56 protein-coding genes and 1 other RNA gene (2 of these 57 only partly in view) are annotated in these 57079 nt (G+C 56.8%); 17 read left to right on the forward strand and 40 right to left on the reverse strand.

All coding sequences use genetic code 11. The features are described 5' to 3' along the window. Window positions 1–1712 carry the 5' portion of a phosphoenolpyruvate--protein phosphotransferase gene (gene ptsP, locus AABB92_RS20035; RefSeq protein ID WP_031376192.1) on the reverse strand. 535 nt of this gene lie to the left of the window's left edge, so the window shows 1712 of its 2247 coding nt (coding positions 1–1712); it begins with the start codon at window positions 1710–1712; the stop codon falls past the left edge of the window. 12 nt (window positions 1713–1724) lie between these two features. Continuing rightward, on the reverse strand, window positions 1725–2252 hold the full coding sequence (gene rppH / locus AABB92_RS20040) for an RNA pyrophosphohydrolase (RefSeq protein ID WP_031376193.1): 528 nt from the start codon (window positions 2250–2252) through the stop codon (window positions 1725–1727). 684 nt (window positions 2253–2936) lie between these two features. On the opposite strand from rppH, the gene mutH reads away from it, so the two are divergent. The 4 genes from mutH (at window position 2937) to AABB92_RS20060 (ending at window position 5942) form a co-directional block, all read left to right on the forward strand. Next, window positions 2937–3614: a DNA mismatch repair endonuclease MutH gene (mutH, locus tag AABB92_RS20045; protein WP_031376194.1), complete on the forward strand. Its 678-nt coding sequence runs from the start codon at window positions 2937–2939 to the stop codon at window positions 3612–3614. 99 nt (window positions 3615–3713) lie between these two features. Further along, window positions 3714–4424 (forward strand): TerC family protein, encoded by a 711-nt coding sequence (locus AABB92_RS20050; protein WP_031376195.1) that lies wholly within the window; start codon window positions 3714–3716, stop codon window positions 4422–4424. Window positions 4425–4542: 118 nt separating this feature from the next. Further along, window positions 4543–4761, forward strand: coding sequence for a YgdI/YgdR family lipoprotein (locus AABB92_RS20055; protein ID WP_031376196.1), 219 nt, complete (start codon window positions 4543–4545; stop codon window positions 4759–4761). 140 nt (window positions 4762–4901) lie between these two features. After that, the gene (locus AABB92_RS20060; protein ID WP_031376197.1) at window positions 4902–5942 is read left to right on the forward strand and encodes an NADP(H)-dependent aldo-keto reductase; all 1041 of its coding nucleotides are present in this window, start codon (window positions 4902–4904) and stop codon (window positions 5940–5942) included. A 40-nt stretch (window positions 5943–5982) separates the two neighbouring features. Here AABB92_RS20060 and AABB92_RS20065 read toward each other — a convergent pair whose 3' ends face one another. The 5 genes from AABB92_RS20065 to AABB92_RS20085 all read right to left on the reverse strand — a co-directional run bounded on the left by AABB92_RS20065 (window position 5983) and on the right by AABB92_RS20085 (window position 10407). Then, complete coding sequence (locus tag AABB92_RS20065; protein WP_031376198.1) at window positions 5983–6432, reverse strand: GNAT family N-acetyltransferase; 450 nt, start codon at window positions 6430–6432, stop codon at window positions 5983–5985. Next, a complete protein-coding gene (locus tag AABB92_RS20070; RefSeq protein ID WP_031376199.1) occupies window positions 6432–7205 on the reverse strand; it encodes an FCD domain-containing protein in 774 nt (257 codons plus the stop codon). The genes AABB92_RS20065 and AABB92_RS20070 overlap by 1 nt, the downstream gene beginning before the upstream one ends. A 95-nt stretch (window positions 7206–7300) precedes the next feature. Next, window positions 7301–7618, reverse strand: coding sequence for a PTS sugar transporter subunit IIB (locus tag AABB92_RS20075; RefSeq protein WP_031376200.1), 318 nt, complete (start codon window positions 7616–7618; stop codon window positions 7301–7303). 15 nt (window positions 7619–7633) lie between these two features. Beyond that, window positions 7634–9061 carry a glycoside hydrolase family 1 protein gene (locus AABB92_RS20080; RefSeq protein WP_031376201.1) on the reverse strand — a complete coding sequence of 476 codons (1428 nt, stop codon included), beginning with the start codon at window positions 9059–9061 and terminating at the stop codon, window positions 7634–7636. Beyond that, the gene (locus tag AABB92_RS20085; protein WP_031376202.1) at window positions 9058–10407 is read right to left on the reverse strand and encodes a PTS sugar transporter subunit IIC; all 1350 of its coding nucleotides are present in this window, start codon (window positions 10405–10407) and stop codon (window positions 9058–9060) included. The genes AABB92_RS20080 and AABB92_RS20085 overlap by 4 nt, the downstream gene beginning before the upstream one ends. 179 nt (window positions 10408–10586) lie before the next feature. Between AABB92_RS20085 and AABB92_RS20090 the strand changes: the two genes are divergently transcribed. Next, window positions 10587–10931, forward strand: a complete 345-nt coding sequence (locus tag AABB92_RS20090) for a PTS lactose/cellobiose transporter subunit IIA (protein ID WP_031376203.1) — start codon at window positions 10587–10589, stop codon at window positions 10929–10931. On the opposite strand, the gene lysA is transcribed toward AABB92_RS20090, so the two are convergent. Further along, the gene (gene lysA / locus AABB92_RS20095; RefSeq protein WP_031376204.1) at window positions 10928–12184 is read right to left on the reverse strand and encodes a diaminopimelate decarboxylase; all 1257 of its coding nucleotides are present in this window, start codon (window positions 12182–12184) and stop codon (window positions 10928–10930) included. The genes AABB92_RS20090 and lysA overlap by 4 nt on opposite strands. Before the next feature lie 102 nt (window positions 12185–12286). Here lysA and AABB92_RS20100 point away from each other — a divergent pair, with 102 nt between their 5' ends. Further along, window positions 12287–13207, forward strand: a complete 921-nt coding sequence (locus AABB92_RS20100) for a LysR family transcriptional regulator (protein ID WP_031376205.1) — start codon at window positions 12287–12289, stop codon at window positions 13205–13207. Here the strand turns inward: AABB92_RS20100 and AABB92_RS20105 are convergent. Beyond that, window positions 13204–14367 carry an MFS transporter gene (locus tag AABB92_RS20105; protein WP_031376206.1) on the reverse strand — a complete coding sequence of 388 codons (1164 nt, stop codon included), beginning with the start codon at window positions 14365–14367 and terminating at the stop codon, window positions 13204–13206. The two genes, AABB92_RS20100 and AABB92_RS20105, sit on opposite strands and share 4 nt — an antisense overlap. Before the next feature lie 367 nt (window positions 14368–14734). Between AABB92_RS20105 and AABB92_RS20110 the strand changes: the two genes are divergently transcribed. Next, window positions 14735–15361, forward strand: a complete 627-nt coding sequence (locus AABB92_RS20110; RefSeq protein ID WP_031376207.1) for a serine protease — start codon at window positions 14735–14737, stop codon at window positions 15359–15361. Window positions 15362–15443: 82 nt separating this feature from the next. Here the strand turns inward: AABB92_RS20110 and lysS are convergent, their stop codons facing one another. The 5 genes from lysS to xerD form a co-directional block, all read right to left on the reverse strand. Beyond that, window positions 15444–16964, reverse strand: a complete 1521-nt coding sequence (gene lysS, locus AABB92_RS20115; RefSeq protein WP_031376208.1) for a lysine--tRNA ligase — start codon at window positions 16962–16964, stop codon at window positions 15444–15446. Window positions 16965–16973: 9 nt separating this feature from the next. Beyond that, window positions 16974–18072, reverse strand: a protein-coding gene (prfB, locus tag AABB92_RS20120; RefSeq protein WP_122983627.1) for a peptide chain release factor 2 whose coding sequence is annotated in 2 segments (ribosomal slippage) — window positions 16974–17996 and window positions 17998–18072 — 1098 coding nt in all. Because the reading frame shifts where the segments join, the coding sequence is not laid out codon by codon here. Window positions 18073–18275: 203 nt separating this feature from the next. Next, a complete protein-coding gene (gene recJ / locus AABB92_RS20125) occupies window positions 18276–20012 on the reverse strand; it encodes a single-stranded-DNA-specific exonuclease RecJ (protein WP_046289225.1) in 1737 nt (578 codons plus the stop codon). 3 nt (window positions 20013–20015) lie between these two features. Further along, complete coding sequence (dsbC, locus tag AABB92_RS20130) at window positions 20016–20729, reverse strand: bifunctional protein-disulfide isomerase/oxidoreductase DsbC (RefSeq protein WP_031376210.1); 714 nt, start codon at window positions 20727–20729, stop codon at window positions 20016–20018. Between the two features lie 21 nt (window positions 20730–20750). Further along, on the reverse strand, window positions 20751–21644 hold the full coding sequence (gene xerD, locus AABB92_RS20135; protein ID WP_031376211.1) for a site-specific tyrosine recombinase XerD: 894 nt from the start codon (window positions 21642–21644) through the stop codon (window positions 20751–20753). A 102-nt stretch (window positions 21645–21746) separates the two neighbouring features. Here xerD and fldB point away from each other — a divergent pair, with 102 nt between their 5' ends. Continuing rightward, complete coding sequence (gene fldB, locus AABB92_RS20140) at window positions 21747–22265, forward strand: flavodoxin FldB (RefSeq protein ID WP_031376212.1); 519 nt, start codon at window positions 21747–21749, stop codon at window positions 22263–22265. Between the two features lie 70 nt (window positions 22266–22335). Here fldB and AABB92_RS20145 read toward each other — a convergent pair whose 3' ends face one another. Beyond that, window positions 22336–22746 carry a protein YgfX gene (locus AABB92_RS20145; RefSeq protein ID WP_031376213.1) on the reverse strand — a complete coding sequence of 137 codons (411 nt, stop codon included), beginning with the start codon at window positions 22744–22746 and terminating at the stop codon, window positions 22336–22338. After that, entirely contained in the window at window positions 22721–22987 is a 267-nt protein-coding gene (gene sdhE / locus AABB92_RS20150) for an FAD assembly factor SdhE (protein ID WP_031376214.1), read from the reverse strand. The genes AABB92_RS20145 and sdhE overlap by 26 nt, the downstream gene beginning before the upstream one ends. A 226-nt stretch (window positions 22988–23213) precedes the next feature. Here sdhE and ygfZ point away from each other — a divergent pair, with 226 nt between their 5' ends. Then, complete coding sequence (gene ygfZ, locus AABB92_RS20155) at window positions 23214–24200, forward strand: tRNA-modifying protein YgfZ (RefSeq protein WP_031376215.1); 987 nt, start codon at window positions 23214–23216, stop codon at window positions 24198–24200. Window positions 24201–24244: 44 nt separating this feature from the next. Here the strand turns inward: ygfZ and AABB92_RS20160 are convergent, their stop codons facing one another. The 7 genes from AABB92_RS20160 to AABB92_RS20190 form a co-directional block, all read right to left on the reverse strand. Continuing rightward, window positions 24245–25219, reverse strand: a complete 975-nt coding sequence (locus AABB92_RS20160; protein ID WP_046289226.1) for a sugar-binding transcriptional regulator — start codon at window positions 25217–25219, stop codon at window positions 24245–24247. A gap of 122 nt (window positions 25220–25341) precedes the next feature. Next, entirely contained in the window at window positions 25342–26199 is an 858-nt protein-coding gene (locus tag AABB92_RS20165) for a phosphogluconate dehydrogenase C-terminal domain-containing protein (protein WP_152659107.1), read from the reverse strand. Window positions 26200–26201: 2 nt separating this feature from the next. Further along, window positions 26202–27011, reverse strand: coding sequence for a sugar phosphate isomerase/epimerase family protein (locus tag AABB92_RS20170; protein ID WP_031376217.1), 810 nt, complete (start codon window positions 27009–27011; stop codon window positions 26202–26204). Then, window positions 27008–27787 (reverse strand): triose-phosphate isomerase family protein, encoded by a 780-nt coding sequence (locus AABB92_RS20175; RefSeq protein WP_031376218.1) that lies wholly within the window; start codon window positions 27785–27787, stop codon window positions 27008–27010. Before AABB92_RS20175 ends, AABB92_RS20170 begins: the two co-directional genes overlap by 4 nt. A gap of 2 nt (window positions 27788–27789) precedes the next feature. Further along, entirely contained in the window at window positions 27790–29535 is a 1746-nt protein-coding gene (locus tag AABB92_RS20180; RefSeq protein WP_046289227.1) for a dihydroxyacetone kinase family protein, read from the reverse strand. Then, window positions 29532–30854 carry an MFS transporter gene (locus AABB92_RS20185; protein WP_236566406.1) on the reverse strand — a complete coding sequence of 441 codons (1323 nt, stop codon included), beginning with the start codon at window positions 30852–30854 and terminating at the stop codon, window positions 29532–29534. The genes AABB92_RS20180 and AABB92_RS20185 overlap by 4 nt, the downstream gene beginning before the upstream one ends. Then, on the reverse strand, window positions 30823–31251 hold the full coding sequence (locus tag AABB92_RS20190; protein ID WP_161797052.1) for a hypothetical protein: 429 nt from the start codon (window positions 31249–31251) through the stop codon (window positions 30823–30825). Before AABB92_RS20190 ends, AABB92_RS20185 begins: the two co-directional genes overlap by 32 nt. Before the next feature lie 54 nt (window positions 31252–31305). Here AABB92_RS20190 and rpiB point away from each other — a divergent pair, with 54 nt between their 5' ends. Together rpiB and tal are read left to right on the forward strand one after the other, a co-directional pair. After that, window positions 31306–31764 carry a ribose 5-phosphate isomerase B gene (gene rpiB / locus AABB92_RS20195; protein ID WP_031375748.1) on the forward strand — a complete coding sequence of 153 codons (459 nt, stop codon included), beginning with the start codon at window positions 31306–31308 and terminating at the stop codon, window positions 31762–31764. A gap of 142 nt (window positions 31765–31906) precedes the next feature. Next, window positions 31907–32857, forward strand: a complete 951-nt coding sequence (gene tal, locus AABB92_RS20200) for a transaldolase (protein WP_031375749.1) — start codon at window positions 31907–31909, stop codon at window positions 32855–32857. Between the two features lie 31 nt (window positions 32858–32888). Here the strand turns inward: tal and trhA are convergent, their stop codons facing one another. Continuing rightward, window positions 32889–33542 (reverse strand): PAQR family membrane homeostasis protein TrhA, encoded by a 654-nt coding sequence (gene trhA, locus AABB92_RS20205; protein WP_031375750.1) that lies wholly within the window; start codon window positions 33540–33542, stop codon window positions 32889–32891. A gap of 168 nt (window positions 33543–33710) precedes the next feature. On the opposite strand from trhA, the gene AABB92_RS20210 reads away from it, so the two are divergent. Both AABB92_RS20210 and AABB92_RS20215 read left to right on the forward strand, forming a co-directional pair. Further along, on the forward strand, window positions 33711–34430 hold the full coding sequence (locus tag AABB92_RS20210; protein WP_031375751.1) for a MurR/RpiR family transcriptional regulator: 720 nt from the start codon (window positions 33711–33713) through the stop codon (window positions 34428–34430). Between the two features lie 115 nt (window positions 34431–34545). Then, window positions 34546–35985, forward strand: coding sequence for a 6-phospho-beta-glucosidase (locus tag AABB92_RS20215; RefSeq protein WP_046289228.1), 1440 nt, complete (start codon window positions 34546–34548; stop codon window positions 35983–35985). A 38-nt stretch (window positions 35986–36023) separates the two neighbouring features. On the opposite strand, the gene AABB92_RS20220 is transcribed toward AABB92_RS20215, so the two are convergent. The 8 genes from AABB92_RS20220 to AABB92_RS20255 all read right to left on the reverse strand — a co-directional run bounded on the left by AABB92_RS20220 (window position 36024) and on the right by AABB92_RS20255 (window position 46137). Further along, complete coding sequence (locus AABB92_RS20220; protein ID WP_046289229.1) at window positions 36024–36767, reverse strand: SDR family oxidoreductase; 744 nt, start codon at window positions 36765–36767, stop codon at window positions 36024–36026. A gap of 75 nt (window positions 36768–36842) precedes the next feature. Beyond that, window positions 36843–39716 carry an aminomethyl-transferring glycine dehydrogenase gene (gene gcvP, locus AABB92_RS20225; protein ID WP_046289230.1) on the reverse strand — a complete coding sequence of 958 codons (2874 nt, stop codon included), beginning with the start codon at window positions 39714–39716 and terminating at the stop codon, window positions 36843–36845. Window positions 39717–39796: 80 nt separating this feature from the next. Next, window positions 39797–40183, reverse strand: coding sequence for a glycine cleavage system protein GcvH (gcvH, locus tag AABB92_RS20230; RefSeq protein ID WP_031375752.1), 387 nt, complete (start codon window positions 40181–40183; stop codon window positions 39797–39799). 23 nt (window positions 40184–40206) lie between these two features. Further along, window positions 40207–41304, reverse strand: coding sequence for a glycine cleavage system aminomethyltransferase GcvT (gcvT, locus tag AABB92_RS20235; protein ID WP_031375753.1), 1098 nt, complete (start codon window positions 41302–41304; stop codon window positions 40207–40209). Window positions 41305–41785: 481 nt separating this feature from the next. Then, the gene (ubiI, locus tag AABB92_RS20240) at window positions 41786–42988 is read right to left on the reverse strand and encodes an FAD-dependent 2-octaprenylphenol hydroxylase (RefSeq protein WP_031375754.1); all 1203 of its coding nucleotides are present in this window, start codon (window positions 42986–42988) and stop codon (window positions 41786–41788) included. A gap of 13 nt (window positions 42989–43001) precedes the next feature. Beyond that, window positions 43002–44180, reverse strand: coding sequence for a 2-octaprenyl-6-methoxyphenyl hydroxylase (gene ubiH, locus AABB92_RS20245; protein ID WP_031375755.1), 1179 nt, complete (start codon window positions 44178–44180; stop codon window positions 43002–43004). After that, complete coding sequence (gene pepP / locus AABB92_RS20250; RefSeq protein WP_031375756.1) at window positions 44177–45499, reverse strand: Xaa-Pro aminopeptidase; 1323 nt, start codon at window positions 45497–45499, stop codon at window positions 44177–44179. The genes ubiH and pepP overlap by 4 nt, the downstream gene beginning before the upstream one ends. 59 nt (window positions 45500–45558) lie before the next feature. Continuing rightward, window positions 45559–46137, reverse strand: coding sequence for a YecA/YgfB family protein (locus AABB92_RS20255; protein WP_031375757.1), 579 nt, complete (start codon window positions 46135–46137; stop codon window positions 45559–45561). Between the two features lie 170 nt (window positions 46138–46307). Here AABB92_RS20255 and zapA point away from each other — a divergent pair, with 170 nt between their 5' ends. The 3 genes from zapA to AABB92_RS20270 all read left to right on the forward strand — a co-directional run bounded on the left by zapA (window position 46308) and on the right by AABB92_RS20270 (window position 47565). After that, on the forward strand, window positions 46308–46637 hold the full coding sequence (gene zapA / locus AABB92_RS20260; protein ID WP_031375758.1) for a cell division protein ZapA: 330 nt from the start codon (window positions 46308–46310) through the stop codon (window positions 46635–46637). A gap of 39 nt (window positions 46638–46676) precedes the next feature. After that, a non-coding RNA gene (ssrS, locus tag AABB92_RS20265) (6S RNA) lies at window positions 46677–46860 on the forward strand. A gap of 99 nt (window positions 46861–46959) precedes the next feature. Next, entirely contained in the window at window positions 46960–47565 is a 606-nt protein-coding gene (locus AABB92_RS20270; RefSeq protein ID WP_031375759.1) for a 5-formyltetrahydrofolate cyclo-ligase, read from the forward strand. 217 nt (window positions 47566–47782) lie between these two features. Here the strand turns inward: AABB92_RS20270 and serA are convergent, their stop codons facing one another. Together serA and rpiA are read right to left on the reverse strand one after the other, a co-directional pair. Continuing rightward, window positions 47783–49021, reverse strand: a complete 1239-nt coding sequence (gene serA / locus AABB92_RS20275) for a phosphoglycerate dehydrogenase (protein WP_031375760.1) — start codon at window positions 49019–49021, stop codon at window positions 47783–47785. A gap of 279 nt (window positions 49022–49300) precedes the next feature. Beyond that, window positions 49301–49960 (reverse strand): ribose-5-phosphate isomerase RpiA, encoded by a 660-nt coding sequence (gene rpiA / locus AABB92_RS20280; RefSeq protein ID WP_046289231.1) that lies wholly within the window; start codon window positions 49958–49960, stop codon window positions 49301–49303. 182 nt (window positions 49961–50142) lie between these two features. Here rpiA and AABB92_RS20285 point away from each other — a divergent pair, with 182 nt between their 5' ends. Beyond that, window positions 50143–51048, forward strand: a complete 906-nt coding sequence (locus AABB92_RS20285; RefSeq protein WP_009087111.1) for a LysR family transcriptional regulator ArgP — start codon at window positions 50143–50145, stop codon at window positions 51046–51048. A gap of 36 nt (window positions 51049–51084) precedes the next feature. Here AABB92_RS20285 and AABB92_RS20290 read toward each other — a convergent pair whose 3' ends face one another. The 6 genes from AABB92_RS20290 to epd all read right to left on the reverse strand — a co-directional run. Further along, window positions 51085–51807: an oxidative stress defense protein gene (locus AABB92_RS20290; protein ID WP_031375762.1), complete on the reverse strand. Its 723-nt coding sequence runs from the start codon at window positions 51805–51807 to the stop codon at window positions 51085–51087. A 144-nt stretch (window positions 51808–51951) separates the two neighbouring features. Further along, entirely contained in the window at window positions 51952–52575 is a 624-nt protein-coding gene (argO, locus tag AABB92_RS20295) for an arginine exporter ArgO (RefSeq protein WP_031375763.1), read from the reverse strand. A gap of 127 nt (window positions 52576–52702) precedes the next feature. Beyond that, a complete protein-coding gene (gene mscS, locus AABB92_RS20300; RefSeq protein WP_031375764.1) occupies window positions 52703–53584 on the reverse strand; it encodes a small-conductance mechanosensitive channel MscS in 882 nt (293 codons plus the stop codon). A gap of 192 nt (window positions 53585–53776) precedes the next feature. Continuing rightward, window positions 53777–54856, reverse strand: coding sequence for a class II fructose-bisphosphate aldolase (gene fbaA / locus AABB92_RS20305; RefSeq protein ID WP_031375765.1), 1080 nt, complete (start codon window positions 54854–54856; stop codon window positions 53777–53779). A 105-nt stretch (window positions 54857–54961) separates the two neighbouring features. Continuing rightward, window positions 54962–56125 (reverse strand): phosphoglycerate kinase, encoded by a 1164-nt coding sequence (pgk, locus tag AABB92_RS20310; RefSeq protein ID WP_031375766.1) that lies wholly within the window; start codon window positions 56123–56125, stop codon window positions 54962–54964. 51 nt (window positions 56126–56176) lie between these two features. Beyond that, window positions 56177–57079: the 3' portion of an erythrose-4-phosphate dehydrogenase gene (epd, locus tag AABB92_RS20315; protein WP_031375767.1), read on the reverse strand. Its footprint extends 117 nt past the window's final position; only the last 903 of its 1020 coding nucleotides appear in the window; its start codon lies beyond the right edge, outside the window; it ends in the stop codon at window positions 56177–56179.

Consider the following 57079-nt stretch of genomic DNA (forward strand, 5'->3'; position numbering starts at 1 on the left):
AGCCGTTTCGCTTCGTCGATTTCATCAATATGACTGATCATCGGCAGCAGAATACTGAGGTTGCCGGATGCTGCATTCGCCCGCAGCATCGCCCGGACCTGCACCAGAAAAATCTCCGGCTGGTCAAGCGTCAGGCGGATACCGCGCCAGCCCAGGCAGGGATTCTCTTCGCTGATCGGCATATACGGCAGCTGTTTATCTGCTCCGACATCGAGGGTGCGCAGCGTGACGGGCTTGTTGTGAAACAGCTGCAACATGCCCTGATACTGCGCCACCTGCTCCTCTTCTGACGGAAAGCCATTTTGCAGCATGAAGGGAATTTCAGTGCGGTAGAGACCGATGCCGTCAACCCAGCTGCCCAGCGCCTGCTCATGTTCCGGACTTAAACCGGCATTGAGCATCACCTGTACGCGCTCGCCGCTTTTCAGCTCACCCGGTTGATCGACTACTCCTTCCGCCATCTTGCTCAGCGCATTTTCTTCGCTGATCAGACGCTGGTACTCCTGCACCAGCACCGGTTCGGGATCGATTAACAGCTCGCCACGGTAACCATCGACGATCAGCAGCCGTTTATTCAGCTGATGCGGCAGAATATCCGCACCCATCACCGTCGGGATACCCATAGCGCGCGTCAGGATCGCCGCGTGGGAGTTGGCGGCACCATCGCGCACCACCACCCCGGCAAGCCGTTCGTGCGGCAGCTCGGCCAGAGAGGTGGCGGTCAGCTCATCGGCCACCAGCACGAAGCGCTCCGGCCAGGCATTGGTGCCCACCAGCGAATCATCGAGGTGAAATAACAGCCGCTGACCCAGCACCCGCAGATCGCCTGCGCGTTCGCGCAGATAGCTGTCGGTCAGCCGGGCGAACTGTTCGGCAAACTTCTCGATTACCTGTTTAACCGCCCACTCTGCCACCGATCCACGTTCGATCTCATCGAACAGATCTTTCTTCAGTCGGGCATCGGTTAACAGGTGCGAGTAAAGGTCGAAGATCGCCGCGCTCTCTTTCTGCACGCTGGCGCTAAACCGTTTGCTGAAGCGGCGGAACTCACTGGCAGCTTCGCTCATGGCGAGCGACAGGCGTTCACGTTCACGCTGAACATCCAGCGTTGACGCGGCGGAAACCTGGTCGAGCAGCGGCTGCGTCTCATCGACCCAGCCCGGTGCCACCGCCACACCGGGTGCTGCCGCAATCGCGCGCACCCGGGTCTGGCGGAACTGGCCAAACAGCTGGCCCATCTGCGATTGCGACAGCAGCGCCGCCATCTGCGTGGCCAGCGTCACCAGAAACGATTCTTCACTCTCATCGAACTGGCGATGTTCCCGCTGCTGGACCACCAGCACGCCAAGCAACTGGCGACGGCTGATAACAGGCACGCCGAGGAAGGAGCGATAGCGCTCCTCTTTAACTGCGGGGATATATTTAAAGCTGGGGTGACTCTGCGCGTCGGCAAGGTTGATCGGTTCGGCCAGACGGCCGACTAACCCGACAATGCCTTCGTCAAACGCCAGCGTTACGGTGCGACCACGCGGCTTTTTCAGCCCGCGCGTCGCCATCAGGTAATAGCAGCGACGATCGTGATCGGCGAGGTAAACGGAACAGACTTCCGTTTCCATCGCCAGACAGATCTCATTGACCAGAATGTCGAGTGCTTCATTCAGACGCGGCGCACTCGCCACTTTTTCTACAATTTCGCGCAACTGAGTGAGCATAAAGGGCGTGGCCTATCCTCTCTTACGTCGATGGGCAGGATTGTTTCGCTGCCCCGCACTCTCCTGCATAGACATCACCACGCCAGCGAATTCCTTCATTACCCGGCGATAGACGTCGCGCTTGAAGGAGACAACCTGACGCACCGGATACCAGAAGCTCACCCAGCGCCAGCCGTCGAACTCAGGCGTGCTGCTGTGCTGCACATTGATATCCGCGTCATTAGACATTAACTGCAGAAGAAACCACTTTTGTTTCTGGCCGATACATACCGGCTTTGTGTCCCAACGCACCAAACGTTTTGGCAACTTGTAGCGCAACCAGTTACGGGTAGATGCAAGTATTCGAACATCTTTACGGTGTAACCCCACTTCTTCGAACAGTTCGCGATACATCGCCTGTTCAGCGGTTTCACCGGGATTGATGCCTCCCTGAGGAAATTGCCAGGAGTGCTGTCCAAAGCGCCTGGCCCATAACACTTGTCCTTGCCTGTTACAAATTACGATACCAACATTCGGGCGGTAGCCATCATCATCGATCACCGGACTACCTCAAAGCTAAATTTGAATAGCCTGATTGTTTCACACTCCTTACAGGCGGTAAACCACTGGATTCACGGGGTGTTAAGCGTAAAACTTCGGGATAACTCACAGAGAAGCCATTAGTTATAAACAATCGGGGTCAGAAAAGCCGATCTTATTCACCTTTTCTGTGGATAGCTTTGTGCAGAACGCGGGAGTTAACTGAATAACCCTGTCAGGCGCGTCTGCATCGTCAAAAAGCGATAATTAACTATCACTATGATTATAAAGACAAAAATAGATGAGTTAACAAAATACGCTCAGGTTAAATAGCCGATTAAACTGTCCACTCTTTACAGTTGGGCGAATTTTAACCACCCAGCATGTTATCCACAACGAATCGTTCAGCCTTAGGCCAGAGCGGGCAAATTATGGTCAAAAGTGGGAAAGTCAAGGCTGTAAATGGAACCAGTACCGCACAGTCAGGCCGGTTATCCCATTTTTCTGTGGATAACCCGGTATGAGATCCTGTTCATTGTTGCGAGTAAGTTGGGATAACCTGAAGCGTCCGATAATATTGCCAGGGCCAATCGGTAAAAAAAGCACGATCTATCATGTTATTATCCCCACTCAGCACGGTGAATATTTCGGGTAAACCCACTGTGCAACATACTGTATATTTTTTGAGCAATGCGAGTCTTCACTATGAACTACCTGCCAGCACCGCCTGAAGATGAAGCCACCCTGTTAGCCCGGGCAGAGGATTTAGCCGGGTTAACGCTGGAAACGTTGGCCGAACGGGCAGGTCTGACGATGCCTGCCGATCTTAAACGCGATAAAGGCTGGGTGGGTATGCTGCTGGAATGGCATCTCGGGGCCAGCGCCGGTAGCAAAGCCGAACAGGATTTCGCCCATCTCGGCATTGAGCTGAAAACCATCCCGATTGATGCCAGTGGCAAACCGCTGGAAACCACTTTTGTCTGCGTCGCGCCGCTCACCGGTAACAGTGGCGTTACCTGGCAGACCAGCCACGTGCGACACAAACTGGCGCGGGTGTTGTGGATCCCGGTCGAGGGTCAGCGGGACATTCCGCTGCGCCAGCGCCGGGTCGGCGCGCCGCTACTCTGGAGCCCCGACGCGGAGGAAGATGAGATGCTGCGGCAGGACTGGGAAGAGCTGATGGACATGATCGTGCTGGGTCGGGTTGAGCAGATCACGGCACGGCACGGTGCCTGGCTACAAATCCGCCCCAAAGCGGCCAACAGTAAAGCCCTGACCGAAGGAATTGGCGATCGCGGCCAACCGATCCTAACCTTACCGCGCGGTTTCTACCTGAAAAAGAGTTTTACCGGACCGCTGCTGGCGCGCCACTTCCTGCTTTAACAATGACATTCTGATCTGACGTGGCGCAATTTTGTGGGAGAGAAGCAAATTCAGTGCGTATAATCCCCGTTTAATTTTCGTTTAGGATTGAATGTAGGTATGTTTGAGTGGATTGCCGATCCCAATGCCTGGCTGGCACTGGGAACCCTGACCATCCTTGAGGTGGTGCTGGGTATTGATAACATTATTTTCCTGTCGTTAGTGGTCGCTAAACTGCCAAAGCATCAACAAGCCAGCGCGCGCCGTATCGGTTTGTTAGGCGCAATGTTAATGCGTCTGGCCCTGCTGGCCTCTATTGCCTGGGTCGCCCGACTGACGAATCCGCTGTTTACCCTGATGGACCATGCGTTCTCTGCCCGCGATCTGATCCTGCTGTCTGGGGGTCTGTTCCTGCTGTGGAAATCGAGCATGGAGATCCACGAAACCATTGAAGGTAACGAAGCGGAACAAAAATCTAACGTCCATTCGTTCCTTGGTGCAATCGTGCAGATCATGCTGCTGGATATTATTTTCAGCCTCGATTCGGTGATTACCGCCATCGGCCTCTCCGATCATCTGTTTATCATGATGGCTGCGGTAGTGATCGCGGTGCTGATGATGATGTTCGCAGCCCGTAGCATTGGTGAGTTCGTTGAGCGCCATCCGTCGGTCAAAATGCTGGCATTAGCCTTCCTGATTCTGGTCGGTTTCACCCTGATTCTGGAGAGTTTCGCGGTTCATGTACCAAAAGGTTACATTTATTTCGCGATGTTCTTCTCAATGGCGGTTGAATGCCTTAACCTGATGCGCAGTAAGAAAAAAACCGCATAGAAAAGTCAAGGGCGAGCGTGCTCGCCCGCAAATTTTCAGATTCCTACGATTAACCCGGCCGGCAAAACGATTTATTACTACACTTTTTGCAGTCGATGATGTGTGGAGATGAGGCGTGATGAAAGGATGGGCAGGTATCGCCATTGTGGCACTAACCGCAGCGATGTTAAGCGGATGCAGTTCTGATTATGTAATGGCAACGAAAGATGGCCGGATGATTATGACCGAAGGTAAGCCGACCATTGATAAAGAGACCGGGCTGGTGCAGTACACCGATCAGTCGGGTCACGCAGTACAGATTAACGGCGATGAGGTCTCGACCATCATTGAACGCTAAGTGCGAAATTGTCTCGCCTGCCACAGATTCCCCGCTGGCAGGCGATTTCCCCGACTTTTCCCCCTTCCTTCCCCGCCATTGCTCGCGCTATAGTCCCTGAGGACACAACATTCCATTCCATAAAGAAAAGGAAGCTGGCAATGCACTATCATCGTATTCCCCATAGCACGCTGGAAGTGAGTCAGCTGGGGTTGGGCACCATGACGTTTGGCGAGCAGAACAGTGAAGCCGACGCCCATGCCCAACTGGATTTGGCTATTCGTTCCGGCATTAATTTTATTGATACCGCCGAAATGTATCCGGTACCACCGCGTCCGGAAACCCAGGGTCTGACCGAACAGTACATTGGCAGCTGGCTGAAGCAGCGCGGCAGCCGTGACAAAATCATTCTGGCCAGCAAAGTGTCGGGCCCGTCGCGCGGTAATGATGCGTCGATTCGTCCTAACATGGCGCTGGATCGCAAGAACATCCGTGAAGCGCTGGATGCCAGCCTGAAACGCCTGAATACCGACTATCTCGATCTTTATCAGCTGCACTGGCCGCAGCGTCAGACCAACTATTTTGGCAAGCTGGGCTATCAGTACAGTGAAACCACCGCCCAGGTGACGCTGCTGGAGACGCTGGAAGCGCTGACCGAGCAGGTTCGCGCCGGTAAGATTCGCTATATCGGGGTGTCGAATGAAACCGCATGGGGCGTAATGCGCTATCTGCAACTGGCGGAGAAGCATGAACTGCCGCGCATCATCAGCATCCAGAACCCCTACAGCCTGCTGAACCGCAGCTTTGAAGTGGGCCTGGCCGAAATCAGCCAGCATGAAGGGGTTGAGTTGCTGGCTTACTCCAGCCTGGCGTTCGGTACTCTGAGCGGTAAGTATCTGAATGGCGCGCAGCCTGCCGGTGCCCGTAATACCCTGTTCAGTCGCTTTACCCGCTACAGCGGCGAGCAGTCGCAGCAGGCGATTGCCGAGTATGTGGCGTTAGCCCGCCAGCACCAGATTGATCCGTCACAGATGGCATTGGCTTATGTGCGTCAGCAGCCGTTTGTTGCCAGCACCCTGCTCGGTGCGACCACGCTTGAGCAGCTGCAGACCAATATCGACAGCTTCAATCTGACGTTAAATGCAGAGATTCTGGAAGGCATTGAGGCGATCCACCGCCGTTATACCTATCCGGCACCCTGAGTCCTCCGCTGCCGGCCGCCACGAGTGCGGCTGGCACACCTTATATATCCCGATAATAGAGCTGCACGCGCTTATCGGGATACTCCAGCGCCTCGCCCTGCGACTGCCAGCCAAAACGGTCATAGTAGCCGCTGAAGGTCGACCATAACCACAACCGCGAATACCCCTGATCCTGGGCGTGTGCAATCACCCGCTGCTGCAACGCGTCGCTGACGCCTTTGCCGCGCGCGGGCGCATCGACATACAGTGCGGCCAGCCACGGGAACAGATCCTGACGGCTGATCAGATCGCATCGCCAGAAACCTGCCGTGCCGATCGCCTTGCCTGCCTCAACGGCGACAAAAGTGACCGGGAAATCGGCGCCGCTCAGGCTGCTGGCGACGATGCTGGCGAAGAAGTCACGGCTGCTGGGTTCGCCGAAAGCGCGCCACTGCCATTCGGTAATCTGATCGGCAAAATGGGGCACAGCGCTGAGCGGCACAATCTCCATTACATCAGTTTCCCCTGGAATATCGGCACTGAATCAAACAGGTAACCGTCGAAGTCAGGCGCATCCGCATCGGACAGCTCAAGCAGCGTATTCTTCACATTCTCAAGATGCTGCCAGGTGGCCTGCCATGCGCCCATCACATCGCGACGACGCAGAGCGGCCAGAATGGTCTGGTGATCGCCCAGCCATTTCAGGCGGTAGGCGCGGGTTTCAAACTGGGGGCGCAGTTGCTGCCACAGCGGACTGCTGTCGTGATGACGCCAGATACTGGTGACGGTGTCGAGCAGCATCTGATTCTGACTGGCTCCCGCCAGCAGCAGATGAAATAACTTGTCGTTATCCTGACTGCTGTCGTTGGCGGCGATGGCCCGCTGCTCCTGCTCCAGCGTGCGGCGCAGATTTTCAATATCCGCTTTGGTGGCCATTTTAGCGGCAAACGCGGCGATGTTGCTTTCCAGCAACTGGCGCGCCTGCAGCATTTCAAACGGACCGACATCGCTGCGGAAAAAGGCCTCTTCTTCATCATCGCTGGCGGAGGGAATGCGCATCACGTAGACGCCGGAACTCTGGCGAATATCCACCGTTCCTTCCAGCTCCAGCATTAATAGCGCTTCGCGGACGATGGTCCGGCTGACGCCCCAGGTTTCAGCCAGCTGGCGTTCAGGCGGCAGGCGCGATCCCACCGGATAGTGTCCGTCGCAGATTTGCTGGCGCAGATGCTGACCAATTTCCTGATACTGTTTTTTTTCTTGCGGCGCTTCGGCTTTGTCCACGCTGTCACCCTTTGCAATCATTGCGCTAACGGCATTGCCGCCGTTCCCTGCGCGACAATGCCCGCGAGCCAGAGAAGTGACCCGCAAACTGAGACTCAGTGTATCAAAGCCAGCGCCTGATCGAGTACCTTTGCGCCATTCAGGGTGCCATAGGCAACAGAATCGATTACCGCAATCGGCAACTGATAGCTGTCGGTCAGTTTTTTGTTCGCTTCCAGCTTAAAGCGCACCTGCGGCCCCAGCAGCACCGCCACCACCTCGTGGCCGTAATTTTGCAGCTCCTCTTGCAGGTTCTGCTCGGGAATGGCGTAGATGTGGAAGGCTAATCCACGCGCGGCGGCCTCTTTTTCCATCCGCGTTACCACCATTGAGGTCGACATGCCTGCGGCACAGGCCAGCACAATACGTTTCATCCTCGCTTCCTCTTGTTATTTCGGCTCATCATCAAGCCACAGGGTAAATTGCTGACTGTCGCGCAGCGCCCGGAACCAGTGGGCGGATTTCTTCATGCGACGCTGACGCTGGTTATCTAAGTCGATTTCGATCAGGCCATAGCGGTTTTTGAAGGCGTTCATCGGCGAGACGTTGTCGGTGAAGGCCCACAGCATATAGCCCTGACAGTTGATGCCCGCCTGATGCGCACGGACCGCCTGATGCAGGTGCTCGCTGATAAAGTGAATGCGGTAGTCGTCCTGAATTTCCCCCTCAGCGTTTTTAAATTGCGCTTCGTTTTCGACGCCCATTCCGCTCTCGGCGACAAACCACGGGATGTTGCCGTACTCATCACGCATCCGCTGCGCCATATCCCAGATGATTTCCGGCTGAATTTCCCAGCCGCGTGAACGGTTCATCCGCCGGCCCGGCAATTCAAAGTGCTCGTAATAGCAGGCAGGATGGAACGGCGTATCGGGATGCCAGGCACGGGACGGTGCCTTCACGCGGTGCGGATAGTAAAGGTTAAGCCCGACCTCATCGACGGTATTGGCGGCGATGATCGCCAGCTCCTCCGCTGTGGCCTGCCACTCAATCTGATGTTTATCCAGCAGCGCCAGCAGCTCCGCCGGGTACTCGCCTTTGATAGCCGGATCGAGAAACACCCGGTTATAGAACAGGTCGTAGATCTGCGCCGCCTTCTGGTCATGCGCGGCCGACGAGCGTGGATAGGTCACCTCCGGGTTGAGGATGGTCCCGATACGACCGGCATAGCCTTGCTGGCGAAACAGCTGCACCACCCGCGCGGTGGCGAGATTTTTGTGGTGGTTCCACTGCATCCATTTATGGGTGTTCTGCTCGTACGGCCAGCGCAGCGCGTCGAGATAGACCCGGGTCTGCACCACAATCGGCTCATTAAACACAAACCAGCGCGTTACCCGGCCGGCATAGCGTTTAAATACCTGCTCGACGTAACGGATAAACAGTTCAACCACGTGCTTTGACTGCCAGCCGCCATACTGCTCCAGCAGCGTAGCGGGCAGCTCGTAATGCTCCAGACAGAGCATCAGTTCAATGCCCTGGCGCTGCATTTCATCAATCAGCCGGTCATAGTAAGCCGCGTACTCCTCATCCACCGTGGCGCTTTCATAATCGGTGAGAAAGCGCGACCAGTTGATTGAGGTGCGGTAGTGGGTCAGCCCGCTGGCCTTCATCAGCGCTACATCTTCAGCAAAGCGGTTAATGAAGTCGGTCGCCACGGCCGGACCATAGCCCTGATGCCAGACATGCCGATCCTGCTGATACCAGGCATCCGGCCACGAATCCTGCCCGGCTTTTTTGCCACTCCAGCCCTCGGTTTGCCAGGCTGACGCGGCGGCGCCAAGGATAAAATTCTGCGGGATCTGAATAAGCTGGCGACTCATAACACCTCCGATTGGTTTCGGGCCAGTTCAGGTTGTTGATTCTTCGCTTCGGCGGCATCGGCGCGACGGGCTGCCACTTTGACAAACGGCAGGTAGATCAGCACCGACACCATAATGCAGATAATCTGGGTCACCACCGCGCCCATCGATCCCGCTGTCGACAGCCAGGCGTTAATGATCGGCGGCGTGGTCCACGGCACCATCACCACCGCTTTGCCGGCAAACCCCATCACTGTGGCGAAGTAGCCGATTGAGCCGGTTACCAGCGGCGTGATGATGAACGGGATCGCCAGGATCGGATTGAGCATAATCGGCATGCCAAATATTACCGGCTCATTGATATTGAAAATGCCGGGACCGAACGAGAGTTTGGCGATTTCACGCATCTCTTTGCGGCGCGTCGCCAGCATCACCGCGGTCAGCAGGCCGATAGTCAGGCCGGACCCGCCAATGCTCATATAGACATCCCAGAACGGCATGGTGATGATATTCGGCGCCTCTTTACCCTGCTCAAAGGCGGTCATATTGACCATAATCGCCCCCAGCAGCAGCGGTTCACGAATCGGTTTCACCATCTGATTACCGTGAATGCCGATCACCCAAAATAGCTGGGCGACGAACATCAGAATCAGAATTCCCCACAGGCTCTGTACCACCGACTCCAGCGGTTGCTGCACCACCTGATAGACCGCGTCATACAGATACATGCCGGTAACGCGATGGAAAATAAAGCCAAAGGTGGCGACCAGCGTCACGGTGATAATCGACGGGATCAGCGCGGAGAAAGAGGCGGCAACGTTGGGCGGCACTGTGTCCGGCATCTTAATTTTCAGCCGCTCAACCTGCTCGAGCCGGCAATAGATCTCTACCGACAGGATGGCGATAAACATGCCGAGAAACAGGCTCTTGGTATCGGAGAATTGTTTAGCCAGCACGTCGGTGACCAGATGCATCTGACCGTCGACCATCATCTGTAAAGTGGTCGGCGTCACGGACACAAAGCAAATGATCGCCAGCAGGCCAGGGAACAAGGTTTTGATGCCGTTGATGCGGCCAAGCTCGATGCCAATCAGGAACACCGCGCCAATGTTGAGGAAGCTGAGCGTGGCGTAGTTAATGCTGCTGGTGATCGGTTTCAGGTCGGCTAAAAATCCCAGTGCAGCAAAGCTGGCGAGGCCATTTTTACTGTCCAGCACCATGTTAGAGATCAGCACTGAGAAAGCGCCAACGATGATCACCGGCATCAGGGTGATGAACGAGGCTTTGATCGCCATGATGTAGCGATAACTATTGAAGCGGGTGGCAAAGCTGCCCAGGGAATCGATAAGGCGGTCCTGTAGAGACATGGGTCAACCCTCAGAGATGTAAGATCGGCATTCCAGTAGTGGTCGGTATCTTCCCGGTTAGTGGCATACCAAAATGACGATTCTTAACCATTCTTTCTGTGACAAAGCTCCCGGAAACGTTTTTTGGCATTCCAGTATGATTAAAAAAGCCAATTTGGCATACCAATAGCGAGGATTGTATGGATTTCGAACAAACCATGATGGAATTGCTGATCAATGCGGGTGAAGCACGATCGTCAGCGATGATGGCGATCCAGTCTGCGCGCCAGCGTGACTGGTCGGCTGCCGACGCGGCGCTGACCGCCTCCGATGCCGCAGCAAAACAGGCGCACAAGATTCAGACGCAGTTGATTGGCGCGGATGAAGGCAGCGGCAAACTGCCGGTGACGCTGATCCTGGTGCATGCTCAGGATCACTTAATGAATGCGATGCTGTGTCGCGATCTGGCGGAGGAGATGGTGATGCTGCGTAAAGAGCTGTTTAACGCACAGGCGGCAGCAGGTACCGCCTGTGCAAGCGGTTAGCCGCCTTCCAGCGCCAGTAATTCCTGGATAGTCTGCGCGCGACGGATCTCGCGCGGCTGCCCCTGTTCGAACAGCACTTCCGGGATCAGTGGACGGCTGTTGTAGTTCGATGACATAGATGCGCCATACGCGCCGGTGTCATGAAATACCAGATAATCACCGACCTGCGCAGCCGGAATCGCACGGGTATCGACTTTGCCGCCTTCCAGCTGGGTAAAGACGTCGCCCGACTCACACAGCGGCCCCGCCACCACGCTGTCGAGGGTCTGCTGCTCATCAATCTGACGCCCGTCGCCCGCCATCAGCGAGATATGGTGATAGCTGCCATACATTGATGGGCGCATTAAATCGTTGAATCCGGCGTCGACCAGCACAAAGTGGCGGCTGCCCATCGCTTTGACCGCCCGCACCTGCGACACCAGCACGCCCGATTCGGCCACCAGAAAACGGCCCGGCTCAATCTCCAGTTTGACGGCGTGGCCCAGATGCTGAGCAATGCGCTGACGCGCAGCATCCCACAGGCCAAAATAGTGATCGGTATCGATCGCCTCTTCACCGTAGCGATAAGGAATCGACAGGCCGCCACCCGCTGAGATCGCCGTCAGATCCTGACCAAACTCCACCACCAGACTGACCATCGCATCACACACCTGTTGCAGATGGGCGTAATCGACCCCGGAACCGATGTGCATATGAATCCCCACCAGCCGCAGACCGTACTGCTGGATCGCCGCCAGCGCTAAAGCCAGATCGCCATGCCAGATTCCGTGCTTGCTGTTTTCGCCGCCGGTATTGGTTTTCTGACTGTGGCCGTGCCCGAAACCGGGATTAACCCGCAGCCATACCGCATGACCCGGCGAGACAGCGCCCAGCTGATGCAGCATATCGACCGAACCGGCATTAACCGGCACCTGCAGCGCCGCAACCCGCTCCAGCGTCGGCTGATCAAACAGATCAGCGGTAAAGACGATCTCATCTCCGCCCGGCTGATACCCCGCCACCAGCGCACGTTCAATCTCACCCAGCGATACCGAGTCTACCTTTACTCCGGCCGCCCGCATCAGGCGCAGGATATGAATATTTGAACAGGATTTCTGGGCGAAACGCACCACATCAAACGCCTGTAACTGGGCGATGCGTGCCTGAATGATCTGCGCATCGTAGGCCCAGAAAGGCCCAGCATAGCGGCGTGCCAGCGGCAGCAGTTGCGTGACGTTGAGCGCGGTTTCGGTGGTCTGTAAGGAACGGGGCATGAGGGATCTCCTGTGGCAATAACCGCATTAAGCCAGAATCGTGTCATAGCGAAAAATATCTGTTTTAATAGCATCTATGCAAAACTGATATGGCATCACCTGATGGCGAACATTAACTGGCGACACATCGAAATTTTTCACGCGGTGATGACCAGCGGTAACCTGACGCAGGCCGCGACTCTGCTGCACACCTCTCAGCCTACGGTCAGTCGGGAACTGGCGCGGCTGGAGCAGCAATTGGGGCTACAGCTGTTTGGTCGGGTACGCGGACGTCTGCAGCCTACGGTACAGGGGCTGCGCCTGTTTGAAGAGGTTCAGCGTTCCTGGTACGGGCTGGATCGCATTATGGAGGCGGCTGATAATCTGCGTCAGTTTCGTCAGGGTGAGCTTTCTGTCGCCTGTCTGCCGGTGTTTTCGCAGTCGCTGCTGCCGCCGCTGTGTCAGCCTTTTTTGCAGCGCTACCCGGATGTCAGCCTGAATGTGATTCCGCAGGAGTCGCCGCTGCTGGAGGAGTGGTTATCGGCGCAGCGCTATGACCTCGGCTTAACCGAAACTCAGCATGCGCCGGCCGGCACTGACCGCCATGCGCTCTTAACCTGCGATGAAGTCTGCGTGTTGCCGCCTCAGCATCCACTGAGCCAGCGGGCCGTGCTGACGCCGCAGGATTTTGCCGGTGAGAATTATGTCAGCCTGTCGCGCACCGACAGTTATCGCCAGCTGCTGGATGCGTTGTTTCATGAGCAGGATGTTGAGCGTCGTCTGGTGCTGGAGACCCACAGCGCCGCCTCCGTCTGCGCGATGGTCAGGGCGGGCGTCGGGGTATCGATCGTTAATCCGCTGACGGCGCTCGATTATGCCGACAGCGGTGTGGTGATGCGGCGATTCAGCGTTTCGGTACCGTTTACCGTCAGCCTGGTCAGACCGCATCACCGCCCCGCCTCGGCGCTGGTCGATGCGTTTGTCAGACATCTGCAGCAGCAGGTGGCTGACTTCCCGGCGCGCATCGCCGCCCGCTTAGCTTAAGCGCGCACCGCAGACGTTGCGCCACCCGATTTGCGGAAGGTGATCAGGCAAACCAGCAGACCGATCAGTGCCAGCGCGGCGGCGGCAACCGGCACCGCCGTCAGGCCGTAGCCCCGACCAATCACTGCCCCACCGACCCAGGCACCCAGCGCATTACCAACGTTGAACGCTGAAATATTCAGGGTCGACACCAGATTGGGAGCCTCTTTACCGTGGCGTACCACGTTAATCTGCAGACCCGGCACGGTAGCAAAGGTGGCCATCGCCCACAGGAACAGAGTGATCTCCGCCAGCCACAGCGCATGGCTGGTCCAGCTAAACAGCAGGGAGAAGATCGCAATCAGCGAGAAGCTAAGGATCAGGCTGAAGGAGACTTTCCAGTCCGCCATCTTGCCGCCCAGAATATTGCCGACCGTCAGGCCTGCGCCAATCAGGAACAGTGTCCAGCTGACGCCACGGTCGCTGATGCCGGTCACCTGTAACAGCAGCGGCGCGATATAACTGAACAAGGCAAACATTGCCGCGGCAAAAAACACCGTCATCAGCAGCGACAGCCACAGTTTACCGTTGGCCAGCGCGCTCACTTCACTCGCCAGGTCGACCGGTTTTTCCTGCTTGTTATTCGGCAGGCTGACAATCAGGGCGATGAAGGCCAGTACGCCGATGACCGCTACGCCCCAGAAGGTAGCACGCCAGCCAAACAGCTGACCAAACCAGGTGCCAAGCGGCACGCCCAGCACGTTCGCCAGCGTGAGACCGGTAAACATCAGCGCCACGGCAGAAGCCTGACGACCTGGTGCTACCAGACTGGCTGCGACCACCGCACCAATGCCAAAGAAAGCACCGTGACACAGCGCGGTTACAATGCGCGCCAGCATCAGCAGGTTATAGTTGTACGCCAGCGCGCACAGCAGGTTGCCGACGATGAAGATCACCATCAGCAGCGTCAGCGTCTTTTTACGCGGCAACCGGGCGGTCAGCAGCGCCATAATCGGTGCGCCAATCGCCACGCCCAACGCATAGCCGCTGATTAACCAGCCCGCTGACGGAATCGACACCTGAAGATCGGCCGCCACGTCCGGCAGCAGCCCCATAATGACGAACTCGGTGGTGCCGATGGCGAACGCACTCAACGCCAGCGCCAGTAACGCTACAGGCATAACATTTCTCCCAATACCATGAAAATGCAGGTGAACCGCGCGAACGCGTGGCCCAATCGACGCTTATTAAAATTTGATCTGCGTCACGCTGGCTATTACAGCACAGCCGCTGGAGCCCATATACCCCAATAGCAGCAAAGGTTTATTGCCACACCAGCAATAATTTCTGTCATCAATCCGCCAGACGCTCATCTCCGGCACGGTGGAAAAATCCAGGAATCACCGCCGCAGGCAATCTCTGGTTGTCATTTGCCCGTCACCCGTTACCCTTTTTAATGTGTCAGCAATAAATAAAATTTTAGCGTTGCCGATAACCCCATTATGAAACGCCAGGTGATGTGATCGAATTCTGACGCGGGGAGAAAGAATGCAACGGCTCATTGCCTTGATGGTTTTTGCTTTAACCGGCTGCTCGGTTGGCCACTATGAGTACAGTAAAGAGGCCGAAAAGCGGGTCGATATGACCGTGACCGGCATTCCTACCGTGCTCGGCTTAGGCACGCTGGGTACCACGATTCCGCTGACGGCGGAATACAGTCTGACCGCCGCGCACGTGGCGAAATTTTCACTTTACCGGGTCAAAGCCTGGCATCCGCAATGCGATCTGGCGGTGGTCTACCACAAAAACAGCGAGGCAAGCCTGCCACCCAGCTTTCGCAACAGTCATATCGGCGATCGGGTCAATCTGTACGGCTACAGCTTTATTTCGGCGATGCCGGTCAGTTCCAGCGGCCAGAACCTGATCAATACCACGCTGGCGAACAGCTGGAACAAGGCGGACTGCGTGGTGGTGGCGGCCAATGCTGGAGTGGTGAAAGGGATGTCGGGCGGCGCGGTGTATAACGCCTCTGACGATACGCTGGCGGGAGTAATCATCGGCTACAGCGACCGTATTAATGACAATACCAGCGGCAAAACTCTGTATAAGAACGTGGCGCTGTATGTACCTTATGCGCGGTTTCAGCAGTGGCTGGATGGCGTAGTGAAGTCGTGACCGCCGTTGTCTGAACCGGACAGCGACGAAAAAAAAGGCCGGAGTCTCCGGCCTTTCTGCATTCTGCTTAACGCAAAGTGACTTACTTGCTGCCCGGACGCAGCGCCGGGAACAGGATCACGTCGCGGATGGTGTGGCTGTTGGTAAACAGCATGACCATACGGTCGATACCGATACCGAGACCCGCAGTAGGCGGCAGACCGTGTTCCAGCGCAGTGACGTAATCTTCGTCGTAGAACATCGCTTCGTCATCGCCCGCATCTTTGGCATTCACCTGCTGCAGGAAACGCTCAGCCTGATCTTCCGCATCGTTCAGCTCGGAGAAGCCGTTACCGATTTCACGGCCGCCGATGAAGAACTCAAAGCGATCGGTGATCTCTGGATTCTGATCGTTACGACGCGCCAGCGGTGATACTTCAGCCGGATATTCGGTGATAAAGGTTGGCTGAATCAGATGCGCTTCTGCCGTCTCTTCGAAGATCTCGGTGACCACACGGCCCAGTCCCCAGCTCTTCTCGACTTTAATGTGCAGCGATTCAGCGATCGCTACCGCTTTATCAAAGTCTTCCAGATCGGCCAGGTCGGTTTCCGGACGGTATTTCTTGATCGCTTCGCGCATCGTCAGTTTTTCAAACGGCTTACCGAAATCGAACTGATGTTCGCCATACGGCACCACGGTGGTACCCAGCACATCCTGTGCCAGCGTACGGAACAGGCTTTCGGTCAGCTCGATCAGATCTTTGTAATCCGCATACGCCATATAGAGTTCCATCATGGTGAACTCAGGGTTATGACGTGGCGAAATGCCTTCGTTACGGAAGTTACGGTTGATCTCGAACACCCGATCAAAGCCCCCTACCACCAGACGCTTCAGATAGAGTTCCGGGGCAATACGCAGGTACATATCGATGTCCAGCGCATTGTGATGGGTGATAAACGGACGCGCCGATGCGCCGCCTGGGATCACCTGCATCATCGGAGTTTCCACTTCCATAAAGTCGCGGCTGACCATGAACTGGCGGATACCGGCCATGATTTGCGAGCGAATTTTGAAGGTGTTACGGGACTCATCGTTGGCGATCAGATCGAGGTAGCGCTGACGATAACGGGTTTCCTGATCGGCCAGGCCGTGGAACTTATCCGGTAACGGACGCAGGGCTTTGGTCAGCAGACGCAGCTCAGAACAGTGAATCGACAGTTCGCCGGTTTTGGTTTTGAACAGCTTGCCGCGCGCGCCAAGGATATCGCCGAGGTCCCACTTTTTGAACTGCTCGTTGTAGATCCCTTCGGCCAGATCGTCACGCGAGACATAGAGCTGAATGCGTCCGCCAACGTCCTGCAGGGTAACGAATGACGCTTTACCCATGATACGACGGGTCATCATGCGTCCGGCAACGCTGACTTCAATGCCCAGATCTTCCAGTTCTTCGTTGCTCTTCTCGTCATAGCGTTCATGCAGCTGGTTCGAGAGGGTGTCACGACGGAAATCGTTAGGAAACGCCACGCCATTTGCACGCAGCGCGCTCAGCTTTTCGCGACGCGTTTTCAGTTCGTTGTTTAACTCAAGTGCGGCGTCAGCGCTCTGCGGTTGTTGTTCAGACATGTCGGTTCCTTATAACCCTGCTTTTAAACTAGCTTCAATGAATCGATCCAGATCGCCGTCCAGCACCGCCTGGGTGTTGCGCGTTTCCACACCGGTACGCAGATCTTTAATGCGCGAATCGTCGAGCACGTAAGAACGGATCTGGCTGCCCCAGCCGATGTCGGACTTGTTGTCCTCCAGCGCCTGTTTCTCAGCATTTTTCTTTTGCATCTCAAGCTCGTACAGCTTCGCCTTCATCTGCTTCATCGCCTGATCTTTGTTCTTGTGCTGAGAACGGTCGTTCTGGCACTGGGTCACGGTGCCGGTCGGAATATGGGTAATACGTACCGCAGATTCCGTCCGGTTAACGTGCTGGCCGCCGGCACCGGAGGCGCGATAGACGTCAATGCGCAGATCGGCGGGGTTGATGTCGATATCAATATCGTCATCCACTTCCGGATAGATAAAGGCTGAGCTGAAGGAGGTGTGACGACGACCGCCGGAGTCGAACGGGCTCTTACGCACCAGGCGATGCACGCCGGTTTCGGTACGCAACCAGCCAAAGGCGTAATCGCCTGACACACGAATGGTCACGGATTTAATACCCGCCACTTCGCCTTCAGACTCTTCAATAATTTCAGTTTTGAAGCCGCGGGCTTCAGCCCAACGCAGATACATACGCATCAGCATGCTGGCCCAGTCCTGCGCTTCGGTACCGCCGGAGCCCGCCTGCAGATCGATATAGCAGTCGGCGCTGTCGTACTCACCGGAGAACATGCGGCGGAATTCGAGTTCGCCCAGTTTGCTTTCGAGGCCATCCAGCTCGGCCACCGCTTCGTTGAACGTCTCTTCGTCATCCGCTTCAACTGCCAGCTCCAGCAGACCCTGGACATCTTCCAGGCCTTGCGTCATCTGATCGAGAGTGTCAACAATCGCTTCAAGCGAGGAGCGCTCTTTGCCCAGTGCCTGGGCGCGTTCCGGTTCGTTCCACACGTCTGGCTGTTCCAGCTCGGCGTTTACTTCTTCGAGGCGTTCTTTCTTGGCATCGTAGTCAAAGATACCCCCGAAGAACGTCGCTGCGCTCACTGAGGTCCTGAATACGGTTTTTGACCGGGTTGATTTCAAACATGGCTTTAGCGTCTTTTTTGCGTTCGATGGGACAGGAAAATTAACGCATAAGTTTACCCGAAACTGACGACAGTTTGTAGCGCTGATGCGGTGGTGGCGCGGCGATCGATTAACCGCGTGGCGAGTGGCGTTTCACCAGAGGAAAAGAAGGCGGTCCTGAGCCCGGCGGGCGGCCGCGCGCTGCCGCAGGACCGCCGCCAGAGGTCAGTTAATCGGCCAGAGATGATCAATGATCAGCTGCACCGAACGGTTCCCGCGATATTCATTGATATCCAGTTTGTAGGCCAGCTCGACCTGACGTACGCTGGTGTCGGGCCACAGTGTGGTATCGACATTGAAGGCGATGCCATCAATCAGCGGGCCGCCGCCCAGCGGTTCCACCATCACTTTCAGATGCCGCTCGCCGACCAGCCGCTGCTGTAACAGCTTAAATTTGCCGTCGAACGCTGGCTCCGGGAACGCCTGGCCCCAGGGACCCGCTTCACGCAGCATCTCAGCGGTCTGCAGGGAAAATTCCTGCGGCTGCAGCGCGCCATCGGACCAGATGATGCCCTGCAGCGATTCGCCATCCAGCCATTCGCCGACCAGTTCGGCAAAACGCTGGCGAAACTCCTCATAGCGTGCGGTTTCCAGCGACAGTCCCGCCGCCATTGCATGGCCGCCAAACTTCAGCATCAGCCCTGGATTCAGCGTATCGAGCCGCTCCAGCGCATCACGCAGATGCAGACCGGCAATCGAGCGGCCGGAGCCTTTCAGCGTGCCGTCACCGGCTGGCGCAAAGGCAATCACCGGGCGATGGAAGCGCTCTTTCAGCCGCGAGGCCAGAATCCCGACCACGCCCTGATGCCACTCCGGATGATAAAACGCCAGCCCCAGCGGCAGGTCGCTCTGCTCACGTTCCAGCGCCTGACACAGCGCCAGCGCTTCGCTCTGCATGCCCTGCTCAATCTCTTTACGCGTCTGATTCAGCGCATCCAGTTCGCTGGCTAACATCCGCGCCTGGCTGAGATCGTCGGTCATCAGTAACGCCACCCCGACTGACATATCATCCAGCCGCCCTGCCGCATTGAGCCGTGGTCCAAGCGCAAAGCCGAGATCGCTGGCCGCCAGCTGGCGCGCATCGCGGTTGGCAATCTCCAGCAGCGCACGAATGCCGGGACGGCATTTACCGGCGCGAATCCGGCTCAGTCCCTGCCACACCAGAATGCGGTTATTGACGTCGAGCGGCACCACATCGGCCACCGTGCCAAGCGCCACCAGATCCAGCAGTTCAGCCAGATTGGGTTCGCTGCGGGTTGTGCCAAACCAGCCCTGCGTCCGCAGATAAGCGCGCAGGGCCAGCATCAGATAAAAGGCGACGCCGACACCGGCCAGCGCGCGGGAAGGAAAATTGCAGTCCGCCAGGTTAGGATTGACGATCGCTTCCGCCGCCGGCAGGGTCTCACCCGGCAGGTGGTGATCGGTGATCAGCACCGGAATGCCGTGCTGATGTGCACATTCCACGCCAGCATGCGACGAGATGCCGTTATCCACCGTCAGGATCATCGCCGCACCGCGCGCACGCGCCTGTTCAACCACTTCCGGGCTGAGACCATAGCCATCTTCGAAGCGGTTCGGCACCAGATACTGCACGTTGCTGCCGCCCATGCTGCGCAGCGCCATCACCGTCAGCGCGGTACTGGTCGCGCCGTCGGCATCAAAATCGCCCACCACCATAATGCGACGGCCATCGAGCAGCGCCTGATGCAGCAACGCTACCGCGCTATCGATTCCGCTCAGCGCCTGGAACGGCAGCAGGTTTTTCGCGCCGCGCTCCAGCTCAGCCGCGTCGCGTACCCCGCGCTGCAGATAAAGACGTTTCAGCAGCGGCGGCAGGGTTGCCGGCAGCGCATCTTCGACCGTCACCTCACGGCGACGCAGTTCCACTTCGTTTTTTACCACCGATTAACCACCACGTTTTTGATTATCCAGTACCTGCTTCAGCTCCTGCGGACCCTGATAGCCCGGAATCATCATGCCGCTGTCGGTCAGGATGGCTGGCGTGCCCTGAATGCCAAACAGCACCCCGAGCTTGTAATGCTGTTCAATATTGATTTTGCAGCTGTCAGGCGCGGTCATTTTCGGCGCATCGCCCTTCATCGCATCATCAAAGGCTTTATTACGATCGGCGCTGCACCAGATCGCTTTCATCGCGCCTTCAATCTGACCATGCAGTCCTTCACGTGGGAACGCCAGGTAGCGCACGGTGATACCCAGCGCATTGTAGTCCGCCATCTGCTCATGCAGTTTGCGGCAGTAGCCACAGGTAATGTCGGTAAACACCGTCACCACATGCTGCTCTTTCGGTGCTTTGTAGACGATCATTTCCGGCACCAGCGCCTCGACTTTTTTATCGAGCAGCTTATTGGTTACGTTGACCGGTTGCGCACCGCTGACGTCATACAGCGGGCCCTGAATCATGTGTTTGCCATCATCGGTCACGTAGAGCACACCGCTTTCCGACAGCACGGTTTTAAAGCCCGGCAGCGGCGATGAGGTAATCTCAGTCTGATTTAAGCCGAGCTTTTTCAATGATTGCTGAATGGCGCTGTCATCGGCCTGCGCCAGACCGGAAAAGGCACTGGCTAACAGCGCCAGCATGGCAAAATGCTTGTTCATCTCTTTCCTTATTCCCGCAGATCAGGCCCGCGGATGATGTTGTTGATGCAACTGACGCAGGCGCTCGGTGGCGACATGCGTATAAATTTGGGTGGTGGAGAGATCGCTGTGTCCCAGCAACATCTGTACGACACGCAGATCGGCACCGTGGTTCAGCAGATGGGTAGCAAACGCATGGCGCATCACATGGGGCGACAATTTTTCACTGTCGATGCCGGCCAGCGTGGCGTAATGCTTGATGCGGTGCCAGAAGGTCTGCCGCGTCATCTGCTGCGCCCGGTTGCTCGGGAACATCACGTCCAGCGTCTGTCCGTTGAGCAACCACGGACGCCCATGTTCCAGATAATGCTCCAGCCAGTAAACCGCTTCTTCACCTAACGGCACAAGTCGCTCTTTATCGCCTTTGCCGATTACCCGCACCACACCCTGGCGCAGGCTGATATCACTCAGCGTCAGGCCGACCAGCTCAGAAACACGCAAACCGGTGGCGTAGAGTAACTCCAGCATCGCTTTGTCGCGCAGCTCCAGCGGGATGTCGATATTTGGTGCCTGTAGCAAGCGTTCAACCTGCGCTTCACTGAGATCTTTCGGCAGCCGCTGCGGCAGTTTTGGTGCCGATAACAGCGCACTGGGATCGTCAGCGCGCAGCTTCTCGCGGTAGAGGTATTGAAACAGGCGGCGCATAGCGCTCAGCAGCCGGGCTGAACTGGTCGCCTTGTAACCGCCCTCCAGCCGCTCGGCCAGAAACTGCTGCAGATCCAGCGGCATCACGCTGAGCAGCGTCAGGTTATGATGCGCCAGCCAGCTGGTCAGCGTCTGGAGATCCTGGCGATAGGAGGAGAGAGTATTCTGCGCCAGATTGCGTTCAATCCAGAGCGCATCGAGAAACTGTTCAGTCAGTTCGCTGTCTTGCACGTTATCCCCGCCGTTCGCTGTAAAATCATGCTCATTATGCCTGATTCAACGGCGCTTCTGGTACAATTGCGCCAAAGTCAGTATTTACAGAGTGTTATCTGCATGAAAATCGGCCTTTTTTACGGTTCCAGCACCTGTTACACCGAAATCGTAGCGGAGAAAATTCGCGATTTTATTGGCGAAGAGCTGGTCACCCTGCACAACGTCAAAGATGACGATCCGCGCCTGATGGAACAGTACGATCTGCTGATCATGGGCATCCCGACCTGGGATTTTGGCGAGTTGCAGGAGGACTGGGAAGCGATCTGGCCACAGCTGTCGACCCTGAATCTGCGCAATAAGATTGTGGCGCTGTATGGTATGGGCGATCAGATTGGCTACGGTGAATGGTTCCTTGATGCGCTCGGTATGCTGCATGAGCTATTGCAGCCGATGGGGGTGCGTTTTGTGGGTTACTGGCCGCTGGAAGGGTACGAGTTCACCAGCCCGAAACCGCTCAGTGCCGATGGGAAGCAGTTTGTCGGTCTGGCGCTCGATGATGTGAATCAGTTTGAGGTCACCGACGAGCGCGTCGAGCAGTGGTGCGAGCAGGTGTTAACGGAAACCGCCGAACTGCTGTAATCGCAAAACGGTGTGGTCCGGCAGGTGGCTTTTGGCCCTGACGCCGCAACTGATGCCGCTAGTGACGCCGTCAGTGTTGCACCTCGCTGAAACAGCAGGCGCGTAACGCCCGCCATTCGCCAGGCTGCATATTGTCCTGCATCAGCCACCAGCGCAGCGTCTTGCCCTGCTCGCTTTTCGCCACCAGCAGCACGCCAAACGGCAACCAGCGCAGCGGCTGAGTCGGCCGCCAGCGTGTACCCTGCCAGCACCAGATTTGCGCACTTTCCCGTTGAAGCGAACCGCGCCGCTGACTGAGCCGTCGATGATTACGCCAGCCTTCGGCCAGCAGCAGTCCGATCATCGCCAGTTTAATCAGCCATCCGCTGACCGGCAGCGTCAGCAGCAATAGAGCCGTTACCGTCACCCCCAGCCAGACGCCCAGCAGGCCGCGCGCCAGGCGGGATGGCCGCAGCTTACATTGCCACGGGGCCGCGTTCACGGTTACGCTGCTGAATCAGGTTAACCATCCGCTTCAGCTCAGGATCGCTGGGTTCACCGTGGTTCATCAACCAGTTAAACAGGTCGGGATCGTCACTCTTCAGCAGCGCGATAAACACCTGCTTATCGGTGTCGTTCAGGCTGTCATATTCATATTTAAAGAACGGCATAATAGCGACATCCAGCTCCAGCATGCCACGGCGGCAGGCCCACTGAATTCGTGATTTATCATTGATATCCATGCGTCAGTTTCCACAGTTCACAACATGGCGGCTAGTGTAACCTGGATTGTGGCGGGCTGCAGGCGCAGCGCAACACACTGTGCAATCGGCCGCAAAGCAAGCCGCATTTTTTCAGGGTTATCACGCGATTTGTGCGCCGTTATCGGTAAACAGGTTGCATTGCCAGTCGGCTCTTTTAACATTGAGGATATCTTTTCGGATGAACCCTCTTACTCAGGATATCTCCATGCCAACCTTTACCTTACCGCCGCGCCAGCCTGCAGCCTCGTCCCGTCTGCCGTTAACGCTGATTTCACTGGATGCCTGGGCGCTGGTTTCCGTCTTCGGTCCCGACAGTACCTCCTACCTGCAGGGTCAGCTGACGCTGGACGTCGCCGCACTGGATGCTGCGCACCATCTGCCCGCCGCCCACTGTGATGCTAAAGGCAAGATGTGGAGCAACCTGCGTCTGTTCCATCGTGGCGAAGGCTACGCCTACCTGGTTCGTCGTGAACTGCGCGACACCCAACTGAGCGAATTAAAGAAATATGCGGTGTTCTCTAAAGTGACGCTGGCGGCCGACGATGAGGCAGTGTTACTCGGCGTGGCTGGTTTTCAGGCACGCGCTGCGCTGGCCAACCTGTTTGAACAGCTGCCCGACAGCGAAACCCCGGTGGTGCAGCAGGGAGAAACGACGCTGCTGTGGTTCGCGCATCCGGCAGAGCGTTTCCTGATCGTTACCTCGCTGGCCCAGGCCGAATCACTGCAGCAGAAACTGGCGGATGATGCACAGTTAAATGATAGTCAGCAGTGGCTGGCGCTGGACATTGAAGCCGGCATTCCGGTGATTGATCCCGCCACCAGCGTGCAGTTTATTCCCCAGGCCACCAACCTGCAGGCGCTGGACGCCATCAGCTTTAAAAAAGGCTGCTATACCGGTCAGGAGATGGTGGCGCGGGCCAAATACCGCGGTGCGAACAAACGCGCGCTCTACTGGCTGGCGGGCCAGGCCAGCCATCTGCCAGCGGCAAATACGGCGCTGGAACTCCGGATGGGTGAGCGCTGGCGTCGTACCGGCAGCGTGCTGGCGGCAGTGCAGCTGGATGACGGTGTCAGTTGGGTGCAGGTGGTGATGAATAACGATCTGGAGCCGGATAGCGTGCTGCGGGTTGAGGGTGATGAAGGCGGACAGCTGACGATTCAGCCGCTGCCCTACTCGCTGCAGGAAGAGTAACCACTCAGGCACGCAGCCGCATAAGCTGCGTGCCTGCCCGGCGATTACTCCGTTTTCTGCGTCATGTTCAGCAGAGTGCGGATGTTTTGCGCCGTGGTGGCGATAATGTCGATGGCACCGGTACGCAACGCACCGAGAATCGCCATGGCTTTGGTGTTCTCTGAGGCGATGGCGATAACGCAGGGGATCTTGCGCAGCTCATCAATGCTCAGACCAATCACCCGATCGTTCATTACGGTATCGACGTGCTGTCCCTGCGAATTGAAAAAATCATAGCCGGCAATATCGCCCGTCACGCCCTGATTCAGACTGGCGTCGATAATTTCATGCGGCGTAAACCAGCCTAATTTCACCATATAGCTGTTTTCATTCATGTCGCCAATGCCGACCAGGGCAAAGTCGGCTTTGCGCGCCCGATCCAGCGTCTCTTTAATCGTGCCGTTTTGCATAAACGCCTCTTTCAGCGCCCGATCTTCAACATAAGCCGGGGCGTAGAGCGTTTCGCTGATGCCACCAAATTTCTTCGCCAGACGACGGCTGATATGGTCGGCATTGATCGCATCACCGGGGCGGTGCGTGCCGCCGATACCGCTGATAAAGTGACAGTTACGCGTCGGTACCTGACCCGGATGGTCGGCGACAGCCGCCACATTGCGTCCCTGCCCGACCGCCACGACCGAATTCTCTTTAAGTGATTGCTCCAGCCAGGAGGAGACCAGCGCCGCCACCTGACGTCGCTGCTCATCGTTGTCCTGCAGGTCGAGGGCGATCAGCGCGCGCTGTAAGTGGGGGAAGCGGTCTAGCAGCTGTTGCTCAAGACGGGTACTGAACACCGGGTGGTAACGCACGTTGATTTCAACAATGCCCTCTTCCCTGGCGCGCTTCAGCAGCCGTCCGACTTTGATGCGTGAAATGCCAAACTTACGCGCAATCTCTTCCTGGGTAATTTCGTCCTGATAATAGGCGACTGCGATTTCGGTCAGCAGTTCGGAGTCCTGAGAAAGCGTGTGTTTTTCCATGCGTTATCTGTCTCGCAGTGAGTTACCTGACTAAGCACAGGCGTTTCAGGAGGGAATTTATACCATTGATACGGCTCACCTCGCCAGGCATTGACGCGGCGAGCCGCTAGCAGTGTCACAGATTAGCGACGAATCGCGTCGATTTTCAGCATGCGGGCAATCACGATATCCAGCTCTTTCTGCTCGAAAATCTGCTTCCAGTCAGGCTTCACAATCTTCTCGCGTCCATACTCCATGGCGATCATGCAGGCATCAGAGAACGGATTGGTGGCGCGGAACGCCACCGCCAGCGCAATCTGGATATGCCCGTAGAGCATTGCCTTTGCGGCCTCTTCCGGTACGCCACTGTGCTTAACCGTTTCGTCCAGCGCCTCTTTCATAAAGGCCCCGACCATGCAGGCAACGGTCTCCACCAGCGTCGGCTCAAGGTAGGCCAGCTGCGTTACGGTCACCCAGTGCACCTGCTCCACCGGACCATACATCACGCGGATAACCTTGCTGAGTTCGTCGCGCTGCGCCTCACTGCCCGCTTCCCAGGCGGCGGCCACATGCTGAATAGCTGCAATTCCGCCAAACGCGTCGGCGTGCTCTTCTTTGGTGTAGCGCTCAAGGAAGACGGACGGGTGACACGGATGCGCCACCGCATAGTCGATATCGTCACGCTGGAAGATCAGGTTGGCATAAGCGGCCGCCGGATCGAGCGTTAACAGTACCGCGCCTGGCTTCATCTGCGGCACGACCGCTTCAGAGACCTTACCCAGCACGATGTCCGGCACCGCCAGAATGACGACGTCGCTTAACGGCACCACCGAATCGGCATCTGAAAGCTCACGGCCCTGTTGAGTAACCTGCTGCTGTGCAGCGGGTGAATTCTCGCAGTAAAAGACCTGGTAATCGCTTTTCTGGAAGTTGGCTGAAATGCGCATGCCCATTTTGCCGCCGGCGCCAATCACAGTAAGGGTTTTCAGTTGTTTCATTATTATTACTCCCGATTTTGTTTACTACGTAAGAATTCCACGCTGCGCGCTGTCCACTCCGCCTCACGCTGACAGGTGGTAGCGGCGTCCTCCTGCCATGGCAACCAGTGTTCAATAATCTGGTTAATGCCCCTTTCGGCCGGGCGCACGCTGGCGATCATCTGGTCATAATCCAGTAAGCCTTCGCCCATCGGGCAACCGGCATAGGTAAAGCCAACCCAGCCGTCACGCCGGGTAAAGGCAAAGTCTTTGATGTGAAGATTGCCGACACGTGCCGCAGTCTGCGCGATAACCTGTTCAGGTAACTCCAGCCCGGCGACGCAGTTGGCCGGATCGAGACAGACCGCCAGCCACGGCGATGAAAAGCGGTTAATCACAGACATCAGGTCAGCGGTTTTGACCTGCTCGTAGGTTTCAAGACATAGGCACACCTGCTGACGTGCGTAGTCCGGCAGCACGCTGGCGATCAGCTGTGCCGCTTGCTCCAGCGACGGTCGATGGCTGGCGGTATAGAACATGGAGCGCACCACCTGCGCGCCGAGCAGCTGTGCCAGCTGCAGATAGCGTTGCAGATGGGCGGTATCCAGCCCGCGAGTCCCCAGCTCCAGCGTGATGCCCAGCGCATCAGCCCGCTGACGCAACCGTTGCAGGTCAGCATCCGACCAGCTCTCAATCGCCGGATAATCACAAATCTGGAACAGCGACAAATCCAGCGCGGCGGTCTGCTCCAGCATCTGCTCCAGCGTCAGCGGCTGCGGGACACGCTCTGACATGCGCCAGAAAAAGGCATAGGTGCTGAGTCCGATCTGGCTCATGAGAGACGCTCCGCCAGCAACGCGCTGGCCTCATCGATAATCTGCGCCAGCGCGGCAGGATCATGGGCAAAGCGGCCGAGGAACAGGCCGTCAACCGCGCCGCCAAGGCGCTGAATCAAGCCGGGGCCGGCGCTGCCGCCGTAGATCACCTGCAGGGTAATACCCGCAGGCGACGGCAGCTCGCGTAGCCCTTCACAGACCGCGCGGATGTAGTGATCCGGAGCAGGTTGCGGTGCGCCAATCGCCCACTGTGGTTCCCAGGCGAAAAATAGCGTACCGGTCAGCCCCTGCTGCTGCGCCAGCGACAGCGCCTCGGCCAGCTGCTGCTGACACAGGGCGATCGCCTGTGACGGCTCACACTGTTGCGTTTCACCGATGCACAACACCGGGGTCAGGCCGTGGCGGAGCGACATCGCCACCTTGGCGGCAATCTGCGCGGCATCTTCATGGAAATGGCGGCGGCGTTCGGCGTGACCAATCTCAGCCAGGCTGCAGCCGAGTTCCTGCAACATGCTGGCACTGACTTCGCCGGTCCAGGCACCGTTTTCGGCCTGGCAAACATCCTGGCCGCCAACGCGCACCGGGGTATCGGCAAAGATAGCGGCAACCGCCGGAATCGCCGGATAGGCAGGCAGGACGAACAGCCCGATATCGCCACGCTGAATCGCCGGATGTCGACGCGCCAGCGCGGCGACTTCGTGGCACCAGTCGAGAGTTTGCTGGTAGCTGAAGTACATTTTCAGGCTGACACCCAGCCACAGAGCAGGTTGTGTCATGCTCAGACTCCCTGCCCGGCGGTCGCGTGATCTTTCAACAAATCAGCCACCGTATTAACAATCATTGCCAGCGAAATGGCGCCTGCATCGGGCGTACCGAGACTTTTTTCGGCCAGCGGACGGGCGCGACCCATTTTAGGCAGCAGTTGTGCCGTGGCCTGCGCCGCCTGGTCAGCCACGCGCGCAGCTTCGTGCCAGGCGTCCGTCAGCGAGGCACCGCGTGCGACGGCCGCATTCAGGCTGTCGCTGAACGGCACCAGCACATCAACCATGGTCTTGTCGCCGACCCGCGCTTTACCAAAGTGCTGAATCCCTTCCTGCGCCTGTCGTACGCCTCTGGCGATTCGCGCAGCGTCCGGCGTCTGATTATCACCGATAGCGGTTCCGATGGCGGTCAGCGCTACGCCCCACAGTGCGCCAGAGGTGCCGCCCGCTTTGTCTGCCCAGGCATCCGCAGCACGGCATAACAGCGTGCCGGCACCGGCGCCCCGGGCTGCGACCTGACGCGCCTTTTCCACCGCGCCCAACACGCCGCGTTCCATGCCGATGCCGTGATCGCCATCGCCGGCGACCGCATCAATATCTCCCAGTTTTTCGGCGTTGCGTTGCAGCATCGTGGCCACCGCCTCCAGCAGTTGCAGCACCTGTTGTGCGCTCTGCTGTGAGGCGGCGCTGGCGACAGGCAGACTCTCTTCCGCCTGCGCCTGCGTGGCCTCCTGACCCAGCGGTTCGGCAACGATAACGCTGCCTTTGCGATAGGCCGGCGCATTCGCCGGGGCGCGCCAGAAGGTTTCCAGCTCATCATCCAGCCACATCAAGGTCAGTGAGGCACCGGCCATATTGAAGCTGGTGACGAATTCACCGACGTCCGGCTCGACGATCTGCAGCCGCGCCGCCTCAAGCAGTTGCGCCACCCGCCGGTAGACCACAAACAGCTCTTCATATTTCACCGTGCCGAGACCGTTAAGAATTACCGCCACCCGCTGTCCCGCCGTCTGGCTGACGCCCGGCGGCAGTTCGCTGAGCAGCCGGCTGACAAAGATGTCAGCCATCTCATCGGCGGTTGGCACCTCCGTCTCTTTGATGCCCGGTTCGCCATGAATCCCCAGGCCCAGCGCCATCCGCCCTTTTTCAACTTCAAACAGCGGATGTGATGCGCCGGGTAAGGTACAGCCAGAAAATGCCACGCCAAATGAACGGGTGCGGTTATTGGCATGCTGCGCCACCCGCAGCACCTCCGGCAGCGCATAGCCTGCTTCTGCGGCGGCACAGGCGACTTTGAATACCGTCAGATCCCCCGCCACCCCGCGCCGCTTTTCAATCTCGTCGATGCCGGCGCTGGAAATGTCGTCGGTGACCGCCAGAATGTCGCACGGAATACCCTCGCCGCGCAGACGCTCACAGGCCTGACCGAAATGCAGCACGTCACCGGCGTAGTTGCCAAACATCAGTAATACGCCGCCGCCATTGTTTGCCGCGCGGGCCACATTATAAATTTGCTGCGCCGACGGCGAGGCGAACAGGTTGCCCATTGCCGCGCCGTGCGCCAGACCCTGCCCAACCAACCCGGCGAACGCCGGATAGTGGCCGGAGCCACCGCCGACCACCACCGCCACGCTGCCCGGCTGGCTGCGGGTGTTGCGTACCACTCCGCCAGGCACCTGACGCACTTTATCGGCATTGGCGGCCACAAAGCCTTCAATCAGTTCAGCCGCGAAGGCTGAAGGTTGGTTAAACAGGTAAGTCATGGTAATTGCTCCTGTGCTAGAGAGGTCGGTTCCTGCTGGCGACTGCGATTCAGCAACAGCATCAGCACCGCTGACAGCAGCATAAATCCGCCCACCACAAACATCGGTACGGTGTAGCTGCTGGTTGCATCGTGCAGCGCGCCAGTGATATAGCCCGCCGAGAAGCCTGCGACATTGCCCAGCGTATTGATCAGGGCGATAGCGGCCGCGGCAGAGGCACCGGTCAGAAACTGCGTCGGTAAGGTCCAGAAATTGGGTAAGGCGGCAAAGATCGAGCTGGCGGTAATCGCAATCACCATGATGGTGGTGAACGGTGAGTCCATGAACAGCGCCAGCGGCACGCTGATACCACCGGTCACCGCCGGGATAGCGATATGCCAGGTTTTGCAGCCACGACGTGAGGCGTCACGGGACCAGAAGAACATCACGACCGCCGCAATCAGATAAGGGACGCCGGTGATCAACCCTTTCTGCATCACATTGAAGGTGGTGCCGAACTGCTGCTGGAAGCCGCCGATGATGGTCGGCAGGAAGAAAGCCAGCGCGTACAGGCCATAGATAAAACCGAAGTAGATCAGACACAGCATCCAGACCCGACCATTACCCAGAATGCTGCGGACGCCCTGGTGTCCGGTGTGCTGCTTGGCCTGATGCTCAGCATCCAGCTCACGGGTCAGCCAGTTTTTCTCATCCGCCGTCAGCCATTTCGCCTGCCGCGGTGAATCCACCAGCCAGAACAGCGCCACAATGCCGATCAAAATCGCCGGAATCGAGACGCCGAGGAACATCACGCGCCAGCCAGCCAGTCCAAACAGGCCATGCTGTTCAATGAAGGACGCTGCCAGCGGTGCGCCAAATACCACGGTCAGCGGCTGCGCCAGGTAAAAAAGTGACAGAATTTTGCTGCGATGGCGCGCCGGTACCCACATGCTGAGATAGAGGATTGCGCCCGGGAAAAAGCCCGCCTCGGCGATGCCCAGCAGCAGGCGCAGGGTATAGAGCCCATTAATGCTGCTGACCCAGGTGAACAGCAGCGACACGATACCCCAGCTGATCATGATGCGCGCCAGCCATCTGCGGGCACCAAAGCGATGCAGGGCCAGGTTGCTCGGCACTTCCAGCAGGATATAGCCGATGAAAAAGATACCGGAGGCGAGGCCGAACTGTACGGCAGTCAGGCCGAGGTCCTGCGTCATGCCATTCGGCCCGGCGAACGAAATTGCCGTACGGTCGAGGAAGTTGATAAAAAACATCAGGGCGACGAACGGCACCAGTCGCCAGGAGATCTTACGAATCGCGGATTGCTCCACTGCGGTCATTGTGGTTTGGGTCACGACGCACCTCCGGTCCGGGCGCGATTAAAGAGAGTGTCAGGTGTTGGCAACGCACGCGGTGCATTGTCGAAGCAGGTGCAAAAAACAGAGCCTGGGTAATCCATGTGCGAGTCCTCGATGGGTCTTCTTGTACATTGGTATCACTACGCGAACAAATGAACAGTACACGTATAATTGAGCAGCTCTCAACTGCAACAATGAGATCTGTGATCCTCTTCAAACGAATTAAATCTGGTGCACTTTTCAGATAAAACGCCGAATGCGCCGCGCTGTGCGGCGTGAAGGCCGCCTTTGCCTGCGCTTCACGGTCGAATTGCCTTTCCAAACAAATGAAATAGACTTGAACATATGAACAGAAGTGTGTCAGGCTGATGCTGAACATTTTTGCGCCTGCTGTTGCATGGCGGGCTGAGCGGGTAACTTGCTGGAGAAGACGATGAAAACGATCGCGATTGGCGCCGATGATGCGGCGATTGAGCTGAAAAACCTGATTAAACGTCATCTGGAAGAGAAGCAGTACGAAGTGGTGGATTACAGCAATGACGCCCGTAATGACCGGCCGATGTATCCGGATGTGGCGTTTGCGCTGGCAACCGCTATCCAGCAGGGGAAATATGAGCGTGGAATTCTGCTGTGCGGCACCGGAATCGGGGTGGCGATTGTCGCCAACAAAGTCCCCGGCGTCCGTGCGGCCCAGTGCCACGACACCTTCTCTGCTGAGCGCGCCCGTAAAAGTAACAATGCCCAGGTGATGACGATGGGCGCACGCGTGGTCGGGCCGGAGCTGGCGAAAAGTATCGTCAACGCCTGGCTGGCGTCAGAATTTGAAGCCGGCGGCTCGAGCGCTAAAGTCGATAAAATTGAGTACTACGAGCAGGCCAGCCTGAATAAGTAAGCCGCCTTTGCTGTGCGGGCGAAGTCAGTCAACTCAGGGCTTCGCCCGATCCCCCTTACCGACACCACCAGAAATGCGACGCTGCTTTCGCAGGGAAAAGTGTGCCCGCCATGGCGCTGCAGACCTGATTATGGAGTGAAAAATGAACCCCTTAGAGGCGTTGAAACAGTACACCACCGTGGTCGCCGACAGCGGCGATATCGAGGCGATACGTCGCTATCATCCGCAGGATGCCACCACTAATCCGTCACTGATTCTGAAAGCGGCGACCCTGAGCCGCTACCAGCCACTGATTGAAGAGGCGGTGAATTACGCCAGAACACAGGGCGGCAGTAAACAGACGCAGATCATCAATGCCTGCGATCGGGTGGCGGTCAATCTGGGCGTGGAGATCCTGAAAAGCGTGCCGGGCCGTGTTTCGACCGAGGTCGATGCGCGGCTCTCATTTGACCGCGGCATGTGCGTCACCCGGGCTGAAAAGCTGGTGCGGATGTATGAACAGCAAGGCGTCGACCGCTCACGTATTCTGATTAAGCTGGCATCAACCTGGGAAGGGATCCGTGCGGCTGAAACGCTGGAGCGCAACGGCATTCAGTGCAACCTGACGCTGCTGTTTTCCTTCGCTCAGGCGCAGGCCTGTGCCGAAGCGGGGGTGTTCCTGATTTCGCCGTTTGTCGGACGCATCTCTGACTGGCATCACAGCCGCAATCCGCAGGCGGAATACGCAGCGCAGCACGATCCGGGCGTGGTATCGGTTCGCAATATTTACCACTACTACAAATCTCACCGCTATCAGACGGTGATTATGGGGGCCAGCTTTCGTAAAACCGAACAGATCCTGGCCCTGGCCGGTTGCGATCGGCTGACCATCTCGCCTGAGCTGCTGCAGAGCCTGGAAAACAGTAATTTGCCGGTGACGCGCCAGCTGACGCCTTCGACTGCGGTGTCGAATCCGCCCTCGCCTCTGACGGAAGCGCAATTTCGCTGGCTGCATAATCAGGACGCGATGGCGGTCGATAAGCTGGCAGAAGGCATCCGCCAGTTCGCACTCGATCAGCAAAAGCTGGAAGATATGCTCGCGTCACAGCTCTGATCGCGGCCAGGCGGAGGATCGCTCCGCCTGGCTATCCGACATAAAAGTAAATCGCGCAGAAGTGACAGACACAGCCGCCCAGTACAAACCCGTGCCAGATAGCATGATTGAATGGAATGCGGCGCGCGACGTAGAAAATGACCCCAAGCGAATAGATGATGCCGCCGATTGCCAGCAGCCAGATACCGCCGGGTGCCAGCGTCATCGCCAGCTGATACACCACGATCAGCGACAGCCAACCCATGCAGAGATAGGTTACCAGCGACAGCACTTTAAAGCGGTGCGCAATGGTCAGCTTAAAGATGATGCCGGCCAGTGCCAGGCTCCAGATCACCGCCATCAGACCGTAGGCCAGCGGCGACCTCAGGCCCACCAGCAGGAAAGGCGTATAGGTGCCGGCAATCAACAGGTAGATAGCGCAGTGGTCCAGCTTTTTCAGCCAGGGTCTGGCCCGTCCGTTGGGAATGGCGTGATAGAGCGTTGAGGCCAGGAACAGCAAAATCATGCTGCCGCCGTACAGGCTGTAGCTGGTGATCGCCATGGCATCTGCGCCCGTCTCCCTCGCCTGGTTAAGCATTAATACCAGTGCGACAACGCCAAACAGACAGCCCAGCCCATGACTGATGCTATTGGCAATTTCCTCGGTCAGTGAGTAGCCCGTTGAGGGTAAACGCGTGGTGGTCATAAGGTGTCCTGAAAGTGAAGCGATACAAAAAAAACCTTATCCAGAGTAGCCAACATCGGTTTCGGTGTACACATGTACGCTGAAATTAATCTGTGAAACCTTGTAACGGGCAAACCAGCCGATGAATCTGGTAAACTGCGGGCTGGTCAACTGTACAATGAGCCACCCATGTTTTCGCACCGCGATCTCGCCCGCCTTAACGACCTGGAAATGCAGGTTTATCAGTTCATCATCAAACATCGTGAACGTGTCAGCTATATGACCATTCGCGAGCTGGCCGAGCAGGCCGCGGTCTCCACCACTACCGTGCTGCGATTTTGCCGCAAGATGCACTGTGAAGGCTGGTCGGAATTCCGTATCCGGCTACGGTTAACCGAGCAGCAGACTGCGCCGCAGGTTAATACCGCCAGCGTCAATGAGATGCTGAGTTTTTTTAAAAGTATTAATAACCCGGAGTTCGAGCAGATCATTGCCCAGGCGGCGCAAAAGATTAATCGGGCGGAGCGGGTATTTTTTATTGGCGTCGGCACCTCAGGCAGCCTGGCAAAATATGGCGCCCGTTTCTTTTCCAATTTGGGTAAATTCAGCCACGCGATTGACGATCCCTATTATCCGGTCAGCCCTGATCTGTATGAAAATGCGATTGCGATTATTTTATCCGTCTCCGGCGAGACCGAAGAGATTCTGCGCATTGCCAGCCAGTTCAGCCTCAACAAGTGCAAAATCATTGCCATCACTAACACCGAGAGCTGCTCGCTGGCGAAAATGAGTGATTTCAGCCTCTGCTATCACGTCCCGATTATTCGGATGGCTGATAATTCAGACATTACGACGCAGGTGCCGGTCACCTATATTATTGAAGCGATTGGCCGCCAACTGGGTAAATAAAACAGCCTGTTTTTCTGATGTAACAGATCACATTACTGGCGCGCTGTTATATCGTGACTTTCATTATTGCCTTGCTAAACTCATTCCAATTTCAATATCCGTAATGGGGTGAAGCATGAGTGCAGAATTGCAGTTACCAAAAGGGTTTCTTTGGGGCGGAGCGGTGGCAGCGCATCAGGTTGAAGGCGGCTGGGATCAGGGCGGCAAAGGCGTCAGCATCGCTGATGTGCTGACCGGCGGTTCACACGGCGTCGATCGGGTGATTACCGACGGTGTCCAGCCCGGCAATTTCTATCCTAACCATCAGGCCGTTGAGTTCTACTCACACTATAAACAGGATGTCGCGCTGTTTGCCGAAATGGGCTTCAAATGCTTCCGCACCTCAATTGCCTGGACCCGCATCTTCCCGAATGGCGACGAGCAACAGCCAAACGAGGCTGGCCTGCAATTCTACGACGATCTGTTTGATGAACTGCTGAAGTACGGCATTGAACCGGTCATCACCCTCTCCCACTTCGAAATGCCCTATCACCTGGTGAAACAGTACGGCGGCTGGCACAACCGCAAAGTGGTCGATTTCTTTGTGCGTTTCAGCGAAGTAGTGCTGAATCGCTATAAAAACAAAGTGAAATACTGGATGACCTTTAACGAGATCAATAACCAGCGCAACTGGCAATATCCGCTGTTTGGTTACTGCTGCTCTGGGGTGATCTTTACCGAGCATGAGAAGCCTGAGCAGGCGATGTATCAGGTAATGCACCACCAGTTTGTCGCCAGCGCTAAGGTGGTCAAACTCGGTCATGCTATTAATCCTGACTTCCGGATTGGCTGTATGATCGCCATGGTGCCGGTCTACCCATTCTCCTGTCATCCTGATGATGTGGTGCTGGCGCAGGAAGCGATGCATCAGCGTTACGTGTTCAGTGATGTGCAGATGCGCGGCTACTATCCGACCTACACGCTGAAAGAGTGGGCGCGTAAAGGCTATGAGATCCAGATGGAAGCGGAGGACGCCGACACGCTGCGTGAAGGCTGTGCGGACTACGTCGGTTTCAGCTATTACATGAGTAATGCCGTGAAGACTGATGCCAGCGGCGTGGACGATCCGATCACCGGTTTCGAAGGCGTGGTAAAAAATCCACACGTTAAAGCGTCAGACTGGGGCTGGCAGATTGACCCGGTCGGCCTGCGTTACGCGCTTAACGAGCTGTATGAGCGTTATCAGAAACCGCTGTTTATCGTAGAAAACGGTTTTGGCGCAATCGACAAGCCAAACGCCGCGGGCGTGATTGAAGATGATTACCGTATCGATTATCTGCGCGCCCACATCGAAGAGATGAAAAAGGCGGTGACGCACGACGGCGTGGAATTAATGGGCTATACGCCGTGGGGCTGCCTGGATTGCGTCTCCTTTACCACCGGCCAGTACGATAAGCGTTACGGCTTTATTCACGTCAATAAAAACGACGACGGCAGCGGCGATTTCTCCCGTTCGAAGAAGAAAAGCTTTAACTGGTATCAGCAGGTCATCGCCAGCAACGGCGAAAACCTGTAACGGATGACGCCGCGGCTGAAAAGCGGCGGCGCTGTCGGTTAGCGTCCGCCGGCGGCATCAATGATGCTGCCGGTGACATAAGAGGCCGCCTCGCTGGCCAGCCAGACGATCGCTTCTGCCACCTCCTCTGCCTGCCCGCCGCGGCCCATCGGGATTACACTGGCGAGGCGATCAACCCGGCCTGCTTCACCCCCGTCGGCATGCATCTCGGTATAAATGAATCCCGGACGAACCCCATTTACCCGAATCCCCTGCTGCGCGACTTCCAGCGATAACCCTTTGGTCAGCGTATCCATCGCCCCTTTAGAGGCGGCGTAATCGACGTACTCTCCCGGTGCGCCAAGCCGTGAGGCGGCTGACGAGACGTTAACAATCGCGCCGCCCTGACCGCCGTGATGGGTGCCCATACGTTTTACTGCTTCGCGGCTGCAGAGAAAGGTGCCGATGACGTTAGTGGCAAACACTTTGTGCAGGCGTGCTGCATCCAGCTGCTCGACCCGGCACTGCTGAAACAGAATCCCGGCGTTATTGACCAGCAGCGTCAGCGGCGCTGGCTGTTGATCGAGCTGCGCAAACATCGCCATCACCTGGGCTTCATCAGCAATATCTGCCTGCAGCGCAAAGGCCTCGCCGCCCTGCTGCTGAATCTCTGTCACCACCTGCTGTGCTTCTGCCTCGCGCTGGCGATAATTGACCGCCACCCGATAGCCTCTGGCCGCCAGTAATAACGCCGTGGCGCGTCCGATACCGCGGCTGCCGCCGGTAACCAGTGCTAATTTCATTTCGCCTCCAGATAAAAAAGGGCCGACGAATCGGCCCTGCTCAGATTTGCTTAGCGGCTATGCGATTGGCGTGAGTTACTGATAGTCGCTCATTGGTACGCAGGAGCAGAACAGATTGCGGTCACCAAACACATCATCCAGACGTTTTACCGTCGGCCAGTATTTGTTGTGGCTGCCCGCCGGGAAAACCGCCAGTTCACGGCTGTAAGGATGCGTCCACTCGCTGACGATTTCCAGTTGGGTATGCGGCGCATTCACCAGTGGGTTGTCTTCCAGCGGCCATTCGCCCGCCGCGACCCGGTCGATCTCCATACGAATAGAGAGCATCGCATCAATAAAGCGGTCCAGCTCGATTTTGCTTTCCGATTCGGTCGGCTCCACCATCAGCGTGCCCGCGACCGGGAACGACATGGTTGGCGCATGGAAACCGTAGTCGATCAGGCGTTTGGCAATATCCAGTTCGCTGATGCCGGTCTGCTCTTTCAGTGGCCGGATATCAAGAATACATTCGTGCGCCACCCGACCATCACGGCCGGTATAGAGCACCGGATAGGCGGACTGCAAACGACTGGCAATATAGTTGGCATTCAGGATCGCGACTGAACTGGCCTGCTTCAGCCCTTCTGCTCCCATCATGCGGATGTACATCCAGCTGATCGGCAGAATAGAGGCGCTGCCAAACGGGGCCGCTGACACCGCTCCCTGCTGGGTTAATACGCCATCGATCTGCACCACGCTATGGCCCGGAACAAACGGTGCCAGATGCGCTTTTACGCCAATCGGCCCCATTCCCGGTCCGCCGCCGCCGTGCGGGATACAGAAGGTTTTATGCAGGTTAAGGTGCGAGACATCCGCGCCAATATAGCCTGGCGTGGTGATACCGACCTGGGCATTCATGTTTGCGCCGTCGAGATAAACCTGACCGCCGTACTGATGCACAATCTGGCAGACTTCGCGGATGGTCTCTTCATAAACGCCGTGCGTTGACGGATAGGTCACCATGATGCAGGAGAGTTTATCGCCCGCCTGTGCCGCTTTCTCACGCAGATCGCCGAGGTCGATGTTGCCCTGTTTGTCACAGGCCACCACTACCACATCCATGCCGGCCATCTGGGCCGACGCCGGATTGGTGCCGTGCGCCGAGCTGGGGATCAGGCAGAGGTGACGGTCGCCCTGATTGCGGCTTTCATGATAACGACGAATTGCCAGCAGACCGGCATATTCGCCCTGTGCACCAGAGTTCGGCTGCATGCAAAGCGCATCGTAACCGGTGAGCTGCACCAGCCACTGTGACAGCTGACCGATCATCTGCAGATAACCGCTGGCCTGTTCTGCCGGGCAGAACGGGTGCAGTTCGGCAAATTCCGGCCAGGTAATCGGGATCATTTCTGCCGCGGCGTTGAGCTTCATGGTGCAGGAGCCCAGAGGGATCATCGCTTGATTCAGCGCCAGATCCTTTTTCTCCAGGCTGTGCATGTAGCGCATCATCTCTGTTTCACTGTGATGACGGTTGAACACCGGATGGGTCAGAATATCGCTGTGGCGCTGCAAACCGGCTGGAATCGACTGGCTCTCCAGTGCGACTTCGCTGTCGAGCTTATCCAGATCCAGGCCGTGCGCATCGCCCAGCAGAATGGCGAACAGCGCCAGAATATCTTCACGACGGGTGGTTTCATCCAGCGTGATGCCAACAGCATGGTGAATATCGCTTCGCAGGTTGACGCCAAAGCTCTGAGCGCGGTTCAGGACCGCCGCTTTGTCTGTTACTTCAACCGTCAGCGTATCGAACCAGTGCTGATGACGCAGCGTCAGGCCGCCTTGTTGCAAGCCCGCCGCCAGAATGTTGGTAAAACGATGAATACGTGAGGCAATGCGTTTCAGTCCGGCCGGACCGTGGAATACCGCATACAGGCCAGCGATATTCGCCAGCAGCACCTGTGAGGTACAGATGTTGGAGTTGGCCTTTTCACGACGGATATGCTGTTCACGGGTCTGCATCGCCATGCGCAGCGCGGTATTACCGGCGGCATCGCGGGAGACGCCGATGATGCGCCCCGGCATTGAACGTTTATGCTCATCGCGGCTGGCGAAGAAGGCCGCATGAGGGCCACCGTACCCCATCGGCACGCCGAAGCGTTGTGCCGAGCCAAAGACAATATCGGCACCCTGCTTGCCTGGCGCTTCCAGCAGGACCAGCGACATGAAATCCGCTGCGACGCTGACCACCACTTTGCGGGCTTTCAGTCCGGCAATCAGCGCGCTGTAATCGTGCGCTTCACCGGTGGTGCCAACCTGTTGCAGCAGCACGCCAAACAGATCGTCATGATCCTGCGCTTTTTCAGCCCGATCGATAATCAGTTCAAAGCCAAAAGTTTCGGCACGGGTCCGCACCACATCCAGCGTTTGCGGATGAATATCATCGGCAATAAAGAATTTGTTGGCATTTTTCAGCTTGCTGACGCGTCTGGCCATCGCCATCGCTTCTGCCGCAGCGGTCGCTTCGTCCAGCAGCGAGGCCGAGGCGATATCCATGCCGGTCAGATCGAGGGTCACCTGCTGGAAGTTTAACAACGCCTCCAGTCGTCCCTGCGAAACTTCCGGCTGATACGGAGTATACGCGGTGTACCAGCCTGGGTTTTCCAGCATATTGCGCAGGATAACCGGTGGGGTGATCACCGCGCTATATCCCATCCCGATCCAGGATTTGTAACGCAGATTCTGGCTGGCAATCGCTTTCAGTTCAGCCAGCGCCTGTTGTTCCGTCGCCGCTTCACCCACGGCTGGCGGGCCGGGCAACTGAATGTCGGCCGGGACAATCGTGCCGATTAACGCCTCCAGCGAGGGGGCGCCAATCGCCTCAAGCATCATCGCTTGCTGCTCGGGTGAAGGACCGATATGGCGCTCAATGAATGCACCGTTGTGTTCAAGCTGGCTGAGAGTCTGAGTCATTAGCAGTAAATCCTGAATCGGGCTGGGGAACAGAGAGTGCAAACAGAAATCTGCGGCCTCTGCGCGAGGCCGCCTGACGATTACTCGTCGATAGAGGCTTTGTAAGCATCCGCGTCCAGCAGCGTGTCAATTTCAGACTCGTCGCTGGCTTTGATTTTGAATAACCAGCCGCCGTCATAAGGTTCGCTGTTGACCTGCTCTGGCGAATCGGACAGAAGATCGTTAACCGCAACAATCTCACCGCTGATCGGTGCATAGATGTCGGAGGCCGCTTTGACTGATTCGGCGACTGCACACTCTTCACCAGCAGCAAAGGTTGCGCCGACTTCAGGCAGATCGACAAACACCATGTCACCCAGCAGTTCCTGCGCATGTTCGGTGATGCCTACGGTATAAGAACCATCTTCTTCTTTGCGCACCCACTCGTGGCTGTCGCGGTACTTCAACGTATTTGGCACATTGCTCATTGGCCATTTCTCCTGAATAAAATTTACTGGGCGACCGGTTTACCGGCGCGGACAAAAATCGGTCGGGTAACCTTTACCGGCATCTGGCGGTTACGGATCTCAACGATGGCGGTGTCGCCGATACTGGCTGGCACGCGTGCCAGGGCAATGCTGTAACCCAGAGTGGGCGAAAACGAACCGCTGGTGATGATCCCTTCCTGTGGCTCGCCCTGATCGTCGGTAAAGCGCACGGGCAAGCCGTTACGCAGCACGCCTTTTTCGGTCAGGATCAGCCCGACCAGTTTTTCGGTGCCGCGTTCACGCTGTAACGTCAGCGCTTCACGTCCGATGAAGGCCCGATCGGCCGGCTCCCAGCTCACCGTCCAGCCCATGTTGGCAGCCAGCGGTGAAACGCTTTCATCCATTTCCTGACCGTACAGGTTCATGCCGGCTTCCAGCCGCAGCGTGTCACGTGCACCGAGACCCGCAGGTTTTACTCCGGCGGCCAGCAACCGCTGCCAGAAATCGGCCGCCTCGTCTGCCGGTAACGCAATCTCATATCCCGCTTCGCCGGTGTAGCCGGTGGTGGCAATAAACAGCGCCTCCGCCTGTACGCCGAAGAACGGCTTCATCCCGGATACCGCCTGCCGTTGTGTCTCGCTGAACAGCGTCTGCGCTTTCTGCTGGGCCTGCGGCCCCTGTACGGCAATCAGCGCCAGATCGTCACGTTCGGTCAGCGTAATGCCGTAGCCCTGCGCATGTTCAGCGATCCAGGCGAGGTCTTTCTCCCGCGTTGCGGAATTCACCACCAGCCGGAAAAAGTCTTCGCTCATAAAGTAAACAATCAAATCATCAATGACGCCACCTGATGCATTCAGCATGCCGGTATAGAGCGCCTTGCCGGGCTGAGTCAGTTTTGCCACGTCATTTGCCAGCAGGTAGCGCAGAAATTCGCGGGTACGCGGGCCTTTCAGGTCAACAATGGTCATGTGGGAGACATCAAACATGCCGGCGTCATTACGCACCGCATGATGCTCATCCATCTGGGAGCCATAGTGCAGCGGCATCATCCAGCCATGAAAATCCACCATGCGAGCGCCGCAGGCCTGATGCTGTTCAAACAGAGGTGTTTGCTGAGTCATAACCATCCTGTGCAGAAGCGAGTGAGTACCAAAGCGCGCCGCAAACCCTGCCGACGCAAACGTTCTCTTTAGGCTGACGTTACCACCGAACCTGGCGATTAACCATAAGCAAACCGGGGTCGAAAGCTGATGCACAGCCTAACCAGGATTAATCACCGACAGGATAAAAAACTGCAATTTTGTGATTAATCACGCAATAAATGTAGGAAGGTTAAATAAACGCAGCAAATTTATGCGAGAAGCCGTTCAGGATGTTAAAAAAATGCGGTACTCGCCGATGCACCGAATAAGAAAAAGTAATGCGAATTGAGCGGCAAAATTAGAATAAATCAAACGAGGGGCGATAGTGGTGCGGCGCTGCCTTGTGATGGTGCAGAGTGGGTTTCGGACAGAAAAAAAGCCAGCAAATGCTGGCTCGGGAGTGGGTTTCGGACAGAAAAAAAGCCAGCAAATGCTGGCTCGGGAGCGGGTCAGAGCGGGTTCAGCGTAGCCACGCCGGCAGGTCATTCAGGCCCATCGCCTGCTTCAGCATCAGCGGTTTAACGCCCGGCAGGCTGTCTGCCAGCTTCAGGCCGACATCGCGCAGCAGTTTTTTTGCCGGGTTGTTACCGGCAAACATCTCACGGAAGCCCTGCATGCCGGCCAGCATCAGCGCGGCGCTGTGCTTACGGCTGCGTTCGTAGCGGCGCAGATAGAGGTGCTGTCCGATATCTTTGCCTTGCTGATGCAGCCGGCGAATTTCACCGATCAGTTCAGCCGCGTCCATAAAGCCCAGGTTCACGCCCTGTCCTGCCAGCGGATGAATGGTGTGGGCCGCATCCCCGACCAGCGCCAGGCGGTGCGCGGCAAAATTTCGGGCATAGCGCGCCGTCAGAGGAAACGATTTGCGCTCGCTTTCCAGCTGGCACAGACCAAGCCGCATATCAAACGCCACCGACAGCTGCTGATTGAATAACGCTTCCGGCATACTTTCCAGCCGGCTCGCCTCCTGCGGTGACAGCGACCAGACAATCGAACTCAGATGCGGGTCCTGCATCGGCAGGAAAGCCAGAATACCGTCGCCATGGAACACCTGACGCGCTACCGCATCGTGCGGCATCCCGGTGCGGACGTTAGCGACCAGCGCGTGATGATCGTAATCCCAGAAGGTCAGCGGGATATCGGCTTTGTTACGCAGCCAGGAGTTGGCTCCGTCAGCCGCAATCATCAGACGCGCGGTTAACATATTGCCATCCTGCAGGGTAATAAAGGCTTCGTTATCGCCAAACGCCACCTGCTGCAGCTCGGCGGATGCCATCAGCGTCACGTCGCTGCAGGCGCTGGCGCGTTGCCACAGGGCGCGATGAATCACCGGATTTTCGATAATATGGCCCAGGTGAGACAGCCCCTGCTGCTGATCGCCAAAGGCGATGGTACCGAAACTGTCCTTATCCCACACTTCCATACCGTGATACGCACTGGCACGCAGCGAGAGAATGGTCGACCAGACATCCAGCTTCTGTAGCAGACGCTCACTGGCCGCATTGATAGCCGAGACGCGAATCGAGGGTGTATCACTCAGGCTGGCTGGCGGCTCGGGAGATTTTTCCAGTACCGCGATGCGCAGTCCGCTGCCCTGCAGGCCACAAGCCACTGCCAGTCCGACCATACCGCCACCGGCAATCACCACATCAAAAGTTTGCATCAAAGCCTCTTTATTAACGCTTAACCCAGCCAAGCGTGCGCTCAGCCAGTTGATTTCGTAGCCACGGCAGATGATCCATCGCCAGCAGACCCAGATTACGCCCGATGACCAACGGCGTATGACGGTTGGCAAAGATACGCACTAAGCCGTCGGTAATACCGATGGTCGCGGCGCGATCCTGCTCACGGCGCTGCTGATAATGTTGCAGTACCGCATAGCTGCCGGGATCCTGTTGCTGTTGATGGGCTGACGCCAGCGTCTCGGCCAGCGACATTACGTCACGCAGGCCAAGGTTAAAGCCCTGTCCGGCAATCGGGTGCAGCGTCTGCGCCGCATTGCCGACCACCGCCACACGATGCGTGACCGGCTGCACCGCCCGTTGCAGCGCCAGCGGGTAGTATTCCCGCTGACCGGCATGGGTAAATTTGCCCAGTCGCCAGCCAAACGCCCGCTGCAGTTCACTGAGGAATTCGGCTTCGCTCCAGCGCGTGAGCGCGTCACGCTGTGACAGCGGGTGGCACCACACCAGCGACAGGCGATGATCTGACATCGGCAACAGAGCCAGCGGACCGTGCTCGGTGAAGCGTTCAAACGCCTGCCCCTGATGTGGCAACGCCGTAGTGACGTTGGCAATCAACGCCAGCTGCTGATAGTCATCGGTTTGCCACTGAATGCCGCAGGAGGCGGCCAGCGCAGAGCGTGAGCCGTCTGCCGCCACCAGCAGATCGCCATTTAGCTGCTCGCCATTATCAAGCGTTACCGTTACCTGTTGCTCGCTGCGGCTGGCCTGAGTAACGCGAGCCGGACAGCGCAGAGTGACGCCCGGCGCTTTCTTCAGTTCAGTAAACAGACGCTGTCCGACATCAAACAGCTCTACCACCTGCCCCAGCGCCGGAATGTCGTAATCAGCTGCCGCCAGCGAAACAAAGCCCGCATGACCGCGATCGGAAACATGAATCCGGGTAATTGGCGTGGCGCAGCCGGCAATACGCTGCCACAGGTTGATATCGGCCAGTTGCTGGCAGGTGCCCGCCGCCAGCGCAATGGCGCGACCATCATAGCCGGGGTGTGCCCGGCTGGCGGGTTCGCTGCTTTCAATCAGCGTCACCGGCAACCGGCCCTGGGTCAGATGGGATATTGCCAGCGCCAGCGTCGCGCCGGTCATGCCGCCACCGGCAATCAGAATGCTCATGCTGTTTTTGCCGCCGCCATTAATGCTTCGATCGCTGCGGCATCCTTCACCACGCTGTCGGTAAGATTTTCATTGCCGGTTTCGGTGATCAGAATGTCATCTTCGATACGAATACCAATGCCGCGATATTCTGCCGGTACATCGGCATCCGGGCCGATGTAGAGACCTGGCTCAATGGTCAGGACCATGCCTGGCTCAAGCACGCGATCGCGGCTGGGCGTGCCATAGTGACCGACATCATGCACATCTAACCCCAGCCAGTGGCTGAGGCCATGCATATAGAACTGACGATGGGCCTCTTCGGCAATCAGTGTGTCGACCTCCCCCTGCAGTACACCCAGCTCTACCAGACCGCTGACCATAATCTGCACCACTTCATCATTCACTTCGCGGATGCTGATCCCCGGACGGAACAGGCTGAGCGCGGTATACAACGATGTGAGTACGATGTCATAGAGTGCGCGCTGCGGGGCACTGAATTTGCCGTTAACCGGGAAGGTGCGGGTAATGTCACCGGCATAGCCGTGGAATTCGCAGCCAGCGTCGATCAGCACCAAATCGCCATCACGCAGTTCGCTTTCATTCTCGGTGTAGTGCAGGATGCAGCCGTTTTCACCGGCGCCAACGATGGTGTTGTAGGCGGGAAAGCGCGCCCCGTGGCGATTAAATTCGTGATGGATTTCGCCTTCGAGCTGATATTCAAACATCCCTGGGCGGCAGGCCTGCATCGCGCGGGTATGGGCCAGCGCGCTGATTTCGCCAGCACGGCGTAACAGCGCAATCTCATCCGCATCTTTGAACAGGCGCATCTCATGCACCCATGGACGCCAGTCTGTCACCGTGGCCGGTGCGCTAAGATTCTGGCGGAAACCGCGGCGCAGTTTATCCAGCGCGTTAAACACCAGCGTGTCAGCTTCCGCATATTCACCCTGCGCGTGGTAAACCACATCCAGACCGTTGAGCAGCAGGTGCAGTTGCTCGCCAATATCGTTCCACGGCAGGGCGCGGTCGACACCCAACGTTGCCGGTGCCGCATCCTGACCCAGACGACGCCCGAACCAGACTTCTGCTGTCAGATCGCGCACCCGGTTAAACAGGACGCTATGGTTGTGCGTTTCATCACTTTTAATCAGCACCAGCAGCGCCTGCGGCTCGTTGAAGCCGGTGAAATACCAGAAGTCGCTGTTTTGACGGAATGAGTATTCAGTGTCGTTGCTGCGCGTCACTTCAGGCGCGGCAAACAGCAACGCGGCGCTGCCAGGAACCATTTTCGCTAACAGCGCCTGTCGACGCTGCTGGAATCTGTCCAGTGAAATCATCTCTGCACTCCCTGTAATCTGACCTGTTTAAACTGACCAGGTGACCCGTTATCGTAAGCTTAGTGTAGCGTCGGTTTCTGAACTTCTGGCGCGGTCGGCTGTGGACGGGTAAAGGTATCGTGGCACAGCAGCGCTGCAACACGGACATACTCAATCACCTCTTCCAGCGACTGCTCCAGCTCTTCCTGATCTTCATCTTCTTCGTAACCCAACTGGGCGATGGTGCGTAAATCATCAATCGCCTCACCGGTTTCGCCAGTGACTTTATCCAGTTTAGGCTGTGTCACGCCAAGGCCGAGCAGAAAATGATTCACCCAGCCGGCCAGCGCGTCGGCGCGATCGAATACCGTGATGTCATCATCGCTGGGTAACAGCAGCTGAAACAGGAATCCCTCATCTTCCAGGGTGGTGGCGATATTTTCATGCAGTGCCTGTAACGGCATCGACAGGCTTTGTGAAAACGCCATGCCTTCATTGGCCAGATCGTGCACCAGAGTCTTCCAGCTGGGGTCCTGATTGCCGCCGCACAGGATGCCGCTCAGCAAGCCATGCATTTCTGCGGGGGTCATTCCTACGCCCTGCTGTGAGAGCGCCGCCGCCAGCGCGTTGTAATCGGGGGTTGCGTTCTGTAAGGACATAAGTTTTCATCGTCGTTGGCAGAATAAGTTCGTGTTATGCTACCACTAGCTGCCTCAAGGTTTCCAGAAAAGGGGTTGTAACTTATTTCGCGGGTCTATATAGTTGCCCGCCTCCCAAGCCATTGACTGCTAAGGGAGTTGCGGGCGAAGTAATCAGTCAGGAAGGTGGCATGTCTGCACAACCGGTAGATTTACAAATTTTTGGTCGTTCGTTGAGAGTGAATTGTCCGCCTGAACAGCAAGATGCGCTGAATGCAGCGGCTGAAGATCTCAATCAACGGTTGCAAGATCTAAAAGTTCGCACTAGAGTCACCAATACAGAACAACTGGTGTTCATCGCCGCGTTAAACGTCTGCCACGAGCTGGCGCAAGAGAAAGTGAAAACGCGCGATTATGCTGCTAATATGGAACAGCGTATCCGTATGTTGCAGCAGACGATTGAACAGGCACTGGTTGAGCAAGGTCGCATCTCTGAGCGTGAGGGTGCGAAGTTCGAATAAAACTTCATGGTTGCTATAATCAGGTAACGGTGAGGTAAATTTTCTCTGAGATGTTTGCATGTGGGCCAGTCCCCTGAGCCGATATTTCGAAAAAACAGAATGTGACGCTCTGTAACCTGTGTGCATGCTCGGTTCGTCCGAGAAGCCTGATGGTTACGACGGCATGTTCACCTTGAACCAAGGGTTCAAGGGTTACAGCCTACGGCGGCATCTCGGAGATCTCTCTTCTGTAGTTCCCAGCGCGTCCTCTTGTGGTCCCGGTATCTTTCCCCAACTGTCATGTTATAGTTGCTTCAACAGCGACTTATCCGGCGGGGAAACCATGTCTGACTCTTCTCAGCTCCAGCTTCAAGGCCATCGCCAGGCGATTCGCCAGCACGTCCGTCATCTGCGGCACGCACTGACCGATGAGCAGCAGGAACAGGCGGCAGAGCAACTCGCTGAACACGCCCTCAATTACGCCCCGATCACTGCCGCACAAAACGTTGCACTGTTTCTGTCGGTCGATGGCGAACTCAACACCCGCCCGCTGATTGCCCGACTGTGGCAGCAGAAAAAGCAGGTCTTCCTGCCGGTTTTACACCCTTTCTCGCCCGGCAACTTACTGTTTCTGCGCTACTCAACCGAAACCCAACTGGTGCGCAATAAGCTGCGCATTCCCGAGCCGCCGCTGGACATCCGGCAGTTGATTACCCTGGATCAGCTTGATGTGATGATGGTGCCGCTGGTGGCTTTCGACCAGTATGGACAGCGCCTGGGGATGGGTGGCGGTTTTTACGATCGCACCCTGCAAAACTGGCGGCAGCACGGTTTCCTGCCGGTGGGCCTGGCGCACGACTGTCAGCGCGTCGATAGCCTGCCGGTGGCCGACTGGGATGTGCCTTTGCCAGCGATAATGACGCCGTCAAAACTCTGGCAGTGGGAGTAGACGTTTGGAATGAAGGAGGCGCAATGAAGCGCCTGATATTTCTGGCCAAGTCTGTCCGATGAGTGGTGAGATCGGGCCAGCGCAGGGAACACGGCCAGATCGGAAAGACGCAAAAGCTGCCATCCATGACACGCCCGGCCCACGCGATTACGCACCTCATCCCTGAGGTACGCCCGTAGCCGGGCCAACGCGTTGCGTTACCTGCGGTGCAGTTTGCTTAGTAAAGCAGACGGGCGCGGATGGTGCCCGGAATCGCTTTCATCAGCTGTAACGCTTTGTCAGCCAGCTCTGGCTCAGCATCAATATCAATCACCACGTAGCCCATAAATGGCGATGTCTGCAGATACTGCGCCGCAATGTTGATGCCCTGCTCAGCAAAAATCTGGTTGATCGCCGTCAGCACGCCAGGACGGTTTTCATGGATGTGCAGCAGACGGCTGGCGCTGACGCCATGCATCGGCAGTGACACTTCCGGGAAGTTAACCGCTGACAGCGTGGAGCCGTTATCGGAGTATTTCGCCAGCTTACCGGCCACTTCAATACCGATATTCTCCTGCGCTTCTTCCGTCGATCCGCCAATGTGCGGCGTCAGGATCACGTTATCAAACTCACTAAGCGGCGAGATGAACGGATCGCTGTTAGTCGCAGGCTCAACCGGGAAGACGTCGATCGCGGCGCCGCCAACCTGTTTACTGGCCAGCGCCTCGCACAGCGCCGGAATATCCACCACCGTACCGCGTGAGGCGTTAATCAGCAGTGCGCCAGGCTTCATCTGCGCCAGCTGCTCAGCACCGATCATATTCTGGGTGGAGACCGTCTCCGGCACGTGCAGGCTGACCACATCGCTCATGTTAAGCAGATCCGCCATATGGCGTACCTGAGTCGCATTACCCAGCGGCAGTTTGTTTTCGATATCGTAGAAGAAAACGTGCATCCCCAGGCTTTCAGCCAGCACGCCCAGCTGCATGCCGATATGGCCGTAACCGATGATGCCCAGCTTTTTGCCACGCGCTTCAAACGAGCCTTTGGCATTCTTGTTCCAGATACCGCGGTGGGCTTTGGCATTGGCTTCCGGGATGCCGCGCAGCATCAGCAGCATTTCGCCAATCACCAGTTCCGCCACCGAGCGGGTGTTGGAGAACGGGGCGTTAAACACCGGGATACCACGGCTGGCAGCAGCCTGCAGATCAACCTGGTTAGTCCCGATGCAGAAACAGCCGACCGCGACCAGCTTCTCAGCTGCGGCAAAGATCTCTTCGGTGAGTTGGGAGCGGGAACGGATACCAATAAAGTGTGCATCACGGATCGATGCTTTTAACGCGTCGGAGTCCAGCGCGCCCTTGTGGAATTCGATGTTGGTGTAGCCTGCAGCCCGCAGGTTTTCCACCGCGCTCTGATGGACACCTTCCACCAGCAGGAACTTAATCTTGTCTTTTTCCAGTGATACCTTTGCCATTTCCCGACCCTATTCAGAATTCATTGAGGACTGCCATAAGCCAGCCTTCTGTCAAAATATCAAAAAATACGCGTCCGGCAATACAAACGATTGCCTGCCCGACAGCACGGCAAGGCTCAGCAACAGCACATTGCCGTACAAAATCGTGATGTCTGCGATGAAGGGAGAACGAACCCGCTGTGGATGACGCTAATGTGACATAAGTCACCAAATTTCACCCTGGCGAGAAAAGATGTTTTGCGGGCAGAAATAACCGGCGCCGTAATGACGCCGGACAGATCATTTTTTGATGGTTTTAACCCCGTCAGGCCCGCCAATCAGTGCGATATCGGCACCCCGAGCGGCAAAAAGACCGACGGTGACCACGCCGGGCAAGGCGTTAATGGTTTTTTCCAGCGCTATAGGATCGAGAATGCGCAGATTATGCACGTCGAGAATAATGTTGCCGTTATCGGTGACCACGTTCTGACGGTATTCCGGTAATCCTCCGAGTTTAACCAGCTGACGCGCCACGTAGCTGCGCGCCATCGGGATCACTTCAACCGGCAGCGGGAAACGGCCCAGCACGTCGACCTCTTTGGAGGCGTCAGCAATGCAGATAAAGGTTTCAGCCACCGCGGCGACGATTTTCTCACGCGTCAGCGCGGCTCCCCCGCCTTTGATCATCTGCATCTGAGGATTGATCTCATCGGCACCGTCGACGTAAACCGACAGAATGTCGATCTCATTCAGATCGAACACCTGAATCCCCAGGCTTTTCAGCTTCTGGGTTGAGGCGTCGGAACTGGAGACCGCGCCCTCAATCTGATGCCTGACCGTCGCGAGCGCATCAATAAAGTGGGCCGCGGTCGATCCGGTGCCAACGCCGACAACCGTACCAGGCTGCACATAATCGAGTGCAGCCCAGCCTACGGCTTTTTTCAGTTCATCCTGGGTCATGGTATGTTTAAAACCTGTGCGACAACGAAGTGCGCGTAGTATAAAACAAGGCTGACTGAAAATGCTCGGGTGACAGACGCGGATTTATCGCTTTGGAAGCCAGACCACAAAAAACACGCGGTCGCTCACAGGTGACACTTTTGTGGCATAGTAACGTCCACCCTGAAGGAGAGAAAATAACAATGAAACGCCCGGATTATCGTACGCTTCAGGCGCTGGATTCAGTGATTCGTGAACGCGGTTTCGAACGCGCCGCACAGAAATTATGTATCACGCAGTCGGCGGTTTCACAGCGTATCAAGCAGCTGGAGAATCTGTTTGGTCAGCCACTGCTGGTGCGTACCGTCCCGCCTCGCCCGACCGAACAGGGCCAGAAACTGCTGGCGCTGTTGCATCAGGTAGAGCTGCTGGAAGAGGAGTGGCTGGGCGATGAAAACAGCGGTACTACACCGCTGCTGTTGTCGCTGGCGGTCAACGCCGACAGTCTGGCAACCTGGCTGCTGCCTGCGCTGAAAGATGTGCTGGCCGACTCACCGGTACGGCTGAATTTGCAGGTAGAAGATGAAACCCGTACCCAGGAGCGTTTACGCCGTGGTGAAGTGGTCGGTGCCGTGAGTATTCAGCCCCAGCCGTTACCGAGTTGCCTGGTGGATCAACTGGGTGCGCTCGACTATCTGTTCGTCGCATCACGTGACTTTGCCGACCGCTTCTTCCCGAACGGCGTCACCCGTTCTGCCCTGCTGAAAGCGCCTGCCGTGGCGTTTGACCATCTGGATGATATGCATCAGGCGTTTCTGCAGCAAAACTTCGATCTGTCGCCGGGCAGCGTGCCCTGCCATATCGTCAATTCATCGGAAGCTTTTGTGCAGATGGCGCGACAGGGTTCGACCTGCTGTATGATCCCGCACTTGCAGATTGAGCGCGAGCTGGCGAGCGGTGAGCTGATTGATTTGACGCCCGGCCTCTATCAGCGCCGGATGCTCTACTGGCATCGCTTCGCGCCGGAGAGCCGTCTGATGCGGCGGGTGACCGATGCGCTGATCGCGCACGGACATCGCGTGCTGCGTCAGGATGACGTCGCCGCGTAACCACAAAAGAAAACGGGGCGCAGGCCCCGTTTTTCATTATGGCGTGTTCGGTTTGATCTCGAACACCACATCGACCTGATCGTCAAAGTTGATGCTTTGCTGATCGTAGGTTTCCTGAGCCGACGTATCGGCAGCAGCGGCGGCCTTATACATACGGTTCATCGGCATCGGCTGGTAGTTGGCGACCTGATAGCGAATGCTGTAGATCGAGCCCAGCTGGGCGTTGAAACCGGCTGCCAGCTCTGAAGCTTGCTGAGTAGCATTTTTGATTGCCGCTTTGCGGGCCTGCTGCTTATAACTCTCCGGATTGGCCACGCCTAACTCAACGCTGCGAACCTCATTCAGGCCGGACTTCAGCGCGCCATCCAGTAGATCGTTGAGTTTGTCCAGCTGACGCAGAGTCACCTGCACCTGACGCACGGCACGATAGCCTTTCAGTACCGATTTACCCTCTTTGGTGTAATCGTATTCTGGCTGGGTACTCAGGTTAGCAGCATCGATATCTTTCTTCTCAATGCCATTTTTCTGCAGAAAATCGAAATACTGCGCAACCCGGCTATCGGCCTGCTTTTTCGCATCGGCGGCATCTTTTGATGACACGTTAACCACGATGGATAAGGTAGCGATGTCCGGACGGGCATCGACCGTTGCCTTACCAGAGGTCACGACGTGCGGCCCATTCGGCAGCTCATCAGCTTGTACGCCGGGCAGTGCCCCTGCGCTCATTATTGCGGCCAAAGCCAATGCTTTCAGTTTCATGAAAGTCCTCCTTGAAAAGGTCAATATGACGGCTTCCAACCGGCGAAGCCCAAAAGCGCATCGGTATGCGCCATGCTTTGAGTGGTCATTATGGCAAAAGTTCGCCCTCAGCGCGGCAATTACCGCAGCCTGTTCGGGTGAAGTTTAAAAACCGGCGAGTCCCTGACGCGCCAGTTGCAGGGCAATAAACCACATCACCACCCCGACCAGCAGGTTAATAATGCGCTGTGCTCTGGCGGTGCGCAGCCGTGGTGATAGCCAGGCGGCCAGCAGCGCCAGGCCAAAAAACCACAGGATAGAGGCGCTGATGGTGCCCATGGCGAACCACTGGCGGGCGGTCGTGGTGGGTAGCTGACCGCCCAGACTTCCCAGTACCACGAAGGTATCGAGATAGACGTGCGGATTCAGCCAGGTCACTGCCAGCAGCGTGGCGATAATCCGCGCCCTTCCCTGCTTCAGCGGCTGGCCGTCGGCTAAATCAACGCTGCCGCTAAAAGCAGTACGCAGCGCGCCCCAGCCATACCACAGCAGAAAAGCCACCCCGGCCCAGGTGATCAGCATCAACAGCAATGGCGACTGGTTCAGCAAGGCGCTGCCGCCGAAGATACCACCGCAGATCAGCACAATATCGCTCAGTGCGCACAGTGAGGCGGTCATCAAATGATACTGGCGTTTTACGCCCTGATTCATCACGAACGCGTTTTGAGGCCCCAGCGGCAGGATGAGCGCAGCACCAAGAGCAAGCCCTTGAAAATAGAGAGTCAGCACCAGATTAAGTCCCGAGAAAGTTAAGATGGGACGCAGTATAAAGAGGCTGGATGATTAGCGGAAATTGAAATAATTAATCTGTGATTAGACAAATTAATGGGCGACGGTGGCCGCCCATTGAGAGAGATTACTGTGGCTGAGCCGGAGATGGCACCGCGTCAGATGGTGTTTGCTGATGCAGATGCACATCCAGCTGCGGATAAGGAATGCCGATCTCTTTGGCATCCAGCGCCCGCTTGAAGTTCTTCAGCAGGTCCCAGTAGACGTTCTGCAGATCGCCGCTGTTGCTCCAGCAACGCACCACAAAGTTCATTGAAGAGGCAGCCAGCTCGTTCAGGCCAATCTGAATGCCCATCTCTTTCAGCACCCGGCTATCGGCTTCAACTACCTGCTGCAGTAATGCGATCACCTCATCAACATCCGCATCGTAAGCAACGCCAATGATGAACTCATTACGGCGGATCGGTTCACGAGAGAAGTTGACGATGTTCCCACTGATAATCTTGCCGTTCGGCACCACCACCACTTTGCCATCGGCCGTTTTCAGGGTGGTTGAGAAGATCTGCACCTGCTGTACCGTGCCCATTACGCCGCCCAGATCGACGAACTCGCCGGTGCGGAACGGACGGAAAGTCACCAGCAATACGCCGGCTGCCAGGTTAGAGAGCGATCCCTGCAGCGCCAGACCAACGGCCAGACCCGCCGCACCCAGTACCGCAATCACCGAAGCGGTCTGGACCCCAATCCGTCCCAATGCCGCGATAATGGTGAAGGCAATCACCCCGTAACGGACCAGCGCAGAGAGAAAGTCAGCCACGGTGGCATCAATGTGTCGTGCGCGCAGCAGACGGTTTACGGTGTTAGAAATGATGCGGGCGATGATCATCCCGACGATAATGATGGCGATAGCCGCCACAATATTGACGGCATAGCTGAGGATCAGTGCCTGATTGCGCACCAGCCAGCTGCCTGCGTTCGTTAAGCCATCGACGACGTGTAAATCTTCCATTAATAAGCCCTGTAATTGGATTCCCGCCGGGAATAAACAAAAACTGCCAGATGTAATCCGACACCCCGTGATCTAGGGTAATCAATTATTGTTTGAAGCGCCAAACAGCGGGTCGTTTAACCGCAATTTTCTGCCGCAGATGCATAAAAAAAGGCCCTTTCGGGCCTTTTTTGTACGCTAACTCACTGACTATTACAGTACGTCGACAGCGTTAAGCTCTTTGAAAGCCTGCTCCAGACGGACCACCATAGAGGCCTGGGCTGAACGCAGCCAGACGCGTGGGTCGTAGTATTTTTTGTTCGGCTTGTCAGCGCCTTCCGGGTTACCCAGCTGCGACTGCAGATAGCCTTCGTTCTTTTTGTAATACTGCAGGATGCCGTCCCAGGTCGCCCATTGGGTATCGGTATCGATGTTCATCTTGATCACGCCGTAGCTGATAGACTCTTCGATTTCTGCAGCAGAAGAACCTGAACCACCGTGGAAAACGAAGTCCAGCGCGTTGTGCGGCAGACCGTGTTTTTCACACACGTATTTCTGCGAATCACGCAGAATGGTTGGGGTCAGTTTCACGTTGCCTGGCTTGTAAACGCCGTGCACGTTACCGAATGATGCCGCGATGGTGAAGCGCGGGCTGATGGCATTCAGTTTTTCGTAGGCGTAGTTAACATCTTCTGGCTGGGTGTAAAGTGCAGACGCGTCCATGTGGCTGTTGTCGACGCCATCTTCTTCACCACCGGTGCAGCCCAGTTCGATTTCCAGCGTCATGTCGATTTTCGCCATGCGCGCCAGGTACTTGCTGCTGATTTCGATGTTTTCTTCCAGTGATTCTTCAGACAGGTCGATCATGTGAGAAGAGAACAGTGGCTTACCGGTTTTCTTGAAGTGCTCTTCGCCTGCGTCCAGCAGACCGTCGATCCACGGCAGCAGTTTCTTGGCACAGTGGTCAGTATGCAGGATAACCGGCACGCCGTACTGTTCTGCCATCAGATGCACGTGGTGTGCGCCAGCGATAGCACCGAAAATGGCTGCGCCCTGTGGCTTGTCGGTTTTGAAACCTTTACCGGCGATAAACGCGGCACCGCCGTTAGAGAACTGGATGATGATCGGCGCTTTCACTTTCGCCGCTGCTTCCAGTGCCGCATTGATTGAGTCGCTACCGACGCAGTTTACCGCTGGCAGTGCGAATTTGTTCTCTTTCGCAACTTTGAAGATCTTCTGTACGTCATCACCAGTGACAACGCCGGGTTTTACGAAATCAAAAATTTTAGACATGATTGTGTCCTGTTTCGTGACCGTTGATCCCCTGTGGGGACCTCGATTTAAACGCCCTGACGGGCAAGACTTCAGGCGATGCCACCCGGCATCGCCCCCAAAGGATTACTGCTTCGCACGCTCTTCCAGCATGGCAACGGCTGGCAGTTTTTTGCCTTCCACGAACTCGAGGAACGCGCCGCCGCCGGTCGAGATGTAGGAAATTTTATCTTCGATACCGAACAGGTCGATGGCCGCTAAGGTGTCACCGCCGCCTGCGACAGAGAACGCTTCGCTGTCGGCAATTGCGTTCGCCACGATTTCGGTGCCTTTACGGAAGTTCGGGAACTCAAAGACGCCAACCGGACCGTTCCACAGGATGGTTTTTGCCTCCTTCAGAATGGCGGCCATTGCCTGAGCGGTTTCATCACCGAAGTCCATAATCTCTTCGTTATCCGCCACTTCCGAAACCTTTTTCACGGTTGCCGGGGCAGTTTCAGAGAATTCCGTGCCAACGCGTGAATCGGTTGGAACCGGGATGCCGTACTGGTCACGCAGGCCTTTAGCCGCTTCAACGAAGTCTGGCTCATACAGCGATTTACCGACGTTGTTGTCGATAGCCACGAAGGTGTTAGCGATGCCGCCACCGACGATGACGGTGTCAGCAATTTTCACCAGCGACTGCAGTACGTCGAATTTAGTCGACACTTTAGAACCGCCCACTACAGCGACCAGCGGACGCTCCGGGTTGCTCATCACTTTACCCAGTGCTTCCAGTTCTGCAGACAGCAGCGGACCGGCACAGGCGATTGGGGCAAATTTGCCGACGCCGTGGGTAGAAGCCTGCGCACGGTGTGCGGTACCGAACGCATCCATCACGAACACGTCGCACAGGGCTGCGTATTTTTTAGACAGCGCTTCGTCATCTTTCTTTTCGCCTTTGTTAAAGCGAACGTTTTCCAGCACCACCAGTTCGCCAGCGCCGACTTCAACGCCGTCGAGGTAATCTTTTGCCAGGGTCACATTGGTGCCGCTCAGCTTCTCTTTCAGGTAGTTAACTACCGGCAGCAGCGAGAACTCTTCAGTGTATTCACCTTCGGTCGGACGACCCAGGTGAGAGGTAACCATCACTTTCGCGCCCTGTTTCAACGCCGCTTCGATGGTAGGCAGAGAAGCACGGATACGTGCATCTGACGTCACTTTCCCTTCTTTCACTGGTACGTTGAGATCGGCGCGGATCAGAACGCGTTTGCCAGCAAGATCCAGATCGGTCATCTTAATTACAGACATGGTGAACCCTCTCGTTGATTCTCATAAGTTTTGCCAGGCGCAAACCGCGCCCTACCTGAAACCGCTTGCGGCCATTGCTAACGTCGTGTCGAGCATTCGGTTAGCAAAGCCCCATTCGTTATCACACCAGACCAGGGTCTTGATCAGGTGTTGACCACTGACCCGCGTTTGGGTGCCGTCCACAATGGCACTGTGCGGATCATGATTAAAATCGACTGAGACTAACGGTAATTCCGTATAGTCAACTATACCACGAAATGCCCCTTCTGCCGCGCTTTGCAACAAGGCGTTAACTTCGCACGCCCTGACCGACTGGCGTACAGAAACGCTGAGATCAATCGCCGTCACGTTAATCGTTGGCACGCGCACGGCAATCGCCTCAAAGCGATCGTTGAATTTCGGAAAAATACGGGTAATGCCGGCCGCCAGACGGGTATCCACCGGAATGATCGATTGGCTGGCAGCCCGGGTACGACGCAGATCGCTGTGATAGGCATCGATCACCTGCTGATCGTGCATCGCTGAATGGATGGTAGTCACGGTGCCGGACTCAATGCCAAACGCGTCATCCAGCAGTTTGATCACCGGAATAATACAGTTGGTGGTGCAGGAGGCGTTCGAGACGATGCAGTCAGTCGCTTTCAGCCACTGCTGGTTGACGCCATACACCACCGTGGCATCGAGATCGTTGCCGCCCGGATGCGAGAACAGCACTTTTTTCGCGCCCGCCTGCAGATGCGCTTCGCCATCGGCGCGCGAACCGTAGACACCAGTACAATCCAGCACCACGTCGACGTCGAGTTCGCGCCACGGCAGATCGGCAATCTCAGCACGGTGTAAAATGCGCAGGGTATCGCCGCCGACCCACATCACGTCGCGTTCCTGCCGCACATCAAAGGCAAAACGGCCGTGGCTGGTGTCATATTTCAGCAGATGCGCCATACCGGTCGCTTC

Source organism: Pantoea brenneri (genome assembly GCF_038594305.1).
In the GTDB taxonomy this organism is placed as follows: Bacteria; Pseudomonadota; Gammaproteobacteria; order Enterobacterales; family Enterobacteriaceae; genus Pantoea; species Pantoea brenneri.

Coding starts and splice junctions, on each gene's coding strand:
- mutH (WP_031376194.1), top strand. CDS start 2,937: ATGAACTACCTGCCAGCACCGCCTGAAGATGAAGCCACCCTGTTAGCC.
- AABB92_RS20050 (WP_031376195.1), top strand. CDS start 3,714: ATGTTTGAGTGGATTGCCGATCCCAATGCCTGGCTGGCACTGGGAACC.
- AABB92_RS20055 (WP_031376196.1), top strand. CDS start 4,543: ATGAAAGGATGGGCAGGTATCGCCATTGTGGCACTAACCGCAGCGATG.
- AABB92_RS20060 (WP_031376197.1), top strand. CDS start 4,902: ATGCACTATCATCGTATTCCCCATAGCACGCTGGAAGTGAGTCAGCTG.
- AABB92_RS20065 (WP_031376198.1), bottom strand. CDS start 6,432: ATGGAGATTGTGCCGCTCAGCGCTGTGCCCCATTTTGCCGATCAGATT.
- AABB92_RS20075 (WP_031376200.1), bottom strand. CDS start 7,618: ATGAAACGTATTGTGCTGGCCTGTGCCGCAGGCATGTCGACCTCAATG.
- AABB92_RS20080 (WP_031376201.1), bottom strand. CDS start 9,061: ATGAGTCGCCAGCTTATTCAGATCCCGCAGAATTTTATCCTTGGCGCC.
- AABB92_RS20085 (WP_031376202.1), bottom strand. CDS start 10,407: ATGTCTCTACAGGACCGCCTTATCGATTCCCTGGGCAGCTTTGCCACC.
- AABB92_RS20090 (WP_031376203.1), top strand. CDS start 10,587: ATGGATTTCGAACAAACCATGATGGAATTGCTGATCAATGCGGGTGAA.
- lysA (WP_031376204.1), bottom strand. CDS start 12,184: ATGCCCCGTTCCTTACAGACCACCGAAACCGCGCTCAACGTCACGCAA.
- AABB92_RS20100 (WP_031376205.1), top strand. CDS start 12,287: ATGGCGAACATTAACTGGCGACACATCGAAATTTTTCACGCGGTGATG.
- AABB92_RS20105 (WP_031376206.1), bottom strand. CDS start 14,367: ATGCCTGTAGCGTTACTGGCGCTGGCGTTGAGTGCGTTCGCCATCGGC.
- AABB92_RS20110 (WP_031376207.1), top strand. CDS start 14,735: ATGCAACGGCTCATTGCCTTGATGGTTTTTGCTTTAACCGGCTGCTCG.
- lysS (WP_031376208.1), bottom strand. CDS start 16,964: ATGTCTGAACAACAACCGCAGAGCGCTGACGCCGCACTTGAGTTAAAC.
- dsbC (WP_031376210.1), bottom strand. CDS start 20,729: ATGAACAAGCATTTTGCCATGCTGGCGCTGTTAGCCAGTGCCTTTTCC.
- fldB (WP_031376212.1), top strand. CDS start 21,747: ATGAAAATCGGCCTTTTTTACGGTTCCAGCACCTGTTACACCGAAATC.
- sdhE (WP_031376214.1), bottom strand. CDS start 22,987: ATGGATATCAATGATAAATCACGAATTCAGTGGGCCTGCCGCCGTGGC.
- ygfZ (WP_031376215.1), top strand. CDS start 23,214: ATGCCAACCTTTACCTTACCGCCGCGCCAGCCTGCAGCCTCGTCCCGT.
- AABB92_RS20160 (WP_046289226.1), bottom strand. CDS start 25,219: ATGGAAAAACACACGCTTTCTCAGGACTCCGAACTGCTGACCGAAATC.
- AABB92_RS20170 (WP_031376217.1), bottom strand. CDS start 27,011: ATGAGCCAGATCGGACTCAGCACCTATGCCTTTTTCTGGCGCATGTCA.
- AABB92_RS20175 (WP_031376218.1), bottom strand. CDS start 27,787: ATGACACAACCTGCTCTGTGGCTGGGTGTCAGCCTGAAAATGTACTTC.
- AABB92_RS20180 (WP_046289227.1), bottom strand. CDS start 29,535: ATGACTTACCTGTTTAACCAACCTTCAGCCTTCGCGGCTGAACTGATT.
- AABB92_RS20185 (WP_236566406.1), bottom strand. CDS start 30,854: ATGACCGCAGTGGAGCAATCCGCGATTCGTAAGATCTCCTGGCGACTG.
- AABB92_RS20190 (WP_161797052.1), bottom strand. CDS start 31,251: ATGTTCAGCATCAGCCTGACACACTTCTGTTCATATGTTCAAGTCTAT.
- rpiB (WP_031375748.1), top strand. CDS start 31,306: ATGAAAACGATCGCGATTGGCGCCGATGATGCGGCGATTGAGCTGAAA.
- tal (WP_031375749.1), top strand. CDS start 31,907: ATGAACCCCTTAGAGGCGTTGAAACAGTACACCACCGTGGTCGCCGAC.
- trhA (WP_031375750.1), bottom strand. CDS start 33,542: ATGACCACCACGCGTTTACCCTCAACGGGCTACTCACTGACCGAGGAA.
- AABB92_RS20210 (WP_031375751.1), top strand. CDS start 33,711: ATGTTTTCGCACCGCGATCTCGCCCGCCTTAACGACCTGGAAATGCAG.
- AABB92_RS20215 (WP_046289228.1), top strand. CDS start 34,546: ATGAGTGCAGAATTGCAGTTACCAAAAGGGTTTCTTTGGGGCGGAGCG.
- AABB92_RS20220 (WP_046289229.1), bottom strand. CDS start 36,767: ATGAAATTAGCACTGGTTACCGGCGGCAGCCGCGGTATCGGACGCGCC.
- gcvP (WP_046289230.1), bottom strand. CDS start 39,716: ATGACTCAGACTCTCAGCCAGCTTGAACACAACGGTGCATTCATTGAG.
- gcvH (WP_031375752.1), bottom strand. CDS start 40,183: ATGAGCAATGTGCCAAATACGTTGAAGTACCGCGACAGCCACGAGTGG.
- gcvT (WP_031375753.1), bottom strand. CDS start 41,304: ATGACTCAGCAAACACCTCTGTTTGAACAGCATCAGGCCTGCGGCGCT.
- ubiI (WP_031375754.1), bottom strand. CDS start 42,988: ATGCAAACTTTTGATGTGGTGATTGCCGGTGGCGGTATGGTCGGACTG.
- ubiH (WP_031375755.1), bottom strand. CDS start 44,180: ATGAGCATTCTGATTGCCGGTGGCGGCATGACCGGCGCGACGCTGGCG.
- pepP (WP_031375756.1), bottom strand. CDS start 45,499: ATGATTTCACTGGACAGATTCCAGCAGCGTCGACAGGCGCTGTTAGCG.
- AABB92_RS20255 (WP_031375757.1), bottom strand. CDS start 46,137: ATGTCCTTACAGAACGCAACCCCCGATTACAACGCGCTGGCGGCGGCG.
- zapA (WP_031375758.1), top strand. CDS start 46,308: ATGTCTGCACAACCGGTAGATTTACAAATTTTTGGTCGTTCGTTGAGA.
- AABB92_RS20270 (WP_031375759.1), top strand. CDS start 46,960: ATGTCTGACTCTTCTCAGCTCCAGCTTCAAGGCCATCGCCAGGCGATT.
- serA (WP_031375760.1), bottom strand. CDS start 49,021: ATGGCAAAGGTATCACTGGAAAAAGACAAGATTAAGTTCCTGCTGGTG.
- rpiA (WP_046289231.1), bottom strand. CDS start 49,960: ATGACCCAGGATGAACTGAAAAAAGCCGTAGGCTGGGCTGCACTCGAT.
- AABB92_RS20285 (WP_009087111.1), top strand. CDS start 50,143: ATGAAACGCCCGGATTATCGTACGCTTCAGGCGCTGGATTCAGTGATT.
- AABB92_RS20290 (WP_031375762.1), bottom strand. CDS start 51,807: ATGAAACTGAAAGCATTGGCTTTGGCCGCAATAATGAGCGCAGGGGCA.
- mscS (WP_031375764.1), bottom strand. CDS start 53,584: ATGGAAGATTTACACGTCGTCGATGGCTTAACGAACGCAGGCAGCTGG.
- fbaA (WP_031375765.1), bottom strand. CDS start 54,856: ATGTCTAAAATTTTTGATTTCGTAAAACCCGGCGTTGTCACTGGTGAT.
- pgk (WP_031375766.1), bottom strand. CDS start 56,125: ATGTCTGTAATTAAGATGACCGATCTGGATCTTGCTGGCAAACGCGTT.